This window comes from Okeania sp. SIO3B5 (assembly GCF_010692555.1).
Taxonomy (GTDB): domain Bacteria; phylum Cyanobacteriota; class Cyanobacteriia; order Cyanobacteriales; family Microcoleaceae; genus Okeania.
The window spans coordinates 24,305-65,812 of sequence record NZ_JAAHHG010000023.1 but is presented as its reverse complement, the minus strand read 5'-3'; the positions used below and the strand labels follow the sequence as shown (position 1 = coordinate 65,812).

Annotated in this window: 32 protein-coding genes, 2 tRNA genes and 1 pseudogene; 10 read left to right on the top strand and 25 right to left on the bottom strand. The window is 35.4% G+C overall.

The window, feature by feature from the left end:
- The first annotated feature begins 318 nt into the window (after window positions 1–318).
- Window positions 319–945, top strand: coding sequence for a precorrin-8X methylmutase (locus F6K54_RS05295; RefSeq protein WP_293075332.1), 627 nt, complete (start codon window positions 319–321; stop codon window positions 943–945).
- A 683-nt stretch (window positions 946–1,628) separates the two neighbouring features.
- Here the strand turns inward: F6K54_RS05295 and F6K54_RS05290 are convergent.
- A complete protein-coding gene (locus tag F6K54_RS05290; protein WP_293075330.1) occupies window positions 1,629–2,318 on the bottom strand; it encodes a phosphate ABC transporter permease in 690 nt (229 codons plus the stop codon).
- Between the two features lie 432 nt (window positions 2,319–2,750).
- Between F6K54_RS05290 and F6K54_RS05285 the strand changes: the two genes are divergently transcribed.
- The gene (locus F6K54_RS05285; RefSeq protein ID WP_293075328.1) at window positions 2,751–2,909 is read left to right on the top strand and encodes a hypothetical protein; all 159 of its coding nucleotides are present in this window, start codon (window positions 2,751–2,753) and stop codon (window positions 2,907–2,909) included.
- A gap of 105 nt (window positions 2,910–3,014) precedes the next feature.
- Here F6K54_RS05285 and F6K54_RS05280 read toward each other — a convergent pair whose 3' ends face one another.
- The 5 genes from F6K54_RS05280 to F6K54_RS05260 form a co-directional block, all read right to left on the bottom strand.
- Window positions 3,015–3,215, bottom strand: a complete 201-nt coding sequence (locus F6K54_RS05280; protein ID WP_293075326.1) for a hypothetical protein — start codon at window positions 3,213–3,215, stop codon at window positions 3,015–3,017.
- A 169-nt stretch (window positions 3,216–3,384) separates the two neighbouring features.
- Window positions 3,385–4,320, bottom strand: coding sequence for a hypothetical protein (locus F6K54_RS05275; RefSeq protein WP_293075324.1), 936 nt, complete (start codon window positions 4,318–4,320; stop codon window positions 3,385–3,387).
- 245 nt (window positions 4,321–4,565) lie between these two features.
- A tRNA-Thr gene (locus F6K54_RS05270) sits at window positions 4,566–4,637 on the bottom strand.
- 30 nt (window positions 4,638–4,667) lie between these two features.
- A tRNA-Tyr gene (locus F6K54_RS05265) sits at window positions 4,668–4,749 on the bottom strand.
- A gap of 1,176 nt (window positions 4,750–5,925) precedes the next feature.
- Window positions 5,926–7,752 carry an ABC transporter ATP-binding protein gene (locus F6K54_RS05260; protein ID WP_293075322.1) on the bottom strand — a complete coding sequence of 609 codons (1,827 nt, stop codon included), beginning with the start codon at window positions 7,750–7,752 and terminating at the stop codon, window positions 5,926–5,928.
- Window positions 7,753–8,433: 681 nt separating this feature from the next.
- On the opposite strand from F6K54_RS05260, the gene F6K54_RS05255 reads away from it, so the two are divergent.
- On the top strand, window positions 8,434–9,087 hold the full coding sequence (locus tag F6K54_RS05255) for a ceramidase domain-containing protein (RefSeq protein ID WP_293075320.1): 654 nt from the start codon (window positions 8,434–8,436) through the stop codon (window positions 9,085–9,087).
- 813 nt (window positions 9,088–9,900) lie between these two features.
- Here F6K54_RS05255 and F6K54_RS05250 read toward each other — a convergent pair.
- The 7 genes from F6K54_RS05250 to F6K54_RS05220 form a co-directional block, all read right to left on the bottom strand.
- Window positions 9,901–10,344, bottom strand: a complete 444-nt coding sequence (locus F6K54_RS05250) for an NUDIX hydrolase (protein WP_293075319.1) — start codon at window positions 10,342–10,344, stop codon at window positions 9,901–9,903.
- A gap of 403 nt (window positions 10,345–10,747) precedes the next feature.
- The gene (locus F6K54_RS05245; protein ID WP_293075317.1) at window positions 10,748–12,862 is read right to left on the bottom strand and encodes a dynamin family protein; all 2,115 of its coding nucleotides are present in this window, start codon (window positions 12,860–12,862) and stop codon (window positions 10,748–10,750) included.
- Between the two features lie 227 nt (window positions 12,863–13,089).
- Entirely contained in the window at window positions 13,090–13,722 is a 633-nt protein-coding gene (locus tag F6K54_RS05240; protein ID WP_293075315.1) for a hypothetical protein, read from the bottom strand.
- Between the two features lie 340 nt (window positions 13,723–14,062).
- Window positions 14,063–15,385: a sulfite exporter TauE/SafE family protein gene (locus tag F6K54_RS05235; protein WP_293075313.1), complete on the bottom strand. Its 1,323-nt coding sequence runs from the start codon at window positions 15,383–15,385 to the stop codon at window positions 14,063–14,065.
- A gap of 41 nt (window positions 15,386–15,426) precedes the next feature.
- Complete coding sequence (locus F6K54_RS05230; RefSeq protein ID WP_293075311.1) at window positions 15,427–15,849, bottom strand: type II toxin-antitoxin system VapC family toxin; 423 nt, start codon at window positions 15,847–15,849, stop codon at window positions 15,427–15,429.
- On the bottom strand, window positions 15,846–16,097 hold the full coding sequence (locus tag F6K54_RS05225; RefSeq protein WP_293075310.1) for a DUF2281 domain-containing protein: 252 nt from the start codon (window positions 16,095–16,097) through the stop codon (window positions 15,846–15,848). The genes F6K54_RS05230 and F6K54_RS05225 overlap by 4 nt, the downstream gene beginning before the upstream one ends.
- A gap of 187 nt (window positions 16,098–16,284) precedes the next feature.
- A complete protein-coding gene (locus F6K54_RS05220; protein WP_293075308.1) occupies window positions 16,285–16,446 on the bottom strand; it encodes a DUF2281 domain-containing protein in 162 nt (53 codons plus the stop codon).
- Window positions 16,447–16,596: 150 nt separating this feature from the next.
- Here F6K54_RS05220 and F6K54_RS05215 point away from each other — a divergent pair, with 150 nt between their 5' ends.
- Entirely contained in the window at window positions 16,597–16,803 is a 207-nt protein-coding gene (locus F6K54_RS05215) for a helix-turn-helix transcriptional regulator (RefSeq protein WP_366558059.1), read from the top strand.
- A 527-nt stretch (window positions 16,804–17,330) separates the two neighbouring features.
- Window positions 17,331–17,717 (top strand): hypothetical protein, encoded by a 387-nt coding sequence (locus tag F6K54_RS05210; RefSeq protein ID WP_293075306.1) that lies wholly within the window; start codon window positions 17,331–17,333, stop codon window positions 17,715–17,717.
- A 3-nt stretch (window positions 17,718–17,720) separates the two neighbouring features.
- On the opposite strand, the gene F6K54_RS05205 is transcribed toward F6K54_RS05210, so the two are convergent.
- The 4 genes from F6K54_RS05205 to glyS all read right to left on the bottom strand — a co-directional run bounded on the left by F6K54_RS05205 (window position 17,721) and on the right by glyS (window position 24,422).
- Window positions 17,721–18,872, bottom strand: coding sequence for a DNA cytosine methyltransferase (locus tag F6K54_RS05205; protein ID WP_293075304.1), 1,152 nt, complete (start codon window positions 18,870–18,872; stop codon window positions 17,721–17,723).
- Between the two features lie 169 nt (window positions 18,873–19,041).
- A complete protein-coding gene (locus F6K54_RS05200; RefSeq protein WP_293075302.1) occupies window positions 19,042–19,593 on the bottom strand; it encodes a Uma2 family endonuclease in 552 nt (183 codons plus the stop codon).
- Window positions 19,594–20,101: 508 nt separating this feature from the next.
- Window positions 20,102–21,451 (bottom strand): UDP-N-acetylmuramoyl-L-alanine--D-glutamate ligase, encoded by a 1,350-nt coding sequence (gene murD / locus F6K54_RS05195; protein WP_293075300.1) that lies wholly within the window; start codon window positions 21,449–21,451, stop codon window positions 20,102–20,104.
- Between the two features lie 811 nt (window positions 21,452–22,262).
- Complete coding sequence (gene glyS, locus F6K54_RS05190; protein WP_293075298.1) at window positions 22,263–24,422, bottom strand: glycine--tRNA ligase subunit beta; 2,160 nt, start codon at window positions 24,420–24,422, stop codon at window positions 22,263–22,265.
- Between the two features lie 2,191 nt (window positions 24,423–26,613).
- Between glyS and F6K54_RS05185 the strand changes: the two genes are divergently transcribed.
- Window positions 26,614–27,399, top strand: a complete 786-nt coding sequence (locus tag F6K54_RS05185; RefSeq protein WP_366558058.1) for an ABC transporter ATP-binding protein — start codon at window positions 26,614–26,616, stop codon at window positions 27,397–27,399.
- A gap of 120 nt (window positions 27,400–27,519) precedes the next feature.
- On the opposite strand, the gene F6K54_RS05180 is transcribed toward F6K54_RS05185, so the two are convergent.
- Window positions 27,520–28,563, bottom strand: coding sequence for a hypothetical protein (locus F6K54_RS05180; protein ID WP_293075296.1), 1,044 nt, complete (start codon window positions 28,561–28,563; stop codon window positions 27,520–27,522).
- A gap of 169 nt (window positions 28,564–28,732) precedes the next feature.
- On the opposite strand from F6K54_RS05180, the gene F6K54_RS05175 reads away from it, so the two are divergent.
- Window positions 28,733–28,978: a DUF433 domain-containing protein gene (locus tag F6K54_RS05175; protein ID WP_293075397.1), complete on the top strand. Its 246-nt coding sequence runs from the start codon at window positions 28,733–28,735 to the stop codon at window positions 28,976–28,978.
- 9 nt (window positions 28,979–28,987) lie between these two features.
- The gene (locus F6K54_RS05170) at window positions 28,988–29,680 is read left to right on the top strand and encodes an Abi-alpha family protein (RefSeq protein WP_293075294.1); all 693 of its coding nucleotides are present in this window, start codon (window positions 28,988–28,990) and stop codon (window positions 29,678–29,680) included.
- 156 nt (window positions 29,681–29,836) lie between these two features.
- On the opposite strand, the gene F6K54_RS05165 is transcribed toward F6K54_RS05170, so the two are convergent.
- Window positions 29,837–30,814: a transposase gene (locus tag F6K54_RS05165; RefSeq protein WP_293075293.1), complete on the bottom strand. Its 978-nt coding sequence runs from the start codon at window positions 30,812–30,814 to the stop codon at window positions 29,837–29,839.
- A gap of 393 nt (window positions 30,815–31,207) precedes the next feature.
- On the opposite strand from F6K54_RS05165, the gene F6K54_RS05160 reads away from it, so the two are divergent.
- Complete coding sequence (locus F6K54_RS05160; protein ID WP_293075291.1) at window positions 31,208–31,669, top strand: hypothetical protein; 462 nt, start codon at window positions 31,208–31,210, stop codon at window positions 31,667–31,669.
- A gap of 493 nt (window positions 31,670–32,162) precedes the next feature.
- Here F6K54_RS05160 and F6K54_RS05155 read toward each other — a convergent pair whose 3' ends face one another.
- From F6K54_RS05155 to F6K54_RS05130, 6 genes and pseudogenes are all read right to left on the bottom strand, one after another.
- Window positions 32,163–33,368: a 4-hydroxy-3-methylbut-2-enyl diphosphate reductase gene (locus F6K54_RS05155; RefSeq protein ID WP_293075289.1), complete on the bottom strand. Its 1,206-nt coding sequence runs from the start codon at window positions 33,366–33,368 to the stop codon at window positions 32,163–32,165.
- A 468-nt stretch (window positions 33,369–33,836) separates the two neighbouring features.
- Complete coding sequence (locus F6K54_RS05150; RefSeq protein WP_293075287.1) at window positions 33,837–34,715, bottom strand: SGNH/GDSL hydrolase family protein; 879 nt, start codon at window positions 34,713–34,715, stop codon at window positions 33,837–33,839.
- Between the two features lie 77 nt (window positions 34,716–34,792).
- Window positions 34,793–36,277 carry an ammonium transporter gene (locus F6K54_RS05145; protein WP_293075285.1) on the bottom strand — a complete coding sequence of 495 codons (1,485 nt, stop codon included), beginning with the start codon at window positions 36,275–36,277 and terminating at the stop codon, window positions 34,793–34,795.
- 102 nt (window positions 36,278–36,379) lie between these two features.
- A pseudogene (locus F6K54_RS05140) lies at window positions 36,380–36,729 on the bottom strand (zinc ribbon domain-containing protein); the annotation flags it as partial.
- Window positions 36,730–37,119: 390 nt separating this feature from the next.
- Window positions 37,120–37,635: a 5-(carboxyamino)imidazole ribonucleotide mutase gene (gene purE, locus F6K54_RS05135; RefSeq protein WP_293075283.1), complete on the bottom strand. Its 516-nt coding sequence runs from the start codon at window positions 37,633–37,635 to the stop codon at window positions 37,120–37,122.
- Window positions 37,636–38,125: 490 nt separating this feature from the next.
- On the bottom strand, window positions 38,126–38,824 hold the full coding sequence (locus F6K54_RS05130) for a chromophore lyase CpcT/CpeT (RefSeq protein ID WP_293075281.1): 699 nt from the start codon (window positions 38,822–38,824) through the stop codon (window positions 38,126–38,128).
- 566 nt (window positions 38,825–39,390) lie between these two features.
- Here F6K54_RS05130 and nagA point away from each other — a divergent pair.
- On the top strand, window positions 39,391–40,563 hold the full coding sequence (gene nagA / locus F6K54_RS05125; protein ID WP_293075279.1) for an N-acetylglucosamine-6-phosphate deacetylase: 1,173 nt from the start codon (window positions 39,391–39,393) through the stop codon (window positions 40,561–40,563).
- The last annotated feature ends 945 nt before the right edge of the window (window positions 40,564–41,508 follow it).

The window sequence follows — 41,508 nt, the reverse complement described above, 5'->3', positions numbered from 1 at the left end:
AGACCCAAAAATGCCTAACTCCTGAATATAATATATAGCGTTGAAAAACTATAACGTTATAGATACATAGTGTTTGAGACCCAAAAATGCCTAACTCCTGAATATAATATATAGCGTTGAAAAACTATAACGTTATAGATACTAACACCTGCAAAATAAGGATATGTCATATTTGACTATATTTTTATGAACTATAGATTTACTTCCGTGGAAATTTCTTTAAAATTTTGCCCTTCCAGGGTATTATTAGATGCTAATATTTTCATTTATTTGAATCTTTATTTTAATTAACTATTGCAGGCAGGGGAATAATTTAATATGGAATGGCACATCACAGATGCCCAAAGCTTAGGAATTATTGACCGAGAAATTGGCCCTCACGCCTTCTCTCCTGCAGAGTACGAAATTGTGAGGCGGGTAATATATGCTACGGCAGACTTTGAATATAAGTCTCTAATTAGTTTCTCTGACCATGCTTTACAATCTGGAGCTGCTGCTTTAGCCGCTCGTACAACTATTGTCGTAGATGTGCCAATGGTGCAGGTAGGTATTACACCAGTAATTCAAAGTACCTTTGTTAATCCTGTTTATTGTTCAATGGATGCTATAACTAGACCCCAGAAGGAAAAAACTACGGCAGCTTGGGGAATTGAAACTTTAGCTAGACGTTATCCAGAGGGAATTTTTGTTATAGGTGAAGCTCAAACTGCCCTCTGTGCAATTGTTGACTTAATTGAAGCTGAAGAAATTAGACCTGCTTTGGTTATTGGTACTCCTTCTGGTTTTGTGGGGGTGGATGTAGCTAAGTCACGTTTATACGATTCGATGATTCCTCATATTAGAATAGATGGCCGTAAGGGTAGTGCTGTGGTAGCAGTAGCTGTTATTAATGGTTTAGTGGACTTAGCTTGGCAAGCTTATGGTCAACAAGGTCAAGGTAAGTGAACTACTGAATTTGATTATAAATTATCATAAGCTTACCGAATAATTAATAATTAATAATTAATAATTAAATAATTCAGGTTTAAAGCTTCCCCTTTTAAGAGGAAAAAAGAAATAATATTTCCTTATATTCAATCCTCTCGTTTTTAACCAGAGGTAATTATCAATTATCAATTAATGAACGCTCTCTTATACCAAATCTCAAAAGTCTTGCTACATCACCTTGAAAGTAGGGAGTAGGGATTAGGGAGTAGAGTGAAAAGAGATAATATATCTTGGTTTAACGCCGATAATCGTTACAAACATGATTCAACCATTATTATTACTTAATAACTGAAGTTCCATGTTATTTTTGGGAATTGGTATTATTCCTGTTCAAATAAATAATCTTGAAATAGTGGAGGTCAATTACGAACCTATTAAAAATATAGATAATAAATTACTAATCTTGATCATACCGACTTCAGATAAATTTTATGATTATAGAAATATGCATCGATAAAAGCATTAAGACCGACGTCTAAATTTTGAGTGTATAAGTTAAGTAATATTTATTTATTGAATATTTCGTGAAATTGCACTATTTAGAAATAAGCCAGGTCGAAGTTTTGTTAGGAAAATAACCTAATTTTAATCAGCTATAAGAATATCAAGTTAAATATGTTGATAGTCTAACTTGTAGAATTTTAACTAAACCTCATATCACTTGATTGACCTTGCTTACTTTTTTTACGAGATGAACGTACCTGATTAATTGCTTCAATAAAAGCATCTCTTCTGAGATATGGATAATCACTAACCCAGAGATTTACAGTAGGAAGATAAATATCTGAACTTTTGACAATTTTTCCTAAATCTTCTTGATAAGACATTACTAACATTACAGCTACCTGACCTCTAGAAACCCCTTGATGATGACGACGCAGTGGAGCCTGAATTTCAGTTACAAATCCTGTTTTATCGCCTACTTCTAAATTAATTCGTTGCTCTAAATTTTCTACGATCATTAGTTCCCCTTTCTTATTAACCGTTTCTTCTTCACCAACAACTTCTTCTGTAATATATACATCTAAAACTCGTCCTTGCCATAAACCACTATATGGATATCGCCTACATTCCATATTGCGAAGACTAGCTAATAAAACAGGTCCCCAAAACCAATAAAGACCTGCTGTAATACCTATTAGTAAAAATAAAGGGTCTCCATCGTTGTGAGCAAATACGTTAATTAAAACAATGGTCAAAACTGCAACAGCAGAAATTAAAGCTCGTTTCAAAACATCAGAGAATTTTCCCCAATAATATCTATATTGGTCGCTCGTAGCTACAGTTGGAATTAGTTGTTCAAATGTTTTACGAGTTAGAGGAACTAGCATTTATCAATTTTAAAGTTTGTTAGTAATATTATTACACTAATTATCTGGCAAATTTTTTATCTCAACGTTGGTTGAAGACCCGCGCTATCCCGAAGGGGAGCGGAGGGATGGGAAAACCAATCAATAAGAGCGGTTTTTACACATAGTATGCTACACTAAACAGAATTAGGCTGCTGGGCTAGCAGTGTCAGTCTGTGGAGCGCGCCTTTAGACCAGAAAGAGGTTTGGCCTTGGAGGCAGGTGCTACGAAGCAGAAAGTCCTGAGCCGCGAGGTTTAGGAATCCCGCGTTGTCGCGCCATGCGCAACGTCGGGAGGATGTCAAACTATTTAGTTGCCATTAGTTTCCTTGATCTTTTCTCTGAGATGAATATAAGTGTGGTCAGGAACGGGTCAGGAACGGGCAAGATGCCCATTCCACAAAACTATTAAAATTGTCCCGCTTATGCACAGACAGAGAATTATCTTTAACCACTACTGTTTGCTTTAAAACCGATGAAGAGTTAGCCCAAAAATTAAAATCGGTTCCAAGTTGGCAAGAAAAACTCAGGCAAGTATTGCCAGAATTGATTAAAGACTGGACAGCAGGTTAAAACCTGCCGTGTCCGTTTTCATCCCCTCTCTAAAGAGTAGGGGCTTTCAACGTCCCGCATTTTTTTGGTAATTTATGGTAAGGTGATAATTAGTTATTTTGTGTCCTAAGCCGATTTAATGCAAAAATTCATTTCGCCAATTCTCAGTAGTATAATTCTGGCATTGTGGGTGAGTGGTATTGCAATCTTCTCAGTCCAGAATTCTGCCTCAATATCTTTGAAATTTCTTGCTTTCCAGTCCATCCAGATGCCTATCGGAGTAATTTTGGCTTTTAGTGTGAGTGTAGGAGTTATTATTAGTTCCATTCTCCTACCACCTCTATTTGTTATTGGAAATACCAAAGAGCATCAAGAAGATTTTTGATTTTATTTTCCATAATCGAAAATAACTTGTGACTATATCCCACAGAAATTATCAATTTTTTTCCCTACTCCCTACTCCCTACTCCCTCTTTTCTGGAGATTCTAGTAGTTACTATAACTTGTATATTTGACCATCTATCAGTAGTCGAGTAATACCCTTAGCTTGTAAATATACTGAAGTTTTTTGCAACATTCTACCATCAGGCACTTTCAGCACCCTTTGGTTACGGGTAGAAAATCTATGAGCTACTCTGTGATTGTCAAAAACTGGTAAAGTTCTCTCTTGAGAATCTTCTATAGGTATTTGTCCTAGCTCCCCAAAGGCCATCAACGGTCTAGTCACTAACTCTGTAAATTTATCTACTACTAAGTAGCAAATTTTTGGCAGAACAGATTCTGTAAGAGGATAGACTCTAATTTCAGAATAACTAGAATTCTGAATAGATAGGTTATAGGGTGTTTCTACATCCTCTTCTTCGTCGAGCTTATCTTCATCGTCAAATTCTTGAGAAAAATCTTCTAAATCATCATCCTCAAAATCATCTAAGTTTTGGGTTTGCTCTAGTAAGTCTGCTGCTAAAATCTCTTCTATTTCTTCTTTTGGCAGATCGTAATTATTCTCAAAGCGATCGCTTGATTTTGGCTTTTCTTGAGAAGTTAAGGATAATTTAGGAGCTTCTGTTTGCTGATTAATTTCAGGATTATTAGATGAAGAAGACCGTCGTCGTCTTTTTTTGACTACTTCACCTAATTCATCTTCCCCATCATCTAATACTTCTCCATCTAAGTCTTCCTTGACTTTTAACTCATCGAAATCATCTGCTGTATCCTGGTCAATATTATTTTTTTGGGAACGAGATGGACGTTTTTGCTTCTGGTGAACTAGCTCTTTATATTCATCTTCTGGTATGTTACTTTGCAGTATACGTCTAATTGTAGAACTACTTACTCCATAGCGGTCTGCTAGAGTAATAGTATTATCTTCTGTAGTTTGATACAGCTCAACAATTTCTAATTTTTCTGAATCTGACAGTTTTGTAGGTGTCATACCACCTTACCCCAAAAAATACTTAGCTTATTGATTTTGCCATACCATTGAAGCTATTTGAGAAAAATAGCTAAATATGTATAACTCTACTTAAAATACTAAAGCTTTAATTACATTATCATTTGATGCTTTAGGCTTTTTTCATATGGTTCTAACCATGACTATATATTATTGAAAAAAGCAAAACTTATTTATTTATTATGATATTATATTATACGTTTAGGAATACTATTAATTATTTTAAAAGCCCGTGACGAGGATTGAACTCGTGACCTCACCCTTACCAAGGGTGTGCTCTACCACTGAGCCACACGGGCGTTTTTCTTTCAATCCTTTTTATTTGTGAGTGGGCCGAGCTGGATTTGAACCAGCGTAGGCGTAGCCAGCGGATTTACAGTCCGCCCCCATTAACCACTCGGGCATCGACCCTTGCTACTCACATTTATATATACTAACACAAAAAAAATTAATTGCAATAGTTTTTGAGAAAAAATTTATTAGACATCTCTAGAAAAGAGGGGACAGGGAACAGGCAACAGGCAACAGGCAACAGGGAAAAATAGTAGTTGTACCAATTCAAAAAAATAATGTTACAAATAATAGGTGTGAGAGTGCATACTTTCAGGAGATGTGCCTTTGATAAAAAAGAGAATTTACAACTTAAAAACTGCTATCGAAGCCATTTATTCTGACTCCCGATTCTGAGTCCTAACTCCGAGCAAAAAGCTCAGTCATTTGTAGCAAATATTTATCAAATTGATATTAGTGGGACTAAAGAAGGAGTCACGAGACAGGAGACAGGAGACAGAACTTTAGAAGAAAATCATAGCTGCTGTGATTGAGTAATCATATCTAGCAAGTATTTATGCGTAAATTTTTTACTCGGAATTTGATGAACGAAAAAAGTATTGAGATGATTTGCTTATGATAAATACCTACCAAGCTACAGATTTTTATGCTACTTTTAATGATACATTTTGACGTGCGGAATGTGGGTTTTATCGTAAACTAAAAGCAATAGCTGATGGCTGATAACGTAGTTCCTCCGATAGGAGGCTAGCTGACGGCTGAATGCTTACAAAATAATTGATGATTTATGTACGATAATTGACTTTATTTTTGATTATTGGAGATGTCTATTAGTAGGGGTGTGAAGGATGGAAAGATTGTTTGTCAAACAAAGCAAAAATGTTATATATCGTAAGCATTCAGCTATCAGCAATTAGTAATGAATAATTATTTCTAGGGTTTAGTCAGGGGAGGCATGGCAGTCATTTCAGTTATCAGTTATCAGTTATCAGTTATCAGTACCTCTAGCTGTTTGCGCAGCATTCCGCAGGAAAGCAAGAGGCTTGAAATAAGGAATATGCTCTTTTTTTTATCCCCTTAAAAGGGGAGGCGCATACCCAAAAATTTTCGGTAAATTTTTATTCAAACTCAATTTCAAAGGTTGCTTTTACCTTCCCTAAAATTAATAGCTGATAGCTAATAGCTGACGGCTGTTTGCGCAGCATTCCGGAGGAAATACTTACTATACATCTAACATTATTTATACTATTTAGCATGAGTTATTTTTTTCTCTTTTCTTGTTTCCTCCTGCCCAACTTAAGCTATTAATTCTCCAGTCTCTTGTAATGAATGTAGTCGGCGATAAATACCTTTTTGAGCTAATAATTCCTCGTGACTACCAACTTCGACAATCTTACCTTGGTCAAGAACTACGATTTTATCCGCCTCCCTAACTGTACTTAATCTGTGGGCAATAATAATCGTAGTACGAGTACCAAAAATATTACGCATTGCTAACTGAATCGATCGCTCACTTTCATAGTCCAAACTGGAAGTTGCCTCATCAAAAATTAGTACATCTGGGTCTACTAATAATGCCCTAGCAATTCCTAAACGTTGTCGTTGACCACCGGATAATCGCATTCCTCTTTCACCAACAACTGTATAATAACCTTGAGGCATTTGTTCAATAAATTCATCAACTTTAGCAATTTTACAAGCATCTTTAACTTGGGCAAAAGTTGCTTGAGAATTACCGTAAGTCAAGTTACTTAATAGAGTGCCATTGAATATATCTACTTCTTGATGAACAATTGCTAATCTACGTCGATAACCTGTAATATCTAGAGTATTAATATCTTCTCCATCAATTAAAATTTTGCCTTGATTTGGTTGAAAATATCTGAATATTAATTTGACTAAAGTAGATTTTCCTGAACCAGATTTTCCAACTAAAGCGACTGTTTGACAAGGTGTTATTAAGAGATTTATATATTCTAAAACAGGTTGGTTTGGATTGTAACCAAAGCTTAAATTAGATAACTCAACTTTTCCTGTGAATTTATAGGCATTAATCTGTGACGAACTAGCAATTTCTCCTGATAAATTAGCAGCATCAGAACCTATAGGTAACTGCATAAATTCATGGAAACGAATCATTGAAGCATAGCGACGGACAAATTCTTCAGTTAGCTGACTGATGGGAGTTATTTCTGCATAAGCCATACTTGCTAGGGTATATATAGTCACGAAATATCCTAGAGAAATTTCGCCAGACAATGTTGCTGATAATGTTAAACCTAGAATGAAGAAAAGGCAAAATTGAACAACTGTTGTCATATACATAGATAGCCAGACATAGCCTCGATGAATTCGATAAATAATAACTTTGAGAGCGCGGTTAATTCGGGTAGTTTGTTTGCGCAGTTCTTGAGTTTCTGTGGCAAATGCTTTGACTGTTTTAATATTGGTAATAATTTCTGAGTTGCGACTTTCTGTGTTTTCTTCATACTTATCGAAAGTTACTTCTATTTTGGCAAGATGTTGAAGAGTTTTGATAGTAAAGCTGAGGATAAAGATAAAAGAAATTAAGAATAGAATAGCAATCTCCCATTCTATTAAACAGATGATGATAAAAATTCCAACTACACGCACTAATTTGGGTATTAATATTCCAGCAATTTCAGGATAAGTCCAAGTGTGGTTTAAGACTCCTTTAGAAATACGGTTAGCTATTCGTCCTGGGTTATTTTCATCATAAAATTCTATAGGTAGGGTGAGGATTTTTTTGACGGCGTTTTGGAAATGGTCTCGACGTGCTTTGAGAGGAACTACCCAGTGATACCAGTGTCCTAACCAAGCCATAGTTGGACCTTTGGTGATGCTGACTAAAAATATTAGTCCTAATGTTACTGATAGGGATAATAGTTGATTAGTTGGTAGTCCAGTTAGATTGGAGACTGCTCCAATCAAGTTTTCCATTGGCCAGTCTGTAGAGCGGTCTGAAAGTATATTCAAAGTCTGGCCTATGGCATAAGGAACTATTAAATCAATTAGTTCGATGGCGCTAGATGCTCCGATCCCTAAGATGGAAAGTGGTAGGTATGCCTGGTAGTATTTAATGATGTCCCGAAAAGTTGCCATAATTCTACTGTCAAATATTTTTAGAGGCACAGCTATGGCGCTACGCAAGTTAGAATTCAAAAGTCAAAAGTCAAAAGTTAGAAGTTAGAAGTTAGAAGTTAGAATTCAAAAGTTATCCCTGACTAACTTTGAGCATTTATAAATGTCCTAACCTATTTGCGTAGTGCTATATTAATTATATTACAATTATGCTACTATGTGTAATATAAAAAATTGAGAATTTACTATTTTTAGATTTTGGATAATAAAAGTGGCTCGTAATAGTAAAGCAGTTGCGATCGCGACAGTAAGTTTATAGTAGAAAATATAGCGTTTCCCAAGCTAATGAGGTACAGTTGTTTTTCTTCTTTATCAATTCTACGGAACCAGAATTACTGCTCCCTACTCCCTACTCCCTACTCCCTAAAACCAAGGAATTTTGTACCTGACAAGTATGGGAATTGCTATAGGAAAGAAAAGGTTAATTATCTAAGTTTAAACTTGTTTAATTTTTAGTATCTTTACCGAAATATTGTGGTTTAAAGCCTCGCCTTTTAAGGGGATAATAAATAGAAATTTTCCTGTTTGTCAATCCTCTTCTTTTCAAGGAGAGATAATTCTAAATTCTAAATTCTTAATTCTAAATTCTTGAATTTAGTTGTTATCTCAATCTAAATCAGGAGTAAAACTGTTGAAAGAATTATGATCGATCTTTATTGTGAACGCCTCCAACCTAGTTTATGGGATGAGCCAATAAATGCCATTAGTAACATAGCGTTTTTTATTGCAGCATGGGTAACTTGGCGTTTAGCAGACAATTTAAATGTGCAATTTTATAGTGTAAAACTGTTAATTTATTTAATGATAGGTATTGGTATTGGCAGTAGTTTATTTCATACTTATGCTACAGGTTGGGCATTATTAATGGATGTCATACCGATAATGATGTTTCAATTATTTTATTTGTGGATTTATATCCGTAGAGTGATGAAATTAAAGCCTATAATACCTGTAATTTTAATGTTGGTTTTGCTGATTTCTAGTTTGCTAACTCTGCCACTCAAGGTATTTAATGGTTCTCTCAGTTATGTACCAGCTTTGGTATATTTATTAGGATTGGGAATTTATAATTTTCAAACAAAAAAACAGAAGAAGTTTATGTTTTTAGCAGGAGTAGTTACATTTTTAATAGCTTTATTTTTTCGTACACTTGACCAAGCAATTTGTCCAGTCTTTCCAATAGGAACTCATTTTTTGTGGCATATATTTAATGGAGTAATGCTTTACCTTGTTACAGGTTGTTTACTATTTAATTTGAAAGTTAATCAGTCAAATTTATTAAGAAATAAAGCTTAATTAGGGTTTGCTGAAAAAGTATGAGTGCTAAGGGGAGGAGTCAGGAGTCAGGAGACAGGAGAAATGGCTTGGGAGCGAGGAGGTAGGAGCTAAGTTTTGTCCCTTAATTTTTCTGCCCAAATCTTGACTAAAATCCGCTTCTAATTGAACTATTACCACTTAAAACATCGAGCTTTTTGATACTTAAAAATGCTAAAATCTTGTAAGCATCCAGCTATTAGCAGTCAGCTCTCAGCTTTTTAATGAATGAAGCAAGTACTCGTTTAACTTTTACTACATTTTCAACTCTATGGAGGGAAATGTAGATGTGGCTTGCACTTATTGCTAGGGTTAAGTAATAGGCAATTCTATTACTCATACTTTTAATTCTATAAAGCTGATAGCTGAAAGCTGATCCCTGAATGCTTACAAAATCTTTATCTATAAAGACTTTTAGATTTAATCAGCAAGCCCTAATTATATAACGAAGTGTTGATATAGTCGAAACCCTTGAGATTGATTCCTTCCACTCTGTTTCAGTTCCAATGACGTAGTTGTAAATTTTCCCTCTTACCGAAAAATTATGGTTTAAAGCCTCCCCTTTTAAGGGGATAATAAAGAAAATTTTCATTATTAGTCAATCCTCTTCTTTTCAAGGAGAGATAATTACCTCTGGTTAAAACCGAGAGGATTGAATATAAGGAAATCTGATTTCTTCTTTTATCCTTAAAAGGAGAGGCTTTAAACCCAATGGATTAATTATCAATTGTTAATTATCTATTGTAATGAATTCCTAATTTTTAATAATATAAATTTCTGGTTTTCTATTTCCTCTTAAGTCGATAAAACTTGAGTCAAAATTTTCTTGTGTTCTTCAACTATATTATTGGGAAGATAATCGAATATTTTAATTTTTTCTCCTTCTTGATTTTCGGTAGGGAGCGGAGAATTAGGAGTACATAAAAATACTAATCCTACAGACCAACCAAAACCACGTTGTTTTTCTTCACTCGGATATTCTAAATATCCTAAAAACTGTTGTTTTGTAACTGTAATACTCAACTCTTCTACGGCAATTCTTTGAACAGCATCTTCAATATATTCTTGATAAAAAACAGTACCTCCAGGAATATGCCACATATTATTCCAGGCAGCATCTTTTCTAAGAGTTAATGCCACACCTAAATCAGTTTTTACAACTACTTCTACAACTAATCTAGGAACTTGAGAATATAACAGTTTAAACTCTTCTGGAGAAAAAGGTTTCTTGCGACTCATTTGATTTTATTCCTCTGAAATATACTGAATTATAGTAGTCGAAGGAAAGGTTAACACAGATTGAAAACTTAACACTCAGACAAGGCAATATTTTTCCTTTTTCCTTCTTCCTTCTTCCCTCTTCCTTCTTCATTCTTCCCTCTTCAATGAGGATTTTTCATTTCAGTCAATAGTAGTTTATGCTAATTCCCCTGCATAAGTGCTATACTTGGGCAATACTTTAGTTGTCAACTAATCAGCACAAGCAAAATTACTTTTTCGCTAATTTTAGCGAAGTTAATGTTAATTATTCTTATGTTTGCTTCTCCCCCACTCCATCACTCCCCCACTCCCCTACTCCCCCACTCCCCACTCCCCTACTCCCCTACTCAACAAAATGTAGAAAAGTTTTGGAAAAATGGTATTATTTACTCTCAATAATTTGAGTTAAGATTATTTCAAGTCGGTTTTGTATTTGTTTAAGTTGCTGTTGTTTAGTGGATATAAATGCTTTTTCAACTTGTAGTTGTGACTGAGTTTCTTTGTGAACTTTATCTTGTTGCTCTAGGAGATTTTCATAAAGCAAGATTGCCTGTTCAATTACCGTACTTACAGATTTAAACTGAGTATAGAAAACTTCAGCAATATTGTCACAAACCTTATCAAGTATTTCTTCAGAAGATTCCTGAAACTTTTGAAAACCCAGATTATAAACTTGTTGTTTAATTTTCATATCTGCCTTTTCCTTATCACCACCAATACCAAAAAATGAGCTAATCAAAGCCACAGCTCCCCCAGCTATAATAATAGGCAAAACTCCCAATCCTGTAAACATAAATAATGCACCTGCCGTGAGACCACCTAATTGTAATCCTTCCCATAAAGCACCTCCATTATCATCATACTCTTCTAACTTAATTACAGAATTTATATCTAATCCATCTGCTTTAATATTTTCAATTGCCAAATTAAATTGATCATTCAAATTAGAATTTATTTGCTCATCAACCTCTTGTAAATTAATTCTAACAACCTCTAAATTTTGGCAAACTTCTTTACTTAAAATCTGTAAATTATTCACCACAATTTTTTTTACTTCTGTATTCCCCCAGTTTTCTAATTCTACAGAAAGAGAATTTGTAAATCCTTCAGCATAATCTTTGATAACTTTTTCCTTATCCCAAAGAGGTGAATGTTCTGAATCCCATTCATTAATTTTTTCAGATAAGCGATCGCTCAATTCTTCTGTCCATTTATCCCATGCTTCAGCAGCTTTTTTAATACTCTTATCTTTCAGTTTTTCAGTAGTTGATAAAATTTTCACATCCCCTTCACTAGCTTCCTCTATTTTTTCCAATATTTTCTGTTTTGCCTCTTCCGGCAAATACACCTTACCATCTAAAACTTTTTCTGCTTGCTCTAATCCTTTTATTGCCTCAGAAATTAAACTATTAATCTTCGTCACAAACTGCTGAATTGCCACAACACCTCGCTCAACAGTAAGAAAATTTTCTATGGATTTTGTGAAATTATAAAAATATGTCAAATATTCATTTTCTTTATCCTCTAAAGTTGCATCCAAAGCAGCTTGAGCAGAAATAAAATGTAAACGACTTTCACTCGCAATAATCGGTTTTTCACCAAAGACAAAATTTTCTAAACTCCTTCTAATTTGCTGACGATCTTTTTCACTCCTGACCAAATCTAGAAAATTCACCAACACAAATAAATTATCTGCAGGTAAATTAATTTGATTTCCATTTAACTGCAACTTCAAACTTTGAAGTAACTCTCGTTCCCCTGGAGTTAATGAACGAGAAGCATTAGTTACAAAAATCACAGCATCTGTATCTTTGATTAATTTTTGAGTAATAATTTTACGGTCTGGATGTTCATTTAAACCAGGAGAATCAACAATTTCTACTCCACTTTTACATAACTCTAAATCTGGATGTTCAAAAAATATTGATTCTATCTCCGAGTGTGCTAATTCTTGACTCATATCTCCTAAAGCTGCTGATTCTGAAATAGTAGATTTTTCCAGATATTCTGCTAAAGAAATTTCTATCTCATTACCATTTTTATAACGACAAATGACCCGCTTTTGTTCGCCATATTTTAAAACTGTAACTGTGCTACTACAAGGAATTTCTCTGACTGGTTGAATTTCTTCTCCTAACAAAGCATTTAGTAAGGTTGATTTACCTTGACTAAATTCTCCAACCACTGCAACTCTGAATTTTTGGGATTGTATTTTTTCGGAGACTTTAGCTACCTCAGATATTAAAGTATTTGGCAGTAAATCCCTCTCAGTTGATAATGCAACTATTTGATAAATTTCGGAGCAAAGACTATGCAATTGTTGTTTATGTTTTTGAAACTCTTTTAATCTTTGATAAACTACAGTTTGTTGAGGCCGATTTTTTTTGTTTTGATTTTGATTGTAGTTGGGTAAGAGTGAATTTAGCATTTCACTAGCAGCTTTGACAAAAATATTATCTAACTGATAGAAACGTGCTGGATTGAGTAAATATGCCACTTCCTCCATTGCCTTGTGGGTGAAATTTTCTAAAATCCGCTCGGGTTCGGTATAAAAAAATTTTCATCTTCACCTAAAGAGCAAATCTTTCTAAATTCTCTTTTCTCCTGACTCCTGAGTTCTGACTCCTGACTCCTAGATTAACTATCTAATTACACCGATGCTACCGGATTTGATATTATTTCTAACTTCTGACTTCTGACTTCTGACTTGCGCGTAGCGCTATATCACCCACCAGTAACAGTCACGGAATAATTAAATTTAAAAGGCTTAAAACTTTTTCCATCTTTGGCACTTCCAATAATTTCTAAATCATAAACACCAGCTTTGGGAAAAGTAATTTCTGCTCCTGGTATCTCTTGATATTTTTCAGTATCAATACCTTTTAATTCTGGATTCATTATCGGTTTACTTTCAGCATTACGAGGTTGAGAATAAACATTTAATTGACAATCACATTCACTAAAAGGAACACTTTTTCCACCCTTGCGAGTGAGAGCAAACCAGGCTAAAGAAAGTTTACCTACCTTTGGATTATGATTAGGAGTAATGTGAAAAGTACAAGCCACATCTTCAGAAACTTCAACATTATGAGCTTGAAATTTTAAGAATGAATGAACTGCTTTGGTCAGTTTTTGAAACTCTAAAATAGAATCTTGATTTTTGGCATAAGCAAACTGAAAGTAATTTATTTTTTGACTGTCTGTAGATAAAAATATCGGCTCTAAATCATCTTTTTTTTGATTACTAGAAAATAATTCGGACGAAAAATCGTTCTTAAGTTTTGTAGTTTCTCCACCAAAATAAGAAATCAATATCAGTAAAGAAACATTCAGACTAATTTTTAACAAAAAAAACATTTTTTTTTCCTTCTCCTAAATTTATTATAAAATAGTATTTTCAGCTATATTTAGCTTGTTTTAAGTTCTCAAATTATCTCAGAATTACAGCATATTTCGGGCAAATGATGTACAGCGTAAATGGTGAAAACATTGTAGTGCGGGCATCTTGCCCGCGATGGGTGTACCTCATAGAGTCGCAAAGTGCTGTATCTTTTCTGTGGCGGGTTTAATACCTCACCATCAATGGGGGTACTTAAAATTGTTTGGGGTTTGTAGACACGGAGTGGCGCGTCGAAAACTATCCCCATGCAATTATACCTTCTGCCTTCTGCCTTCTGCCTTCTGCCTTCTGCCTTCCTCAAGCCTTCTGCCTTCTGCCTTCTTCCAGCACTTGCTTTTGAATTTTAACTTGTTCCAGTGGTGGTACATAATATTTGTCTATAGAAAATAAAGACCAAAACTGATGTGAACGTATAATCAAAACAACTAATATTGTCATACCCAAAAAAATAGCCCGCAACTGATTTCCGAAACTCCATTCCAACGCACCCAAATAATGGGAACCCACCGCCATCACATGAACTCCACATAACAAAAATGCTGGAACACTCAACAAATGCAACCTTCGCCACCATTTACCTAAATATTTCACCGCTCCATCAAAACTCGTCAGCGCTAGCGGTAACATTAACCCCAAAGCAAAAATACCTGCCCATATTCCTACCTGATGCAGAGGCAACATAAACGATACTGCCTGCATATTCCAATTTAAACTGTGGTCTAACATTTTTCCTGCATGCGCCACTGACAAAACAAATGCCCCCATTCCTATTGCTCGTCGATAACGTAGAGGTTGACTCCAAAACCGACTCAGAGGTCGCGCTACCAAGGCTAACATTAAACATAATATTGCAGCAGAACCACTGTAGTCAACCATCTCACCATTTCGCATGACTACCATGATGCCAGTAAAAATACTCACCCATCCTGCCATCTGGAATAGTTGACTACGTTTGTCTGCACTCAAAAAAGATGTCAACATTCCTACGCCTAACATTGAGGGTAATGTTCCCAACCCAAACGCCAACATAGTCGCTCCACCTAACCAGATATTGCTAGTTTCCGCCGCTTTAATTTGAGCAGCATAGAGAAAACCGCATGGCATCAAACCCCAGACTAAACCGAGAAAAGCGGGAGTCCACCATTTGTTTTCCATGGAAAGGTTAACCATGACTGCACTGAGGCGGTTATGTAGGTTATTTTTTTTCAAGGGATGGAATATTGGTAGTTTGGGTAATAGTTGTGGTTGAACTTTTGCCAGACCAAACCAAATTAGCATTAAACCTGTGAGTATTGCTAACCACCGTCGCAAGTCACTGTCAATACCAGCTAAATGACCGCTTGCTACTAATACGGAACCCAATGCACCAATACCAGCACCAGTTAAGGTATAGCTACAGAGGCGACCGAGGTTAAGAAGGGTATGAAATTGAAATTGATGCCATTTGTCAGGAGAAGTTGAGGATAAAATATCTGTTCCGCTCCGCGATAGAACATCCGTTCCGCTCCGCGATCGCGCAGAAAGAGAGAAAGTTGCAGTCAATGGCCCACACATTCCGACACAGTGACCGAAACTGCCAAGAAATCCTAAAGTTGTTAATAGTAATAGTTCTAGTAGCACGTTTTTTTCAGGGATAGTATCCAAATAAATCAATAAAATACTTATAACTCATCAGGAATAATTACATCAATTACTTCTGTTTGATTTTTCCGGTAAATACGAAAATCACTATCTAAAGTTAACAAACTACTGCCAGGAATTAATTCACTCATTCGTACTAAACAAGCATCTGCAAAAGACATAGGAACAGATTGGTATTTTTTCATCAAGTTTCCTACTGCCTCTATTTCTTCGGTTAGGACAAATGAAATTTGGATAACGCCCGCTTTTACTAAAGAAATTACCGCTTCCTCTCCGCCATAGATATTTTGTAGCAAAAAACAGGTTTCAGAAATCACAGCTTCACAGGTATACAATGGCAAACTAATGGTTTTCCACATTTCTGTTGTCCAATTATGAAAGCGATCGCCTTTATCTATCAAGGCAACTAATGGACTTGTGTCTAAAATTACTTTAAATTTCATTTAGCTGAAGGTCTCTCAAGGTACTTTTTATTATAAGATAAATCCCCAATACCACTATCAACGCAACCAACCCATTGTTTAGCAGCTTCATAAGCAGATATTGGTTTTTTTTCAGGGTTAGGAGTTTCTATCTTCTGGTTTTTACTATGCAAAAATTCAATAAAATCTAAAACTTCCTGTTGTTGTTGAGGAGTTAATATTTTTACGTTTTCTAAAATTATTTGTTCGTAACTAACTGCTTGAGTCATTTGTTTATTTCCCTACTACATTTAATAGATTTTTTTAATTTTAGCAGATTTTCGAGATTAAAATTACCAATGTTATTAAATTACTTTAAATTTAATTTAGCTAAAGGTCTCTCAAGGTACTTTTTATTTATTATAGGATAAATCCCCTATGCCACTATCAACACAACCAACCCATTGTTTAGCAGCTTCATAAGCAGATATTGGTTTTTTTTTCAGGGGGAGGAGTTTCTATCTTTTGGCTTTTACTATGCAAAAATTCAATAAAATCTAAAACCTCCTGTTGTTGTTGAGGAGTTAATTTTTTTAGACTTTCTAAAATAGTTTTTTCTTGACTAATTGCTTGAGTCATTAGTTTATTTCCCTGTTAAGTTCAACAAATTTATTGACATCTTAACAGATTTTTTATGTGACACATAGTCCGTAGACTGATAATCCACAAATCATCAAAATCTAGGGTATGGATAAATCAAAAAGTTAGATTCTGACTGCCCTTAGTCGTTTGATTAAACAACGTCGGATGAAATTAGGAATTTCTCAAGAAGAGCTTGGATTTAGATCTAAGTTAGATCGTACCTATATATCTGGACTAGAACGTGGTGTGAGAAATCCTTCTCTAACTGCTCTTGTTAGTTTAGCTGGCGGAATGGGTATTAGTGTATCAGAACTTCTTGATAATTTAGAGGCAGAAGCTAATAATATAGAGTGAGCAATCAAGACTTAGTAGAAAAGTTAAAATCTACATTTAGAAAAAACTCAACTCAATTAAAAGTATTTAATCTTTTATGAGATAGAGAATGGCATTGTCGTAGTTGTGAAGGTAAAAACTTAGCATCAGAACAATATGCAGGTGGAGGTGGTATTCAAGGATTACAAAGAGGCACAAAAAGTCGCCCTGGTTTAGAAATTAAAACGGAAAGAAAGTTCTGCAATACTTGTCAAAAACAAACAATATGGGATTGTTGGACAGGAAAAATTAAAGTAAGCATTCAGCCGTCAGCAATCAGCAATCAGCTATTGCTTTTAATTTTAGATAAAAGCAATAGCTGATTGAGTCATAACTTATACTTACTATAAAAGCTGTCTGAAACAGTTTATATTCATTAACCCCCCTTTTTTTTTGCTGAGAGCTGACAACTAATAGCTGAATGCTTACAAATTAAAGCAGCAAATGCTCCTGCTAATATTCCCTCTGAATTAGTCGAAAAAATATTATCTGTTTATTCGTATGTAGACGTGATTGAACAAAGACAACGACCGCGACATGAAATTTTTATTGACCATCGTTTTCCAATGGAAAGATGGGGAAATGTTGAAGAAACTCATAACTTAAATATGAGTGAAACTGAGATTAAACAAAAATTTCAATTGCTTAAAAAAGATAGTGGAGGTAATCATAATCTTTTAAAATCAAGAAGCTGTGAATTTTGTATTAAAACTGGTAAAAGGGGTACACCATTAGGCATTAAATTCTGGTATGAAGGTAATGAAAATTGGCCTCGTAATATACCTCAAGTTGGAAAAGATGCTGAGACTGGATGTGTGGGATGTGGTTGGTATAATTTTGAGATTTGGCGAAATACTCTTAATCAAAAACTAACTGAGTTTAAACAGGATAATTAAGTATTATTTACTGTGATTTTCTAGGGAAATTTTATTTAAAAAAGGAATCAACGCATAACCTATACATTCTGCTAAACGAGGAGGTACAGCATTACCAATTTGCCACATCGCTTTTTTCATAGAACCCTCAAAAATAAAAGAGTCAGGAAAACTTTGTAATCTTGCCATTTCTCTTGCTGAAATTACCCGGTTAAGGTAAGGATGAATATGAGTACCACCATGATTTTCTTTGATAGTCATACTTGGTTTACCCAAATGTTGTCGTTTAAAAGCATCAGCATAAGTTTTATATAAAGAACAACCAGGAGGCACTTTAGCAAGTCTTTTCATGTATTCTTGTGAATGCCGAGTCCATTGATGATTAATTTCTGGAATCGGAGTTAATTCTGGAAGGTCAGAAATTGCTGATTCAATTGGTTTATATTGATGGGGTAATAGTTGAGGTTTTGGATAAGGATTTATCATGCCAAATTTATTGGCAATAAAAATAGTTCTAGGGCGAATTTGTGGAATTCCATAAGCAGCAGATTCTAGAATTGCTACAGATACATTAGAATAACCAATATCGATAAATGCTTGGCAAATTTCTGCTTTAACAGCACCTTTTTTCATGGTAATAATTCCAGGCACATTTTCCATAACAATATACCAAGGACTAATTTCATTAACTACTCTCACAAATTCTCGAAATAAATTATTTCTAGGGTCATCAGGATTACGTTTTCCGGCAACTGAAAAACCCTGACATGGAGGACCTCCTACTACTAAATGTATTTCTGGTGAACCAATTTGATTGAGCCATTCTGTAGAATTAAATTCTTTGATATCCCCACAAAAATGATGAGATGTAGGAAAATTTTTTCTATGGGTTGCTGATGCTATTAAATTTTCTTCAACACTTGCTATTGGTTTAAATCCGGCTTGAAATAAACCTTGTGTCATTCCTCCAGCACCGCAAAACAAATCGATAAATTTATAATCAGATTTAAATATGGGTTTCTCTTCAATTTTAATGAATTTTTTATATGGGTCACTGTCATTATTATTTAATTCGTATTGAATTTTTTCATAACGTCCTAGTTTTGCTTTTTTATGATGATTTTTATCATTTTTATTCTCTAAATTAGGGAATAAAGATAGTTGTTTTCCTTCCATTAAATTTTACCGAATAATTAAGCTTTAAAGCCTCTCCTTTAAAGAAGAAACAAGAAAAAAAAATCCTTTTAGTCAATCCTCTTATTGAAAAGAAGAGGTAATTATTAATTATTAATTATTAATTATTAATTATTAATTATATTTTTTGTCTAATTTTCCAATGCAATTTCTATTCAAATTCTGGTGCCCACACTTCTGCTACAGGTAATTTCCATCCAGGTAATATTTCTGCTACTTCTAAAACATCTCCATCTCTGAGGACAATTTTCTCTCTCATAAACCGATAAATTTCCATTGTCCGACTGCGGGGGTCTACTAATACACCGACAATAGTTCCTAACTCTAGAAAATCTTGTATTTTTTGGCGCAATTTTTGTGATTTATCGCTCTGAGATTTAACTTCAAAAATAAGGTCGGGAACTAATTCTATATAATCTTCTGTAGGGCGGGGTAATTTTTCTGCACGAATAAAAGAAGCATCTAGTGTGCGGATATCTCTATCTGAATTAGGTAAGCGAAAACCTCCACTAGAAGCAATAACTCTACCTAATTTCCGAGGTCTTACCCAATGCCATAAATAAGCCACTATTGCTGCTGCTACTTCATCTGATTCTAAACCAGAAGGACTCATGACAATAATTTCTCCATTTATTAATTCCATCCGATAGTCTGGATATTCTACTTGCAATTTTTCTAAATCTTTAACTGTTAAACCTGACATAGTTATCTCTCCTTTTTTGTGTTTAATTCTCTGTTAAAATCTCCCTCCTCATTGAATCATTAAGTTTAATAATGTCTGAATTTAAGAATAAATAAATTCCACAAATTATTTGATTTAATCCTTTTATTTTAAATGATAGAAAATTATTAGTTCTTGATTTTTAAACCCTAAACCTAATATCATGTCCGTTTGAATACTTATAATTAAGATAGTAGGGGAGTGTGGGAGCAGGGGAGTAGGGGAGTAGGGGAGTAGGGAAAATAGAAAGATTTACTGTTGAAGTACTCATGATAAGTTTTTTCATCACTAATTATCCGGACATGATATAACACAAAAAAAAATTTCCGAAAAATTGTGGTCTAAAGCCGACCCTTTTAAGGGGATAAAAAAAAGAACATATTCCTGATTTCAAGCCTCTTGCTTACCTAGGTCATACTGCGCAAACAGCTAGAGGTACTGATAACTGATAACTGATAACTGATAACTGAAATGACCTATTTCTTCCTCCTTAACTAATAAGTTGCAAACACAACTCCCGAAAACGATCGCCTCGTTGTTCAAAATTTTGATATTGGTCGAAACTTGCACAAGCAGGAGACAATAATACAACTTTTGCATCATATTTTTTTGCTAATGCTGCACCTCTAATTACTGCTCGCTCCATTTCTCCTACTATTTCATAATTATGAAAGTTAATTTTTTGTAGTCTCTTGGCAAAAGTCTCAGCGGCATTACCTATTAATAAAACAGCAGCAACTTTTTCCTTAATTTGTCGTAACCAGTCGCTATCATGACCTTGTTTAGCTTCACCACCAGCAATTAATAATACAGGTCCTGGTACAGCACTTAAACCAACTGCTGCTGCATCATAATTTGTTGCTTTACTATCATTGAGAAAATCTACTCCATTCCAAGTACAAATATATTCTAAGCGATGAGGTACACCAGGAAATTTTTTCACTGCTTCAGCGATCGTCTCTTTTTCTATTCCTGCTAATTTCGCTACTGCCACTGCCATCAATAAATTCTGTTGATTATGATTTCCTAACATTCGCAGCGACTCCACAGAAACTATTTTTTCCCCAAATGCTACTACCCACCCATCCTCAATGTAAATTCCTTTGGCAGTATCTCCCACTAAGTTAGCTTTACCTTTGATACTTGTCCAGTGGGCATTACGTCCAAGGTTAATTGCATTTTGACGTATATACGAATCATCACTATTGAAAACTTGTATTTGAGAGCGATTTAATAAAGATGCTTTGATATTAAAATAATTTTCTATTGTATAGTGGCGACTAAGATGATCGGGAGTCAAAGTAGTCCAAACACCAATTTGAGGTGCAAGGGTGCTAGATGATTCTATTTGATAGCTGCTAATTTCTGCAATTACCCAATCTGGTGGAGTTTCTAATAAAGCTAATTCACAAGCAGCATAGCCAATGTTACCACAGGCAGGGGCGTTTAAACCTGCGGTCTGAAAAATTGCAGCAACTAAAGCAGTGGTAGTAGTTTTGCCATTAGTACCAGTGATGCCTACCCAGGGGGAAGATTTGAGATATCGCCATGCTAATTCCATTTCTCCAATAGTTTCAATTCCACTTTCTCTGGCACGTTGGAGTGGGGGTATATCCCAAGGTACGCCAGGACTAACGACTACTAAATCTAAAGATGTTTCCGGTTCAAATGAATAACCTAACTTAACAGTAATACCTTCTTGAGTTAATTTTTGTTGCTGTTGTTCAAGAGAGTCTGATGTGTTGCGATCGCTCAGTTCCACTTCCCAACCATTTTTCTTTAGCAGCCGCGCAGCAGCAACACCTGATTTTCCGAGACCAATAATATGAGTTTTTGGCATAATAAATATTTTTTGGTAGATATTTTGGTAAATTTACAAATTACCAAATGATAGTCATTTGGATTTTACAGCAGAGTGTGCTAAAAAGCTTTTGTCGGGATGGCTTTTCTCATCATTAAAAACTGACAATTTTAACTTTCAGAACTTCAACAAAAGCACTATTTATAGGGGCAACTATAGAGGTATTTCCTGATAAAAAAACTCAAAATAATTGTCCCAAATTATCGCTTAATCAGCAGTAGTAGACTGACACAGCTAAAACTGTGCACTCTTATTTTTGTTTATAGATGTCTTTTTCTCCCCATCTCCCCATCTCCCCATCTCCCATCTAATGCACCATTTAAGGTGTGTCACTCCAGTAGGGTGCGTTAATGAAATGTAACGCACCGAATTAGTATTTCCTTAAGTAATATTACTAGACCTACATATCTAACATAGTGTCGTGCGACGGATTGTTAAATACCTTTGATAGCATATATTTTAGCCGTAATGGTACACCCTACAATTATGAACTATAGGTCTAGTGCAGGATGGCAGAAATAACTAACCAGTTACAAAATCCTAAAAGCTTTACCAATCAATACTTTTGACTTTTGAATTTTGATTTTTGACTTCCGCAGTACAGGATGGCAGAAATAACTAACCAGTTACAAAATCCTAAAAGCTTTACCAATCAATACTTTTGACTTTTGAATTTTGATTTTTGACTTCCGCAGTACAGGATGGCAGAAATAACTAACCAGTTACAAAATCCTAAAAGCTTTACCAATCAATACTTTTGACTTTTGAATTTTGAATTTTGACTTCCGCCCTAGCTTTTAACTATTTCTCCAAAGTCTGCCAATACCCGTGCATTATTACGGAGTAACCCTAATAAATTTAATCGATTCTGTTTAATTTTAGCGTCAGAATCCATTACTAAAACACTTTGCGGCCCATCAAAGAAGTTACTTACAGTTGGGGCAATTTTTGCCAAAGCATCTACTAACTGTTGATAATTTCTAGTTTCTTGAGATACTTTTGTTTGGGGAACTAAGTCAACTAAAGCATTATAAAATGCTAATTCTGATTCACTTTTAAACAAGTTTAAATCCACAACTTTTTCAGGTGCAAGTTGTATTTTATCCAACTCACCTTGAGCAGCCAAACGAGTTGAACGATTAACAGTTTCATAGATTTGGTCAAGCAGACCATTTTGCCGAATATTTTGTAAGAAAATTGCCCGATTTCGTACATCTAATAAATCTTTTAATGCCCGTTCAGTATATTCAGAATCATTATTTCCTAACACTGCATTTACCAAATCATAATCAAGATTTTTTTCTTCTTGTAAAATTGTTCTAATTCGCTGCAAGAAGAAATCATATAATTGTGGCAATAGCTCTGAATCTGCTTCGGTATAAAATTTCGTAAAATCTACAGCAATCTGTGCTAATAACTGATGTAAATTTATTGGTAATTCGGCTGACCAAGTAATATTAACCACTGCATTTGCTGCCCGACGTAAAGCGAAGGGATCGGAGGAACCTGTAGGTAACATTCCCAATCCAAAAATACTTACCAAAGTATCAAGTTTATCTGCCAAACTCACAACTTGACCGCTAATACTTTCCGGTAAAATATCTCCAGCACCTCTAGGCAAATAATGTTCAAAAATTGCCATTGCTACGGCTTCATTTTCCCCACAAGCACGGGCATATTTTTCTCCCATTATTCCCTGGAGTTCAGGAAATTCATAAACCATTTGAGTTACTAAATCAGCTTTGCAAAGTAGGGCTGCCCTTTCTATATTTTTGCTTTCTTCTTGACTGATTTTTAACTGTTCAGCTATTAACTTAGCTATATTAACAATCCGTTCTACTTTTTTCCGCACCGAACCTAGTTTGGCTTGGAATGTTACAGCTTCCAATTCAGGTAAATAACTTTCTAATGGTTTAGCTAAATCTGCCTTATAGAAAAATTGCCCATCAGCTAATCTAGCTCTAATTACTCGTTCGTTTCCTTTAGCAATAATCTCTGACTTTTCCGGGTCGCCATTAGAAATAGTAATAAAATATGGCAGTAATTCAACTTTAGCTTTATCAGTATTTGTTGATTTCAAAACAGGAAAGTAACGTTGATGTGTCACCATAACAGTTGTTGTTACTTCCGAGGGCAAAATCAAAAAATCTTCATCAATTTTACCAACTACTGCTGTCGGCCATTCGACTAAATTTGTAACTTCTGCTAATAATTCTGTCGGAACTTCTGCTGTTCCTTGAACTTTTTTTGCTACAGTTTGTATTTGCTGTTCAATTTGACTCTTTCTTTGTTGAAAATCTACTTCTATATAAGCCTTTTTCAATACTTCTGCATAATCTTTTGCCTGGTCAATTTCAATAGATTCAGGATGTAAAACTCGATGTCCGTAGGATACACGATCCGAAGTAATTATCTCAGAGCCATTTTCTAAATTTATCGGCAATATTTCCCCATCTAATAATGTGACTAACCATCGAATAGGACGAGGAAATTTAATATCTCCATCTGCCCAACGCATAAATCTTTTACCTTCAAGTTTATTAATCCATTCAGGTACTAATTTGATAAGAATTTCTGCTGTTTGTTTACCCTGAATTTTTTTATTGACGAAAACAAAATCACCTTTTTCAGTCGGGCGTATTTCTAGGTCTTTTAATTCTATTTCTTGTTTTCTAGCAAAGCCTTCTGCTGCTTTTGTCGGTTTACCGTCTTTAAAAGCTGCCTTTGCCGGAGGACCTTTAATTTCTTCTTCTCGGTCTGGTTGTTGAGTAGGTAAACTGTTGATGACAACAGCTAAACGTCTGGGTGTGGCATATATTTTAATCCCATCATTTGTTAAGTATGCCTCACTCAAGGCAGTAGGGATAAGTTTTTCCCACTGTGATATTGCTTCAGAGACAAAAGTTGCGGGTAATTCTTCTGTACCAATTTCTAATAAAAATGTAGGCATAGCAAAATATTGACAGATTTGGATATTATTATACCGTTTCACTAAAATCAAAAGTCAAAATTCAAAAGTCAAAATTTAAAAGTGATATTTTAAGTACTTAAAACTTCTACTCTTATATAGTAATTTCAGTTTATTATTTGACTTCATCATTTACCAACTATTTGTGATGTGACATTTTTTAAGTGAAATGGTATTTGTTAATTACAACAGTTTACCGAAAAATTGAGTTTAAAGCTTTCCCCCTCTAATATCAAATCTCACGCATTTTTGCTACATCTTCTTGAGTAGGAGAGTAGGGAAGTTGCATGCAACGTCCCTACAGGGAGAAGTAAACATAAGAATAATTAACAATAACTGGCGTACTAAGTTATCAAAAAATTTATTCAGTCTGTATTAAATTACTTAATAATTGAAGTGTCATTTAAGTGAAGCATTCTTTTTTCATGCTTGGTATAAAACCAAATATCATATATTTTTGCTACGTCTTGTTGAGAGCTGGTAGTAGTAGGGACATTGCATAAGTGGTGGTGCATTATCCGGCAATATTTGTTAGGAAGTACGGCAGTGGGAACATCTTGCTTCCGTGCCTAGTATTCCTTTTTGCTGTATACCATTACGCTTCTGAAGACTATCAGACCTAAGACCAACTCCTAAAAATAATGCTATACTTCCAATGCGACTTCAGTTATTAAGTAATAATAATAATTCAGTAATGAATGTAGAGGATTATCGGCATTAATCCAAAATATCTTATGCCTTTAAACCTTACCGAATAATTAAGGTTTAAAGCCTCTCCTTTAAAGGAGAAACAAGAAAATATTTTCCTTTGATTCAATCCTCTTCCTTTTAGGGAGAGGTAATTATCAATTATCCATTATCAATTATCAATTATTGAATCTCTACTCCCTACTCCCTACTCCCTACTCCCAAAGAAATGTAGCAAAACTTTTGAGAAATGCTATAAGACCGTTTCACTAAAGTCAGAACTCAAAAATCAGAACTCAAAAGTAATACTTGAGGTACTTCAAAGCTAGGTATTGCTGAGGAGCAGGATGAATATAAGTGGCAATTGGGGGCAGGCATCCTGCCTGTCCCGAAAATATCAGGAACGGGAAAATATAAACAAGCAAGATGCCCATTCCACCAAGATGCCCATTCCACCAATTATTTGTGACATTTTTTAAGTGAATATGACTATTATTTATACTTTTAAATATTCTATAACTATCTTGAATAAATATTTTTTATCGGGTGCATCTCAATGCGTGAATAAAGCCAAAAATTTATCGCTTTTAGGGAACAGGGAACAGGGAACAGGGAACAGGAAACAGGGAATATATAGGAAAAAAGTATTTTTGCAAATATGAGATGCACCCTTTTTATCTTTATAAAAAAGCATAAATTTTAATTAACATCTGCTATTTTTTATACCATAATTAATCTTCTACTATAAGTTCGCAAATATGTTATATTGAATTGAGTTAAACTAATCATCAATAACTTATTCATCCAGCACATACCTCTGGCAAAATCAGAATTCAATCTTTTTTATTTCTAAATATTTATCTTTCCGGTCGGTCCATTACTTATTTATTAATTGTTGAATATACTTATATTAATAGTTTCAACACAGAGTCATACTCGTACCTGTATTAATAATTAAATCCTGGATGTCAAAAAAACTTTGTGAAGCAAAAGCGTCAAATTAGGACTATAATTTTTGTTAAAGGTGTAGGATAAAATTATGCCAATCACCTTAACTTGAGCCATCAAGATTCATATTTTTGAAGTCAAACATTGAGCAATCCGAAATTGAATCAGGCAGAAATGAAGAATATACTCAAAGACTAAAATATTTAGCTGATAACTATTTAAAGAGTTTATTCTCATTCAATTCTCAGCAAATAGTATCTACTTATTCAATTTGATCTCTTATTTTAGGGCTGATTAGGTTAAAATAAAATTTGATGAAACTACATAAAGTTTCTCTTCAGGTCAAAGGCCATGATATTTGAATTACTCACTCAGATGTAACTAAAATTTTCCAATTAGAAATTCAATTATAATTATGTCCAAAGCCAAAAATAGGGTAACCTAAAGGCATTCGTACAATAATGCTTGCATAAACAAAAATTACCAGAGGTATATTCCTCTACCCCCGAAACACTCTAGCTTACTATAAAGTTACACTATGACCACTTTCAATATGTACATGGCTGCCGCAACCAAAACTAAAAGCCCTGATGTCTGCACTTATAGAGATATTGCTAAATTGAACACATCAGCAATTATGGCTTGTGGGTTGACAATGACATACCAATCTGGAAAACAGTCATACCAGGTACTAAAAAATATTGACTTGACAGTAAACAAAGGTGATGTCCAGTTATTGATGGGACCATCTGGTTCTGGTAAAACTACTTTGCTGTCGATTTTAGCAGGATTATTAACACCCACATCTGGTAGAGTCTGTCTCCTGGGACAAGAAATTACTAAAATGTCCAGAAGCCAGCTAGCCAAGTTTAGACTTAAGAATATCGGCTTTATCTTTCAGGGGTTTAACTTGTTCCCGGCATTGACGGCGAGAGAAAATATAGAAGTGGCTCTTAATATGAAGGGTATCAAAGGTAAGGCAGCAAAACATGAAGCTCAGATACTTTTAGAGCAAGTAGGACTAGCGCCCCAGGCCAAACTACATCCAAGAGATTTATCTGGTGGCCAAAAACAAAGAGTGGCGATCGCCCGCGCACTATGTGGAAGTCCTAGAGTAATCATGGCCGATGAACCAACAGCAGCGTTAGATTCTCACAGTGGTCATACAGTTATTGAATTATTGCGTCGTCTGGCCAAAGAAGGTGATTGTACAGTGTTAATGGTAACTCACGATCCTAGAATAGTAAGTTCTGCTGATAGAGTAGTTTATCTTGAAGATGGGGTTGTACAGGAAAACAAACAACTATCAGATAATATTTTGTAATTTTAGTAATTATGTTTGCACCTATAATTTTTGTAACTTCCCAGATATTAATGTAAGTCTGGGAATTTAATTTTTTTTGTTTACCTTTCTTTGTTTTTATTGTCTACTTCTGTATTTCGTTTATTTAATTGTAAAATTTGTTCCTCGATAACACCCTTGAAAAGAAGTTAAATTAGTATTAGTAATTTGCTCAAGTTTAGTTACTAATGAGGCAGTACTAGGATGATGGTGAAATTTATCCCACTGATAGGCAAATTTACCAAGATAGCTACCTGTCCCTTGATAACTAAACTCTTCTATGGGTATCCCAGAAATACCGGAAATTTCTTGGTCATGGTATCCATTAATAATTACTTTCTCTAATTTAACTTCTTTATCCAAAGTAATATTCCAATGTACAGGTTCGTAGGAAGAGATAGCTAAAATTACAGGTTGATTTTTACGTTCTATTTTGACATTAATGGTGCCTGTAGGATGATATCCACCATGATGATCTGAGCGTGCTTCATAAACACCTACCAAGTGTAACTCCTTCTCTCCATTAGAGGTCTTAAAAAAAGATGAAAAATCATTACTACCTCCAACACCACAGGCAACGCTATTAACAACTGCTATAGGAACTTCATTTTGATTAGCTTGCTGTTTAAATCTTGACCTCATTAATAACCAGCTACCAAAAGTAATACTAGCTATTAAAACACTGGCAGTTATAACAATTAAAGATTTAATATTTTGGTCAAATAAGTTTATCCTTAGTCGTTTCTTTGGAGAATAATTAAAATTTTGACTAAAGTCAGAAACTACATCTGCTTTTTCATCCAGACAAGCTAATAAATTTAAACTTTCTGGTTGTTCTAACATAGTAGAAACAATTTTTGCTGTTCCTACATATAAATTTCTATTTTGTCTATCTACAATTAACCAATATTTATCAGTTTCATTTAACTGATAATCTTTGACTTGAGAATTTACCAGAGGATGCTGAATAAAAATCTGCCAAGCAACAGTAATACCAGCACCGATATTTTTACCGTCATTGTACATAACTTGGTTAATTTCTGGTTCCCAGTGAAAAGCTACCCAGGAATGGTTAGATTTATATCCTAATGACTTTTCTAACTGTGGGTGAGCTGTAAAATTTAAGAGTTTCACAAGATTAGACATACATCAGTTTCCAACTTGATAAACTAAAGTTCTTATTTATTTCGGTTTAGGGAGTAGGGAGTAGTCAGTAAATGATTTAGCCACTGTAATCTATAATATTCGATAAAATCTCTATGATGATTTTGAAAAGCTACTTGTTCATCAGGCTTTGGGACAGATAAATTTGATTATGAGCGATCGCGACATAATTACCATTGAACCAGATAAGCGTGGGGGAAAGCCTTGTATTCGTGGAATGCGAATTACAATTTACGATGTTCTGGGTTGGCTAGCATCCGGGATGTCCATTACTGAAATTATTGATGACTTTCCAGAGCTGACAGAAGAAGATATTAAAGCTTGTTTAGAATTTGCCGCTGACCATAATCAACTACGATATAATTACAAGTTAGATAGACTTAAACCATATCAATAAAGATATCTTATGCCTGAAGAAACTACAGGTCTAGATTTGGTAGGGATAGGAAAACTAGCTCAAGCCATTCCTGATACTGTATGGAAAAAGCTTGTAGATACTGCGTGCGATACTTTTTCCAAAACTATTTCTCCCTTGACTGCAACAACTTCGGGTCTTGGAAGATTGATCGAGGCCAAGTTTGATGGAATGGTTGAAGCCCAAAAAGTATATGCAGCAGATACTATTCAACGCGCCCAAAAGAAAATTGATCAAACAAAAAATACAGACACAGGAACAAACAAAAGAGTAAAGTCTGTTGTCCTTATTGATGCAATAGAAAAGTCATCTATTGAAACTGATGAAGGTTTTAGGGAAATATGGGCTAACTTGATTGCCAATGAATTTTTAGGAGGTCAAGTTCATCCCGAATTTCCTCGTGTACTAGAGAGATTGAGTTATGAAGATGCAGTTGTGTTTCTGGAAATAGCCGAAAAAAACCAGAAAGATAAAATCAAAAGAGCCATAAAATCAATAACAGTTAGCTTGCTGTTAGGAATAGGAACTATATCTTTATCTTTAAGGGAAGAAACTGATTTTCATAGAGAACATCTTAAAAATCTACATTTAGTTCGTAGCTCTGAAAGTAATTGGTCTTTAACCTTATTTGGAGAAGAATTTTTGAAGGCTGTTACCGATCCATCTTTTAGCCTGGAGGAGTAGAACTAGGTATGTTCATTCAATTTTAGTCTAAGGTTCCCTTGTCCAAATAAGTATTCAGCTATTAGCTGTTGCCTCTAAGTGGGATTAAAAAAAAGGCTTTAACTAAAAGCAATAGCTAATAACTGACGGCTGAATACTTACACATATTAAGATTATCTATTTCTGAGATAAAACGTGGGCAAAACTTTCCAAAGAATCAATTAAAACAGCAGTTCTAGTTAACTGTTTGAGTGACTGAATATTATCAATTTCATTAACAGCATCAACAATATTCGTAGGTACATTTTCAAACCTAGTTTCTAACACTGTGATGATTGATTCTTTTGTAGATTTGAGTTCCCCTTTTTCCAAACCAATCTGTTCCCCTTTTTCCAGACCAATCTCCTCTATACTGGTAATATAAGGCATCTTTTTTTCCTCCTCATAATTATACACTTCTGTTTGAAATTGTCTTTTCAATTCTTCTGGCAAAATCATCATCCAGTCTATTAATCTGAACAACTGAATCACCATTTCTCTACTGTAACCCCTCTCATATAGTAAACGCACCAAAGTCAACTTACTTTCCAATCTAATGAGAGGAGCTTTCCGAGTTTCCTTGCTTTTTAAGTAAGCCATAATAACCACAGAAAAAGGATTATTACTTTCAGCTAGTAATTCCCAATTTTTCTCATAGTCTAACAATTTAACTATAGGAAATTTCAATTTTAATTGACAACCCCAACGACTATAACTATATTTTCTTGGCCGCCATTTTTTCTTGTCATCTCCCAATACAGCTAAACTTACGACTTCTGTATTTTTCAACCGATACTTATCATAGATGCGGTAATGATAAACATACATTCTTTCGGCAAAATTACTTTCATATTGCCCTTGTATTTCTGTATGAATCAAGATAATAGTTTCTTGACTATTTTTTAGCCAGACTTTAACTAATTTATCTGCTAAACGTTTGCCTAAATTAGCATCTTGAACAATTTGTTGAAATTCTTTATCCAAAGTTTCATAGCCTTTTTCCCAGTCAATTTCTTGGTAAGCATCAGTAAAAAAGAAAGCCATAAATTCCGGAAAGTAAACATCTAATGCTTCTTTCCAAGGACTATCATATTCTCCTTGAGTTTGATTTTCCATATCAAAATAAAAGTTGTAGTTTGAAGCTGCTCATCAACTCCACAATAATGATAGAATTTTTCCTAGTTTCTTGACTTTTTAAGTAAGTCATAATAATCACAGGAAAGAGATTATTATTTTCTGCCAATAATCCCCAATTTTCCTCATAGTCTAATAAATTTAACCACAGTAAATTCTCAAGTATAAGGAGCAGATTCAGATGGAAAGTACGAAGGAATTGACATTGATCGGTAATTTATGGTATAGGTAAAGCCATACAGAATATTGTACTGCAAACGCAAGATAATTCTAAGTTAGACCTTACTTGATCTAACCTACATTAACTCGCCCTCAAGTGAAAAGATGGCGTGAGTTAAAGCTTAGTCAACTTAAACATTCCTCAAGGAGTCAAAAATGATACGCGCAATAATTATTTTTCTTGTTTCAATATTGTTAATTTCCTCTCCCGTGAGAGCTGCCGAGACCCAAGGAGATCTTAGTGGTTACTGGATAGGAACATGGACTAGCCTAAATGCACCTACTTACAATGGTGTAGTAGAAATGGACATCAAAAATGAAGGAAACGATGTGTCCGGCATCTCGGTGATAGGCAACACAAAGTGTTTCCCGGAGCGAGTTTTCAAAGGTAAATTGTCAGGTAAATACAACAACTTTATAAGGTTTAAATTAGCTCCTATAGAAAACCCAGAAGATTCTTTCGCTAAAAACAGGGGAGTTATAAATAGGTATCGCAATGCTATTAGTATGGTCTATAGCTTTAACAAGCCTAACTCTGAATGTTACGGAGATGTTGGTACAATGTTCATCTCTAAGATTCAACCCTATTCTAGTATTCAGGGCGTTACGAAGAAATAATCGTATCTCTGTTTTTTGCAAGGAGAAGGCGATGCAAATTTGGCGAGTGGCAAATGCCTTCTCTTTTGTCGAAAGTTCAGTGCAGCAGATTGGCGAGACAGTTGGGCTTTTTTGGAGAGATTTTTTCCGCTGCTGACATCAAACGTTAGGCAGACTTCTATAGCTCAATTCAGCAACGTCTAATTGGGGCTTGCTGATTAACTATCAAAGCATTGACATATAAAAGTTTCAGCCTTCTTAGGTCTTGAAAAAGTGCCTGGTTTTCAGTTCTTTATGCTCAAAAAGTTAGGATTTTGAGCAGACAAAATTCTTACTCCTCTTTGCGTCCCTGCGTCTGGTAAGTCCCCCCATCTCCGCGTCTCCGCGTCTCCGCGTCCCCGTGTCCTACCCCCACCAACCAATTTTTCAGCAAGCCCTAATTGTTTTCTAGTAGTGGTGAAACTATCAAATTAAGAATCACCACTAAATTTTCTTAATTAAAACAGGCTAATATTTAATTCATCACAACCAACTTCATCTCCAAAATTTTATTAATAGTATCTTCAACAGCTTTATCCGGAGTTGAAGCGCCAGAAGTCACACCCACAACGACCTCACCTTCAGGCAGCCAACCTTCAGATATTTTCACCTCACTTCCTAAAGGTTTATGTTCAATTTTATTCCCAGATAAAATCCTTTTAGCACTATCAATATGATAGGAAGGAATGCCATTTTCTATTGCCATTTCCTGCAAGTGAGTAGTATTAGAAGAATTAAACCCTCCTATTACTACCATTAAATCTACCTTTTCATCGAATAAACCCGCCATTGCATCTTGTCTTTCTTGAGTCGCGTCGCAGATAGTATTAAAATTTTGATAATGTTCATTTAATTTATCTGGTCCGTACTTTTTCATCATTGTTCGTTCTAGCAACTTTCCTATTTGCTCAGTTTCACTTTTCAGCATAGTAGTCTGATTAGCAATACCAATTTGTTCTAAATCTAAATCCGGATCGAAACCTTCAGAATAAGCTAATTTAAACTTATCCATAAATTCATCACGGTTGCCACCATTGAGAATATAATTACAGACATATTCTGCTTGTGATTTATTCAGAACTATCAAATATTTATCGGCAAAAGAGCTGGTAGCTATAGTTTCTGCATGACTATATTTACCGTGAATAATAGAAGTAAATTTTTTCTTTTTATGTTTTTCAACACTGTTCCAAACTTTAGAAACCCAAGGGCAAGTAGTATCAACAATTTGGCAATTTTTCTCCTTTAATATTTGCATTTCCTGAATACTTGCACCAAAAGCAGGTAATATTACAACATCATTATCTCCAACTACAGAAAAATCTTTTTTACCATCAATTACAGGAATAAATTTAACTTTCATATCCCTCATATCTTGATTAACAGAAGGATTATGAATTAACTCATAAGTAATCCAAATTTGTTGGTTGGGAAAATGTTGACGAGTTTCATAAGCTATAGCTACTGACCTTTCAACACCCCAACAAAAACCAAAAGCTTTTGCGAGTTTAATAGTAACATAGCCTTTTTGTAGGGTATAATCATTATCTCTAATTTGTTGAATTAAGTTACTTTGATAAACAGACTGCATAACTGTGGCGACTTCTTCTGCATGACCAAACCCTTTGCGGTTATAATTCTCAGATTTTTTTAGTGCCCTGGTAAAAGCTTTTGTATCCATAGATTATTTTTAACCTTATGATTAAATTTCTTTCATCATTGAAATAGCAGTCAGCGGTCAGCGGTCAGCTATCAGCTTCTCTGGCTTGTATAATCAGGGTTTGAATCCCCCATTAAAATGCACGACTAATTTTTCAAATATAGTGGGGGATGAACCCTTGGATTTTTAGCTGATAGCTAAATGCTGAAAGCTAATAGCTAGTTAATAGCTCACCAAGGATTAAAATCCTTGGCTAATAGCTTAAGTCATCTTAAGATGACTCTTGAGGAATATGCCATCTTTTTCATCTTTATTAATTCTGGTTAATCAGCTCACCAAGTCAGGAGTCAGGAGTCAGAATAAATAGCTTTGATAGAATTTTTGATAATTAGCACCCTAGTTAGCTTTAATTATTGTTATCTTTACTTCTCCCCCAGTCCCCCACTCCCTCACTCTCCTACTCCCCTACTCCCCCACTCCCTTACTCCCCTACTGAGGTTCTTCTAGTCTCATTTTGCTATACATTTGGATTGCCGTACTCCAAATTTGATAACCATTCTCATTGAGATGGAGACCATCAGTACTAAGCTCCCCTCGGAGAAAACCTTGAGAATCTGTAAATAATGGGTGAAGATTTAAAAAGAATGCTCCCTCAGCATCAGCTAAAGCTTTTAGACTACGATTTATTCTTCTGATGCGACTATTAGGTAGTTGTAAAAGATAATCCCGACCTTCCCAGATAGCCCTCTCTCCACTGTGGGGTAATATAGATTGGATAACTATTTGACTGCCAGGATGAATAGATCGTAATTGGTTAATAATTTTTTTTTGATTTGCTAAAACGACCCGATCGCTCTCTCCATGAATTAAATCATTAATACCAATCATCACAAAAATTGTTTCTGGCCTCGTACTATCAAATAAATAAAGTCGCTTCAGTAGGCCAGACGAAGTTTCTCCAGAAATTCCTTGATTTAACCAGGTTCTATCTCTAGGGAGAAGTTGAGAGGGAAACCAAAGACTCAAAGAATCTCCCGCCATAACAGTTAGACGATCAGGACGATTTTTAGCAGCAGCGATCGCCTCTCGCTGTAACTGTTCTACCCATTGTTCATAAGTCCATTTATGGCTTCTACCAATAGCCAGAAGCTCTTTCCTCGCTTCTCCAAATAGTGGACTTGGTCTATTAGTTCTAATCCGATCGGTAGTATAGTTTTCGGTAGTATAGTTTATTGTAGCATTTGCTTGAGGCTCTTCTGACAATTTGTAGTTATGAGTAACTAAGGTGGCCACTGTTAATAACAGTAGCCCGTTAGCAGCTAAAGAACACCAAGCCCAAGTTGGAACATTTTTAGATAAAGTAAACACCGTAGCTGAATAAAATTAGTCTCCGATACTGAAGTAACTGATTCATGGCTATGGCTATTTTACCCAGAATTTTCCCATTAGTGTTTTTGCAGACCTTGATCGATATCCATTCTATTTGCCATTCCAGGGCCAAAAGCATCAGGTTCTTTCATAAACCCTGTATAAGCTTCCATACCATGTTCAGCAATATCCAAGCCTTCAAATTCTTGTTCCGCATGGACACGAATACCTGTAGTAGCTCTCAAAGCTAGCCAGAAGATAGCACTCGTAATCACTGTGAATAGTCCCACTGAGATAATACCTATGGCCTGAGTCAAGATATCAGCACCATCAACAAAAATACCAACAGCTAAAGTACCCCAAATTCCACAGACTAAGTGAACTGATGTGGCACCTACTGGGTCATCAACTTTCAACTTGTCAAACAAAGGTACAGAAAATACAACAATGATGCCAGCAACAGCACCGATAATTACTGCCTCTAAATAAGACACGCCATTACAACCTGCTGTAATACCTACCAGTCCAGCTAAAACACCGTTAATAATCATTGAGAGGTCTGGCTTACCATCTTTCAACCAAGATGTAATAGTTGCGGTAGCCCCCCCTGCTGCTGCTGCTAAATTTGTGGTTACGGCTATAAAAGCCACATTTTCGTTTGCTGCTAGTTCCGAACCAGGGTTAAAGCCAAACCAGCCGATCCACAGAATTAAACAGCCCAAGGTCGCAAAACCCATATTATGACCAGGAATAGCTCTCGGTTGGTCATTCTCATCATATTTGCCCATCCTTGGCCCTAAAATATATGCTCCGACCAGTGCTGCCCAGCCACCAACTGAGTGGACTGCTGTTGAACCAGCAAAGTCAGCGAAGCCCATTTCAGCTAGCCAACCACCACCCCAGATCCAATGTCCGGTAATGGGGTATGAAATACCTGTGATTAACAAGCTAAAGAATAAAAAGGCACTAAATTCAATCCTTTCAGCTACAGCGCCAGAAACAATGGTTGCTGCAGTAGCGGCAAAAGCTGCTTGGAATAGAAAAAATACAGGCAATGGTAAACCTGAAGGAAATGGATCTAGTCCGTAGCTAGTAGGTTCCCCGGTGAGGAAAAAACCACCTCCACCAATAAAGGGATGGTCTCCAGCAAACATTATGGAAAATCCTATGGCCCAATAAACTAATGTAGCTAGGGCAAATACAATTAGGTTTTTTGCTAAGATATTAACTGCATTTTTATGACGACAAAAGCCAGTTTCTAACATTCCGAAACCAGCATTCATAAAAATCACAAATATTGAAGCTACCAAAATCCATATTGAATCTAATACCCCTTTGACATACTCTGGGGTCAATTCTTGGTCTTGAGCTGTGGCAGCTCCTGCCCATAAGGCAATAATTATGAATACTAGAGGTATACAGGCTAATGTTGCCGGGGTAAACCATCTTGTCCGACGTAACCTGTTTATTAGTGCTGTCGGTTCTAAGAAACTGCTATATCTTGCTGATAATAACTGTCTCTTTTTTGTTCTATTGTTCTTGAATTTTACTTTAGATGTCATTGTGAGAACTAATCAATAGTTTACAAATGAAAATAGCGCACCAATTCTTGTTTGACATCTTCTCCCGTTAAATCAAAAATTATAATGGGAGATTGCCAAACTTCACGATTTAGGTTTACTGCTTGAGTGGCACTTATCTAGATTGAAAACAACCCCCGACAGTACGGCTACACAGTCAATTTGTTGAACCACGATCTGCAAAGACCGCAGTGACACCTCGATGGCAAATCACTTTTGTTGCTTGCTACATCACAGTTTATTTCGTAGTGACATTCAGAGCATTTATGAATACGTTCAGACAGGTCTTTTTTACCTGTATTTGCTCCACAGTTCGGACAAATTTGACTGGTATATCTGTAGTCTACCTGGCAAAAATAAACCCCTTGTTTTCTGCATACCCAAGCCAAGATATTAAATAACTGACCGAACCCTGCATCTAAAGTATGTTTACCTATAAAGCGGTCAGCACTTCAGCAATCAGCGGTCAGCTTTGCGCGGAAGGGATGCGCAACCCCTCCTAAAATTAAACGACTTGCTTGCCTGTCGGGGATGTTTTACCCAAGCTTGGACATTCTGGAATGCTCTGCTTGCCAGATATCATTACATAAGCACAAATTTTTAGGCTGATAGCTGATAGCTGATAGCTGATAGCTAGTTAACATTCCTTTGGCCCAGGTTCTCAAGTCTAAGTCTTCCAAAAATATCATTCCTGCTTGGTCGCATAAATGATGAGCTAGCTTAAAGTGAAAGTCTTTTCGGGTGTCTGAGATTTTTTAAAGTCTCTGCCTGTTTAGAATACCAATTATTTGCCAGATTTTTGTTCTAAAATGTTTGCAAGTTAATTAAATTTGTGTTAGATATTCCTGGTATCCCATTTTCTCTAATCTAGTTTGTTTGTCCATTACTGATTCAGCTAGGGTCTGACGATATTTTTGGACTCGTTCTAATAGTTCTGGTTGGTGAGATGCTAATATCTGAATGGCTAATAAACCGGCATTTTTGGCATTGCCGATCGCTACCGTGGCTACTGGTATTCCTCCTGGCATTTGCACTATAGAGTATAGGGAGTCAATTCCTTGTAATGTTCTGGTTTGTACGGGGACTCCAATTACAGGGAGTGGCGTTAAAGATGCGACAATCCCTGGTAAATGTGCTGCCCCACCCGCTCCGGCAATTATGACTTTTAATCCTCTTTGATGGGCAGTTTGGGCATATTCAAACATTCTCTGGGGCGTGCGGTGGGCCGAGACAATGCCGACTTCTAAAGGGACTTCAAATTCTTCACAGATAGCGATCGCTTCTTTCATTGTGGGCAAGTCTGAGTCACTGCCCATAATAATTCCGATGATTGGATTCATAATTTATAGGAGTTTTCATTAAAAATACAGAGATTTTGGCTTAAAGGCAGAGGGCAGAGGGCAGAGAGCAGAAGTTTTGTAGTCTACCTTTATAAAAATTTTTATAATATCATGTCCGGGTAATTAGGGTTTGCTGAAAAAGTCTTATGGGTGAGGGTAGGAGACAGGAGACAACCCACCCCTAACCCCTCCCAGGAGGGGGAGACAGGAGACAGGAGAAATGGGAACTTAGAGAAGGTAGGAGTAAGAATTGTCCCTTAATTTTTCTGCCCAACTATGAGCCTAAAATACGCTCCTTTTTGAGCATGAAAAGCTGAAACAGGTGCACTTTTTTTGACCTCAAAAAGGCTAAAATCTTTATATGCCAATGCTTTTATATTTAATCAGCAAGCCCTAATTAGTGATACAAAAACTTTCTCCTTTTCCTCCTCTTCTTTCTTTCCTTCTGACTCCTAACTCCTTCGTCGTTATTCCCAAAAACCAGACTTTTTTAATCATGTTTAGAGGCTTTTCCTAACCCTAAACCACTTAATATAAATAATCCGAATAATATGGACGGTTCAGGAACTGCTTCAATACGATTAAAGGTTATAGGTGTGCCAAATAACAGATTACCATTACTATCAAAAACACGATCTAAAGAATCAATACTATTAGGCTTAATCACAATATCAGAAATAACTTTACCCCCAGAAAAAGTGGTCGAACAACCTTCTGGTTCGTTAGTCCCTACATAAGTATTAGAAACAAAAGAAAGGTTTATTTCACAGTTAAAATTATCTAAATTTGTAGCATTAATAAACTGTTCAGATTCAGGGCGATCGCATAAACCAAATAAAGAAGTTTCGTTGAGGAAACGACTAATACTAATAGTAATTTGAGAGTCATCATTACTAAAAAAAGAATACAAGCGGACCCGAAAAGGAAACCCTCCTGTTGTTTGTTCTAAATAAACAGTTTCTGTATTTTCCATCAGGTCACTGCCAATAAGTTTAACCGGACAATTTGACATTGTAACCGAAGGAATCATAGGATTATCGGTAACCTGTTTAGTATTATCAAATAAGCCAGTGAACCATTGTGATACCTGCTCCACTTGAAATAAAGTTGCAGCATGACTTTTTTGGGCAAATGTAAAACTTAAAAGTAGAGCGCTTAAAGTACAAAATTTCAGTTGATTTATCTGCATTTTTATACACTTCTTTTAATCAAAAATATCTTATTAAATTGCCACCTAGTTTAACACCGATTCTCATATTTTCCTAACTCTAATTTTTCTTGAAATTTTAACTTAAGTAAGTGAGCATAAATAAACGTAATATTAAAGGGCGGGTTTTTAGAACTTGACAGCGTTGAAGTCAAAGCTTTCGGTTAAAACCGCCCCTACAATTGTTTAACGTTTAATTACCGAAAAATTGTGGTTTAAAGCCTCCCCTTTTAAGGGGATAATAAAGAAAAATTTTCCTTTGAGTCAATCCTCTACTTTTTAAAGGAGAGTTCATTAATTGATAATTGATAATGGATAATTGATAATTGATAATTGATAATTACCTCTGGTTAAAACCGTTACGGAATTGAATATAAGGAAATATTATTTCTGCTCTTGGTCTATTGGATATGGTTAGGAAACCCATCCATCCCTCGACCGCTTTTTTCCCCTTAAAAGGGGAGGCTTCAAGGCGCGAATTATTTAATTATTAATTATTAATTATTAATTATTAATTATTAATTGTTGAAATCTACCTACTTAAGCCCGTGAATTTAACTACTAAAATTATTAACGCTAAAATCCCTGGTTATCAAGACCTACAACAGATTTTGATTGACTCTACTGGCAATATTAAACAAATTATCTCTCAAACAGAGGAACTTTTGCCTACTACATCTGCCACTATTGATGTTCAAAAAGATTGGGTTTCTCTAGGTGGGTTTGATTTACAAATTAATGGTGCTTTGGGTTTGGCTTTTCCTGAAGTAGATGCAAATTCTACTACTAAAATACAGGAGATTTGTCAGTATTTATGGCAACAAGGAATAGATGCTTTTTTACCCACCATTGTCACAACTTCTATAGATAATATTCAGCGATCGCTCCAAGTCTTCCACAATTTGGCCTCACAACCTCAAGACCCAGAAATGGCAAAAATTTGGGGTGTTCATTTAGAAGGTCCTTTTCTCAATCCAGAAAAGCGAGGCGCTCATCCATTGGAATATTTACTACCATTAACGTTCAAAAATGTCAAAGAAGTTTTGGGAGAGTATGCTGAGATAGTTAAAATCATTACCTTAGCTCCAGAATTAGACTCCACAGAAACAGTTATTCCCTATTTAAAAAATCTAGGAATTACGGTTAGTTTAGGACATTCTCAAGCCACAGCAAATCAAGCAGAAAAAGCTTTTAAATTGGGGGCTTCAATGGTGACTCATGCTTTTAATGCGATGCCGAGTTTACATCATCGAAAACCTGGTTTATTAGGGGCAGCAATTACTAATTCTGATGTTATGTGTGGTTTAATTGTTGATGGTCAGCACGTCTGTTCAACAATGATAGAAATTTTGTTGAAAGCGAGTCAATATCAGCAGGGAATATTTTTGGTTAGTGATGCTTTATCGCCCTTGGGATTACCTGATGGAATTTATCCTTGGGATACTAGAGAAATAGAAGTTAAAAATGGTACGGCAAGATTAAAAGATGGAACTTTATCAGGAACAACTTTACCTTTATTAGTTGGGGTTAATAATTTGGTGAAGTGGGGAATTTGTGATATTGAGACTGGAATTTATTTGGCGACTATTGCACCTCGGAAGGCGTTAGGAATAGATAGTGAAATTATTGGTAAATCTGGGAAAAATTTATTGAGATGGAGGGTAATGAAGTCAGAAGTCAGAAGTCAGAATTCAGAAGTTATTTTTGTCACGAGGATTTGAGTTGGCAGAGAATATTTAGAGTTTGCTGAAAAAGCAAAATGTGGGGAGTGTGGGGAGGGTGGGAAGACAGAGAAAGTAAGAGGAATAATTGTTCGGGAGATTTTTCTGTTCCGGAATACTTTTGGAACGAGATGTTACTCAAAGGCAAACCAGAGTGCCTCAAAAAAAATTTGGCTTAACGCAGAAAGTAGGAAGAATTGTTCGGCAGACTTTTCTGTTCCGGAATACTTTTGGAACGAGATGTTACTCAAAGGCAAACCAGAGTGCCTCAAAAAAAATTTGGCTTAACACAGAAAGTAGGAAGAATTGTTCGAGAGATTTTTCTGTTCCGGAATACTTTTAGAACGAGATGTTACTCAAAGGTAAACCAGAGCATCTCAAAAAAAATCTGCTGAAAAATTTGGCTTAACACAGAAAGTAGGAAGAATTGTTCGGCAGACTTTTCTGTTCCGGAATACTTTTGGAACGAGATGCTACTCAAAGGTAAACCAGAGCATCTCAAAAAAAATCTGCTGAAAAATTTGGCTTAACACAGAAAGTAGGAAGAATTGTTCGGCAGACTTTTCTGTTCCGGAATACTTTTGGAACGAGATGCTACTCAAAGGTAAACCAGAGCATCTCAAAAAAAATCTGCTGAAAAATTTGGCTTAACACAGAAAGTAGGAAGAATTGTTCGGCAGACTTTTCTGTTCCGGAATACTTTTGGAACGAGATGTTACTCAAAGGCAAACCAGAGTGCCTCAAAAAAAATTTGGCTTAACACAGAAAGTAGGAAGAATTGTTCGAGAGATTTTTCTGTTCCGGAATACTTTTAGAACGAGATGTTACTCAAAGGTAAACCAGAGCATCTCAAAAAAAATCTGCTGAAAAATTTGGCTTAACACAGAAAGTAGGAAGAATTGTTCGGCAGACTTTTCTGTTCCGGAATACTTTTGGAACGAGATG

Coding starts and splice junctions, on each gene's coding strand:
- F6K54_RS05225 (WP_293075310.1), bottom strand. CDS start 16,097: ATGACTCAAGCAGTTAGTTACGAACAAATAATTTTAGAAAACGTAAAA.
- F6K54_RS05130 (WP_293075281.1), bottom strand. CDS start 38,824: ATGCAGATAAATCAACTGAAATTTTGTACTTTAAGCGCTCTACTTTTA.
- F6K54_RS05185 (WP_366558058.1), top strand. CDS start 26,614: ATGACCACTTTCAATATGTACATGGCTGCCGCAACCAAAACTAAAAGC.
- F6K54_RS05280 (WP_293075326.1), bottom strand. CDS start 3,215: ATGGAACTAATAATAACTCCTACACTCACACTAAAAGCCAAAATTACT.
- murD (WP_293075300.1), bottom strand. CDS start 21,451: ATGCCAAAAACTCATATTATTGGTCTCGGAAAATCAGGTGTTGCTGCT.
- F6K54_RS05160 (WP_293075291.1), top strand. CDS start 31,208: ATGATACGCGCAATAATTATTTTTCTTGTTTCAATATTGTTAATTTCC.
- F6K54_RS05220 (WP_293075308.1), bottom strand. CDS start 16,446: ATGACTCAAGCAATTAGTCAAGAAAAAACTATTTTAGAAAGTCTAAAA.
- F6K54_RS05165 (WP_293075293.1), bottom strand. CDS start 30,814: ATGGAAAATCAAACTCAAGGAGAATATGATAGTCCTTGGAAAGAAGCA.
- F6K54_RS05290 (WP_293075330.1), bottom strand. CDS start 2,318: ATGCTAGTTCCTCTAACTCGTAAAACATTTGAACAACTAATTCCAACT.
- glyS (WP_293075298.1), bottom strand. CDS start 24,422: ATGCCTACATTTTTATTAGAAATTGGTACAGAAGAATTACCCGCAACT.
- F6K54_RS05155 (WP_293075289.1), bottom strand. CDS start 33,368: ATGGATACAAAAGCTTTTACCAGGGCACTAAAAAAATCTGAGAATTAT.
- F6K54_RS05255 (WP_293075320.1), top strand. CDS start 8,434: ATGATCGATCTTTATTGTGAACGCCTCCAACCTAGTTTATGGGATGAG.
- purE (WP_293075283.1), bottom strand. CDS start 37,635: ATGAATCCAATCATCGGAATTATTATGGGCAGTGACTCAGACTTGCCC.
- F6K54_RS05230 (WP_293075311.1), bottom strand. CDS start 15,849: ATGAAATTTAAAGTAATTTTAGACACAAGTCCATTAGTTGCCTTGATA.
- F6K54_RS05175 (WP_293075397.1), top strand. CDS start 28,733: ATGAGCGATCGCGACATAATTACCATTGAACCAGATAAGCGTGGGGGA.
- F6K54_RS05200 (WP_293075302.1), bottom strand. CDS start 19,593: ATGTCAGGTTTAACAGTTAAAGATTTAGAAAAATTGCAAGTAGAATAT.
- F6K54_RS05180 (WP_293075296.1), bottom strand. CDS start 28,563: ATGTCTAATCTTGTGAAACTCTTAAATTTTACAGCTCACCCACAGTTA.
- F6K54_RS05205 (WP_293075304.1), bottom strand. CDS start 18,872: ATGGAAGGAAAACAACTATCTTTATTCCCTAATTTAGAGAATAAAAAT.
- F6K54_RS05295 (WP_293075332.1), top strand. CDS start 319: ATGGAATGGCACATCACAGATGCCCAAAGCTTAGGAATTATTGACCGA.
- F6K54_RS05170 (WP_293075294.1), top strand. CDS start 28,988: ATGCCTGAAGAAACTACAGGTCTAGATTTGGTAGGGATAGGAAAACTA.
- F6K54_RS05250 (WP_293075319.1), bottom strand. CDS start 10,344: ATGAGTCGCAAGAAACCTTTTTCTCCAGAAGAGTTTAAACTGTTATAT.
- F6K54_RS05145 (WP_293075285.1), bottom strand. CDS start 36,277: ATGACATCTAAAGTAAAATTCAAGAACAATAGAACAAAAAAGAGACAG.
- F6K54_RS05275 (WP_293075324.1), bottom strand. CDS start 4,320: ATGACACCTACAAAACTGTCAGATTCAGAAAAATTAGAAATTGTTGAG.
- F6K54_RS05260 (WP_293075322.1), bottom strand. CDS start 7,752: ATGGCAACTTTTCGGGACATCATTAAATACTACCAGGCATACCTACCA.
- F6K54_RS05240 (WP_293075315.1), bottom strand. CDS start 13,722: ATGTTTTTTTTGTTAAAAATTAGTCTGAATGTTTCTTTACTGATATTG.